At 68.4% G+C, this 56,614-nt stretch carries 55 protein-coding genes (2 of these 55 running past the window's edge); 25 read left to right on the forward strand and 30 right to left on the reverse strand.

Annotation, left to right across the window (positions count from 1 at the left end; genetic code table 11):
• The 4 genes from E0H73_RS16200 to E0H73_RS16215 all read left to right on the forward strand — a co-directional run.
• A protein-coding gene (locus tag E0H73_RS16200; RefSeq protein WP_131356184.1) for a hypothetical protein crosses the window boundary here: on the forward strand, positions 1-400 show its 3' portion. The gene continues 335 nt to the left of window position 1, outside the view; 400 of the gene's 735 nt are visible here — the last part of the coding sequence; the start codon falls outside the window, past its left edge; it ends in the stop codon at positions 398-400.
• 90 nt (positions 401-490) lie between these two features.
• The gene (locus E0H73_RS16205; protein WP_131356187.1) at positions 491-1,183 is read left to right on the forward strand and encodes a hypothetical protein; all 693 of its coding nucleotides are present in this window, start codon (positions 491-493) and stop codon (positions 1,181-1,183) included.
• Positions 1,184-1,274: 91 nt separating this feature from the next.
• Entirely contained in the window at positions 1,275-1,952 is a 678-nt protein-coding gene (locus E0H73_RS16210; RefSeq protein ID WP_131356189.1) for an SDR family NAD(P)-dependent oxidoreductase, read from the forward strand.
• A gap of 11 nt (positions 1,953-1,963) precedes the next feature.
• Positions 1,964-2,446 carry a 2,4'-dihydroxyacetophenone dioxygenase family protein gene (locus E0H73_RS16215; RefSeq protein ID WP_131356191.1) on the forward strand — a complete coding sequence of 161 codons (483 nt, stop codon included), beginning with the start codon at positions 1,964-1,966 and terminating at the stop codon, positions 2,444-2,446.
• 20 nt (positions 2,447-2,466) lie between these two features.
• On the opposite strand, the gene E0H73_RS16220 is transcribed toward E0H73_RS16215, so the two are convergent.
• Positions 2,467-2,793: a LacI family DNA-binding transcriptional regulator gene (locus E0H73_RS16220; protein WP_131356194.1), complete on the reverse strand. Its 327-nt coding sequence runs from the start codon at positions 2,791-2,793 to the stop codon at positions 2,467-2,469.
• Between the two features lie 8 nt (positions 2,794-2,801).
• On the opposite strand from E0H73_RS16220, the gene E0H73_RS16225 reads away from it, so the two are divergent.
• Positions 2,802-3,008 carry a Rossmann-fold NAD(P)-binding domain-containing protein gene (locus E0H73_RS16225; protein WP_131356197.1) on the forward strand — a complete coding sequence of 69 codons (207 nt, stop codon included), beginning with the start codon at positions 2,802-2,804 and terminating at the stop codon, positions 3,006-3,008.
• Between the two features lie 34 nt (positions 3,009-3,042).
• Here E0H73_RS16225 and E0H73_RS16230 read toward each other — a convergent pair whose 3' ends face one another.
• Positions 3,043-3,936 carry a LysR family transcriptional regulator gene (locus E0H73_RS16230; RefSeq protein WP_131356199.1) on the reverse strand — a complete coding sequence of 298 codons (894 nt, stop codon included), beginning with the start codon at positions 3,934-3,936 and terminating at the stop codon, positions 3,043-3,045.
• Between E0H73_RS16230 and E0H73_RS16235 the strand changes: the two genes are divergently transcribed.
• On the forward strand, positions 3,935-5,047 hold the full coding sequence (locus tag E0H73_RS16235) for an FAD-dependent oxidoreductase (RefSeq protein ID WP_238164032.1): 1,113 nt from the start codon (positions 3,935-3,937) through the stop codon (positions 5,045-5,047). The two genes, E0H73_RS16230 and E0H73_RS16235, sit on opposite strands and share 2 nt — an antisense overlap.
• Positions 5,048-5,071: 24 nt before the next feature.
• Here the strand turns inward: E0H73_RS16235 and rox are convergent, their stop codons facing one another.
• Both rox and E0H73_RS16245 read right to left on the reverse strand, forming a co-directional pair.
• Positions 5,072-6,526: a rifampin monooxygenase gene (gene rox / locus E0H73_RS16240; protein ID WP_131356202.1), complete on the reverse strand. Its 1,455-nt coding sequence runs from the start codon at positions 6,524-6,526 to the stop codon at positions 5,072-5,074.
• 194 nt (positions 6,527-6,720) lie between these two features.
• Complete coding sequence (locus E0H73_RS16245) at positions 6,721-7,980, reverse strand: MFS transporter (protein WP_131356205.1); 1,260 nt, start codon at positions 7,978-7,980, stop codon at positions 6,721-6,723.
• A 121-nt stretch (positions 7,981-8,101) separates the two neighbouring features.
• Here E0H73_RS16245 and E0H73_RS16250 point away from each other — a divergent pair, with 121 nt between their 5' ends.
• Entirely contained in the window at positions 8,102-8,626 is a 525-nt protein-coding gene (locus tag E0H73_RS16250) for a 2'-5' RNA ligase family protein (RefSeq protein WP_131356208.1), read from the forward strand.
• Between the two features lie 40 nt (positions 8,627-8,666).
• On the opposite strand, the gene E0H73_RS16255 is transcribed toward E0H73_RS16250, so the two are convergent.
• Both E0H73_RS16255 and E0H73_RS16260 read right to left on the reverse strand, forming a co-directional pair.
• The gene (locus E0H73_RS16255) at positions 8,667-9,722 is read right to left on the reverse strand and encodes an ArsR/SmtB family transcription factor (protein ID WP_131356212.1); all 1,056 of its coding nucleotides are present in this window, start codon (positions 9,720-9,722) and stop codon (positions 8,667-8,669) included.
• 19 nt (positions 9,723-9,741) lie between these two features.
• A complete protein-coding gene (locus E0H73_RS16260; RefSeq protein WP_131356214.1) occupies positions 9,742-10,215 on the reverse strand; it encodes a GyrI-like domain-containing protein in 474 nt (157 codons plus the stop codon).
• Between the two features lie 211 nt (positions 10,216-10,426).
• Between E0H73_RS16260 and E0H73_RS16265 the strand changes: the two genes are divergently transcribed.
• Positions 10,427-11,725, forward strand: coding sequence for a glycoside hydrolase domain-containing protein (locus E0H73_RS16265; protein WP_131356217.1), 1,299 nt, complete (start codon positions 10,427-10,429; stop codon positions 11,723-11,725).
• A 1-nt stretch (position 11,726) separates the two neighbouring features.
• On the opposite strand, the gene E0H73_RS16270 is transcribed toward E0H73_RS16265, so the two are convergent.
• Entirely contained in the window at positions 11,727-12,098 is a 372-nt protein-coding gene (locus E0H73_RS16270; protein WP_131356220.1) for a cupin domain-containing protein, read from the reverse strand.
• 64 nt (positions 12,099-12,162) lie between these two features.
• On the opposite strand from E0H73_RS16270, the gene E0H73_RS16275 reads away from it, so the two are divergent.
• Complete coding sequence (locus tag E0H73_RS16275; RefSeq protein WP_131356224.1) at positions 12,163-12,627, forward strand: MarR family winged helix-turn-helix transcriptional regulator; 465 nt, start codon at positions 12,163-12,165, stop codon at positions 12,625-12,627.
• On the opposite strand, the gene E0H73_RS16280 is transcribed toward E0H73_RS16275, so the two are convergent.
• The 3 genes from E0H73_RS16280 to E0H73_RS16290 form a co-directional block, all read right to left on the reverse strand.
• On the reverse strand, positions 12,624-13,895 hold the full coding sequence (locus E0H73_RS16280; protein WP_165555698.1) for a serine hydrolase: 1,272 nt from the start codon (positions 13,893-13,895) through the stop codon (positions 12,624-12,626). The two genes, E0H73_RS16275 and E0H73_RS16280, sit on opposite strands and share 4 nt — an antisense overlap.
• A gap of 67 nt (positions 13,896-13,962) precedes the next feature.
• Positions 13,963-15,321 (reverse strand): beta-N-acetylglucosaminidase domain-containing protein, encoded by a 1,359-nt coding sequence (locus E0H73_RS16285; RefSeq protein WP_165555699.1) that lies wholly within the window; start codon positions 15,319-15,321, stop codon positions 13,963-13,965.
• 19 nt (positions 15,322-15,340) lie between these two features.
• A complete protein-coding gene (locus E0H73_RS16290) occupies positions 15,341-17,257 on the reverse strand; it encodes an NHL repeat-containing protein (RefSeq protein WP_131356232.1) in 1,917 nt (638 codons plus the stop codon).
• A gap of 159 nt (positions 17,258-17,416) precedes the next feature.
• Here E0H73_RS16290 and E0H73_RS16295 point away from each other — a divergent pair, with 159 nt between their 5' ends.
• Genes E0H73_RS16295 through E0H73_RS16315 form a run of 5 tightly spaced genes read left to right on the forward strand, consistent with a single transcriptional unit; the run spans position 17,417 to position 25,163 of the window.
• Entirely contained in the window at positions 17,417-18,679 is a 1,263-nt protein-coding gene (locus E0H73_RS16295; RefSeq protein WP_131356235.1) for an ABC transporter substrate-binding protein, read from the forward strand.
• A gap of 6 nt (positions 18,680-18,685) precedes the next feature.
• Positions 18,686-19,582, forward strand: coding sequence for a carbohydrate ABC transporter permease (locus E0H73_RS16300; RefSeq protein WP_131356238.1), 897 nt, complete (start codon positions 18,686-18,688; stop codon positions 19,580-19,582).
• A gap of 3 nt (positions 19,583-19,585) precedes the next feature.
• Entirely contained in the window at positions 19,586-20,488 is a 903-nt protein-coding gene (locus tag E0H73_RS16305) for a carbohydrate ABC transporter permease (RefSeq protein WP_131356240.1), read from the forward strand.
• 29 nt (positions 20,489-20,517) lie between these two features.
• Positions 20,518-22,584, forward strand: coding sequence for a glycoside hydrolase family protein (locus E0H73_RS16310; protein WP_131356243.1), 2,067 nt, complete (start codon positions 20,518-20,520; stop codon positions 22,582-22,584).
• The gene (locus E0H73_RS16315) at positions 22,581-25,163 is read left to right on the forward strand and encodes a hypothetical protein (protein WP_131356246.1); all 2,583 of its coding nucleotides are present in this window, start codon (positions 22,581-22,583) and stop codon (positions 25,161-25,163) included. The genes E0H73_RS16310 and E0H73_RS16315 overlap by 4 nt, the downstream gene beginning before the upstream one ends.
• 244 nt (positions 25,164-25,407) lie before the next feature.
• On the opposite strand, the gene E0H73_RS16320 is transcribed toward E0H73_RS16315, so the two are convergent.
• Both E0H73_RS16320 and E0H73_RS16325 read right to left on the reverse strand, forming a co-directional pair.
• Entirely contained in the window at positions 25,408-28,221 is a 2,814-nt protein-coding gene (locus tag E0H73_RS16320) for a DEAD/DEAH box helicase (protein ID WP_131356249.1), read from the reverse strand.
• A 10-nt stretch (positions 28,222-28,231) separates the two neighbouring features.
• Positions 28,232-29,122, reverse strand: a complete 891-nt coding sequence (locus tag E0H73_RS16325; RefSeq protein WP_131356252.1) for an alpha/beta hydrolase — start codon at positions 29,120-29,122, stop codon at positions 28,232-28,234.
• A gap of 95 nt (positions 29,123-29,217) precedes the next feature.
• Between E0H73_RS16325 and E0H73_RS16330 the strand changes: the two genes are divergently transcribed.
• Entirely contained in the window at positions 29,218-29,691 is a 474-nt protein-coding gene (locus tag E0H73_RS16330) for a MarR family winged helix-turn-helix transcriptional regulator (protein WP_131356255.1), read from the forward strand.
• On the opposite strand, the gene E0H73_RS16335 is transcribed toward E0H73_RS16330, so the two are convergent.
• Positions 29,688-31,034 carry a DHA2 family efflux MFS transporter permease subunit gene (locus E0H73_RS16335; protein WP_131356258.1) on the reverse strand — a complete coding sequence of 449 codons (1,347 nt, stop codon included), beginning with the start codon at positions 31,032-31,034 and terminating at the stop codon, positions 29,688-29,690. The genes E0H73_RS16330 and E0H73_RS16335 overlap by 4 nt on opposite strands.
• A 73-nt stretch (positions 31,035-31,107) precedes the next feature.
• Between E0H73_RS16335 and E0H73_RS16340 the strand changes: the two genes are divergently transcribed.
• The gene (locus tag E0H73_RS16340) at positions 31,108-31,707 is read left to right on the forward strand and encodes a TetR/AcrR family transcriptional regulator (RefSeq protein ID WP_131356261.1); all 600 of its coding nucleotides are present in this window, start codon (positions 31,108-31,110) and stop codon (positions 31,705-31,707) included.
• Between the two features lie 38 nt (positions 31,708-31,745).
• Here the strand turns inward: E0H73_RS16340 and E0H73_RS16345 are convergent, their stop codons facing one another.
• From E0H73_RS16345 to E0H73_RS16365, 5 genes are all read right to left on the reverse strand, one after another.
• Positions 31,746-32,570 carry a chitosanase gene (locus tag E0H73_RS16345; protein WP_131356264.1) on the reverse strand — a complete coding sequence of 275 codons (825 nt, stop codon included), beginning with the start codon at positions 32,568-32,570 and terminating at the stop codon, positions 31,746-31,748.
• Between the two features lie 96 nt (positions 32,571-32,666).
• Complete coding sequence (locus tag E0H73_RS16350; protein ID WP_131356267.1) at positions 32,667-33,539, reverse strand: diacylglycerol/lipid kinase family protein; 873 nt, start codon at positions 33,537-33,539, stop codon at positions 32,667-32,669.
• Complete coding sequence (tatC, locus tag E0H73_RS16355) at positions 33,539-34,363, reverse strand: twin-arginine translocase subunit TatC (RefSeq protein WP_238164033.1); 825 nt, start codon at positions 34,361-34,363, stop codon at positions 33,539-33,541. Before tatC ends, E0H73_RS16350 begins: the two co-directional genes overlap by 1 nt.
• A gap of 22 nt (positions 34,364-34,385) precedes the next feature.
• On the reverse strand, positions 34,386-34,691 hold the full coding sequence (locus E0H73_RS16360; RefSeq protein ID WP_131356270.1) for a twin-arginine translocase TatA/TatE family subunit: 306 nt from the start codon (positions 34,689-34,691) through the stop codon (positions 34,386-34,388).
• A 60-nt stretch (positions 34,692-34,751) separates the two neighbouring features.
• The gene (locus E0H73_RS16365) at positions 34,752-34,943 is read right to left on the reverse strand and encodes a hypothetical protein (protein WP_131356273.1); all 192 of its coding nucleotides are present in this window, start codon (positions 34,941-34,943) and stop codon (positions 34,752-34,754) included.
• Positions 34,944-35,120: 177 nt separating this feature from the next.
• Here E0H73_RS16365 and E0H73_RS16370 point away from each other — a divergent pair, with 177 nt between their 5' ends.
• Positions 35,121-36,311 (forward strand): winged helix DNA-binding domain-containing protein, encoded by a 1,191-nt coding sequence (locus E0H73_RS16370; RefSeq protein ID WP_131356275.1) that lies wholly within the window; start codon positions 35,121-35,123, stop codon positions 36,309-36,311.
• Here E0H73_RS16370 and E0H73_RS16375 read toward each other — a convergent pair.
• Positions 36,308-37,279, reverse strand: coding sequence for a helix-turn-helix transcriptional regulator (locus E0H73_RS16375; RefSeq protein ID WP_131356278.1), 972 nt, complete (start codon positions 37,277-37,279; stop codon positions 36,308-36,310). The genes E0H73_RS16370 and E0H73_RS16375 overlap by 4 nt on opposite strands.
• A complete protein-coding gene (locus E0H73_RS16380) occupies positions 37,276-38,232 on the reverse strand; it encodes a helix-turn-helix transcriptional regulator (protein WP_131356281.1) in 957 nt (318 codons plus the stop codon). Before E0H73_RS16380 ends, E0H73_RS16375 begins: the two co-directional genes overlap by 4 nt.
• An 87-nt stretch (positions 38,233-38,319) precedes the next feature.
• Between E0H73_RS16380 and E0H73_RS16385 the strand changes: the two genes are divergently transcribed.
• Both E0H73_RS16385 and E0H73_RS16390 read left to right on the forward strand, forming a co-directional pair.
• Positions 38,320-39,420, forward strand: coding sequence for a DUF3866 family protein (locus E0H73_RS16385; protein WP_131356284.1), 1,101 nt, complete (start codon positions 38,320-38,322; stop codon positions 39,418-39,420).
• A gap of 31 nt (positions 39,421-39,451) precedes the next feature.
• Positions 39,452-39,898, forward strand: a complete 447-nt coding sequence (locus E0H73_RS16390) for a hypothetical protein (protein ID WP_131356287.1) — start codon at positions 39,452-39,454, stop codon at positions 39,896-39,898.
• 109 nt (positions 39,899-40,007) lie between these two features.
• Here E0H73_RS16390 and E0H73_RS16395 read toward each other — a convergent pair whose 3' ends face one another.
• On the reverse strand, positions 40,008-40,973 hold the full coding sequence (locus E0H73_RS16395) for an FKBP-type peptidyl-prolyl cis-trans isomerase (protein ID WP_131356291.1): 966 nt from the start codon (positions 40,971-40,973) through the stop codon (positions 40,008-40,010).
• A 166-nt stretch (positions 40,974-41,139) separates the two neighbouring features.
• The gene (gene pafA, locus E0H73_RS16400; protein WP_131356294.1) at positions 41,140-42,501 is read right to left on the reverse strand and encodes a Pup--protein ligase; all 1,362 of its coding nucleotides are present in this window, start codon (positions 42,499-42,501) and stop codon (positions 41,140-41,142) included.
• A gap of 156 nt (positions 42,502-42,657) precedes the next feature.
• Here pafA and E0H73_RS16405 point away from each other — a divergent pair, with 156 nt between their 5' ends.
• The 3 genes from E0H73_RS16405 (at position 42,658) to E0H73_RS16415 (ending at position 45,338) form a co-directional block, all read left to right on the forward strand.
• Positions 42,658-43,578: a hypothetical protein gene (locus tag E0H73_RS16405; RefSeq protein ID WP_131356296.1), complete on the forward strand. Its 921-nt coding sequence runs from the start codon at positions 42,658-42,660 to the stop codon at positions 43,576-43,578.
• Between the two features lie 76 nt (positions 43,579-43,654).
• Positions 43,655-44,569, forward strand: coding sequence for a hypothetical protein (locus E0H73_RS16410; RefSeq protein ID WP_238164034.1), 915 nt, complete (start codon positions 43,655-43,657; stop codon positions 44,567-44,569).
• A 115-nt stretch (positions 44,570-44,684) separates the two neighbouring features.
• Entirely contained in the window at positions 44,685-45,338 is a 654-nt protein-coding gene (locus E0H73_RS16415; protein ID WP_165555700.1) for a DinB family protein, read from the forward strand.
• A gap of 380 nt (positions 45,339-45,718) precedes the next feature.
• Here the strand turns inward: E0H73_RS16415 and E0H73_RS16420 are convergent, their stop codons facing one another.
• The 7 genes from E0H73_RS16420 to ald form a co-directional block, all read right to left on the reverse strand.
• Entirely contained in the window at positions 45,719-46,450 is a 732-nt protein-coding gene (locus tag E0H73_RS16420) for a pseudouridine synthase (protein WP_131356618.1), read from the reverse strand.
• Positions 46,443-48,932 carry an SMC-Scp complex subunit ScpB gene (gene scpB / locus E0H73_RS48235; protein WP_337590320.1) on the reverse strand — a complete coding sequence of 830 codons (2,490 nt, stop codon included), beginning with the start codon at positions 48,930-48,932 and terminating at the stop codon, positions 46,443-46,445. The genes E0H73_RS16420 and scpB overlap by 8 nt, the downstream gene beginning before the upstream one ends.
• Positions 48,929-49,900 carry a segregation and condensation protein A gene (locus E0H73_RS16430; protein ID WP_131356299.1) on the reverse strand — a complete coding sequence of 324 codons (972 nt, stop codon included), beginning with the start codon at positions 49,898-49,900 and terminating at the stop codon, positions 48,929-48,931. Before E0H73_RS16430 ends, scpB begins: the two co-directional genes overlap by 4 nt.
• Positions 49,897-50,262 carry a hypothetical protein gene (locus tag E0H73_RS16435; RefSeq protein ID WP_131356301.1) on the reverse strand — a complete coding sequence of 122 codons (366 nt, stop codon included), beginning with the start codon at positions 50,260-50,262 and terminating at the stop codon, positions 49,897-49,899. The genes E0H73_RS16430 and E0H73_RS16435 overlap by 4 nt, the downstream gene beginning before the upstream one ends.
• Entirely contained in the window at positions 50,247-51,257 is a 1,011-nt protein-coding gene (locus tag E0H73_RS16440) for a ParA family protein (RefSeq protein ID WP_272949131.1), read from the reverse strand. Before E0H73_RS16440 ends, E0H73_RS16435 begins: the two co-directional genes overlap by 16 nt.
• A gap of 357 nt (positions 51,258-51,614) precedes the next feature.
• Positions 51,615-52,547, reverse strand: a complete 933-nt coding sequence (gene xerD / locus E0H73_RS16445) for a site-specific tyrosine recombinase XerD (RefSeq protein WP_131356624.1) — start codon at positions 52,545-52,547, stop codon at positions 51,615-51,617.
• Positions 52,544-53,659, reverse strand: a complete 1,116-nt coding sequence (gene ald / locus E0H73_RS16450) for an alanine dehydrogenase (RefSeq protein WP_131356304.1) — start codon at positions 53,657-53,659, stop codon at positions 52,544-52,546. Before ald ends, xerD begins: the two co-directional genes overlap by 4 nt.
• A 358-nt stretch (positions 53,660-54,017) precedes the next feature.
• On the opposite strand from ald, the gene E0H73_RS16455 reads away from it, so the two are divergent.
• From E0H73_RS16455 to E0H73_RS16465, 3 genes are all read left to right on the forward strand, one after another.
• Complete coding sequence (locus E0H73_RS16455; RefSeq protein WP_131356307.1) at positions 54,018-54,764, forward strand: phosphotransferase; 747 nt, start codon at positions 54,018-54,020, stop codon at positions 54,762-54,764.
• A gap of 107 nt (positions 54,765-54,871) precedes the next feature.
• Complete coding sequence (locus E0H73_RS16460; RefSeq protein ID WP_202867407.1) at positions 54,872-55,702, forward strand: LLM class F420-dependent oxidoreductase; 831 nt, start codon at positions 54,872-54,874, stop codon at positions 55,700-55,702.
• A gap of 126 nt (positions 55,703-55,828) precedes the next feature.
• The gene (locus tag E0H73_RS16465) at positions 55,829-56,524 is read left to right on the forward strand and encodes a DUF4386 family protein (RefSeq protein ID WP_131356313.1); all 696 of its coding nucleotides are present in this window, start codon (positions 55,829-55,831) and stop codon (positions 56,522-56,524) included.
• Between the two features lie 4 nt (positions 56,525-56,528).
• Here the strand turns inward: E0H73_RS16465 and E0H73_RS16470 are convergent, their stop codons facing one another.
• A protein-coding gene (locus tag E0H73_RS16470) for a cupin domain-containing protein (protein ID WP_131356315.1) crosses the window boundary here: on the reverse strand, positions 56,529-56,614 show its 3' portion. 334 nt of this gene lie beyond the right edge of the window; the window shows 86 of its 420 coding nt (coding positions 335-420); the start codon falls outside the window, past its right edge — the gene reads right to left on this strand; it ends in the stop codon at positions 56,529-56,531.

Below are 56,614 nucleotides of genomic sequence, written 5' to 3' on the forward strand. Positions count from 1 at the left end.
GGTTCTGGACTACTCCCGCGCTGACGCGGAGGCCCAGCCCGGGGCCGCAGGCATCACCGCGGCGTCGGTCGTCGTACTGATGCTGACGCTGGCGTTCTTCACCGGCGGGTACGTCGCCGGCCGGCTGGCCCGCTTCGACGGCGCCCGGCAGGGTTTCGGGGTGTGGATGCTCGCGCTGCTGTTCTCCGTGCTCGCGGCCGGCGCCGGCGCCTTCGGGAACAGTCAGTACGGCTGGATCGACGACCTGAACCGACCGGACGTGGCACTGTCGAACGACACCCTGGCCATGGGCGCGATCGTCGCCGCCGCGGCCCTGGTCGTCCTCTCGCTGCTGTTCGCGATCCTCGGCGGCAAAGCCGGTCAGCGCTACCACGACAAGATCGACGATCTGCTCGACTAGCCCGGAGTCACCGGCTCACCACGCATGGCCAGCGCCCGGACGGGTACCGGAAGGGCGACCACGGGGCCTGTTTGGTGAGGAGAACTGACCATGGTCCAGCAATATCGGGACGACACGGACACTCAGCAGGTCGACGAGACACGTTCGCTGCGCCGTGCTGAGCTCGACAACGACTCGCGGCCGGTCGGTCACGTCGACGAGGACCAGGACACGCGGCCGCTGCACCGGGCGGACGTCCGGACGTCCGCCGCGACCGAGGTGGACCCGGCGTACCGGGGCTTCAAGGGCGGCTCGGCCTTCTTCGGCTGGCTGGTCGCGGTCGGGCTGATCGCGCTGCTGACCGGCATCGTCGGCGCGATCGCCGCGGCGGTGGACTACGCGACCACGATCGACTGGAACTCGGCCGAGTCCGACGCCGGCACCATCGGCATCGCGTCCGGTGCGGTCCTGCTGTTGATCCTCGCGATCGCCTACTACAACGGCGGATACGTCGCCGGCCGGCTGGCCCGTTTCGACGGCGCGCGGCAGGGCTTCGGCGTCTGGCTGATCGGCTTCCTGGTGACGGTCGTCGTCGCGGCGATCGCCGCGCTGGCCGGTTCGCAGTACGACGTACTTGACCGGGTGGACCTGCCGTCGGTGCCGATCACGAACGAAACCCTGACCACCGGTGGCGTGATCGCGGTCGTGGCGGCTGTCGTGGTGACGCTGCTCGCCGCGTTGATCGGTGGCAAGGCCGGACAGCGCTACCACCGCCGCATCGACACCAGTGGCGACTTGTTCTAGGGCGCCCCCACGGACCCGGACGGCGGATGACCCCTATCCGCCGTCCGGGTCTTCCTATGCCCGGACCGCCGGACAGTGCAGGATTCCGAACATGCCCGCTCGCACCGCTCTCGTCGTCGGAGGCACCAGCGGGATCGGCGCGGCAACGGTACGACGACTCAGCGCCGACGGACTGCAGGTCCTCGCCACAGGTCTTGGCGCCGGCCCGTCCGAGGTCGAGCTCGACCTGCGTGAGCCAGGCGCACTCGAGCAATTCATCGGTTCGCTCGACCGGCTGGACGTTGTGGTGAACGCGGCCGGCATCATCCGCCGTGGCGACGAGCATCGGCCGGAGGTGTTCCGGGAGGTTCTGGAGATCAACCTGACCGGTGCGCTGCGGGCGTCCGAGGCCGCACATGACCTGCTCGCCGCGAGCCGCGGCTGCATCGTCAACGTCGCCTCGATGCTGAGCTACTTCGGTGGTCCGCTCGTTCCGGCGTACAGCGCCAGCAAGGGCGGGATCGTCCAGCTGACCAAGTCCCTCGCGGTCGCCTGGGCCGCCGACGGCATCCGGGTGAACGCGGTCGCACCCGGATGGATCGCCACCGACCTGACCGCCGCACTGCAAGCCGATCCGGCCGCCGCTGACCGGATCATCTCCCGTACGCCGATGGCCCGCTGGGGAAAGCCGGAGGAGGTCGCCGGGGCGATCGCCTTCCTGGCCGGCCCGGACGCGGGATTCGTCACCGGCGCCGTCCTGCCCGTGGACGGCGGCTACCAGAGCATGTGAAGGAGCAGTCGATGATCCCGGTTTCAGCAGGAGTTCCGGCGGAGATCGCCGTACCCGCGGTGCCTGACGACGACCGGTTGTGGGTGCAACAGGCTGAGGGCGTCTGGTTCCGGCCGCTGATGCTGAACACGGTCACCGGCCAGTGGTGCAACCTGCTGAAGGTGACCCGGGCCGGCATCGTGTCCCGGCATCGGCACCCGAGCGCGGTCTTCGGCTACGTGATCAAGGGCAGATGGCAGTACGACGAGCACGAGTGGGTCGCGGAGACCGGGTCGTTCGTCTACGAGCCGCCGGGCGAGATCCACACCCTCCGGGTGCCGGAGGACTGCACCGAGATGATCACGTTCTTCAACATCTCCGGCGCGATGATCTACGTCGACGAGGCCGGCAACCAGACCGGCTACGAGGACACGTTCACGAAGATCCAGCTGTGCCGGGACCACTACGGCGCGAACGGGCTCGGCGCAGACTACGTGGACCAGTTCATCCGTTAGTGCCCCGTCGAGGGGCGCCGCTAAAGGTGCCGAACGTCCCTTGACGGGGCACTGGCCCGGACGACGAGCTCGGTCGGCAGGATCCGGGGACCGTCGTCGGTCCCGTCGATCCGGCGCAGCAGCACCTCCACCATCTCCCGGGCCACCAGCTCGAGCGGCTGCCGGAGCTCCACCAGAGCCCCGGAGGCCAGCAGATCCGAGGCCGCGAACACCGCGTCGAGGTCCGGACTGGCCTTGAGCAGCTTCGCCATCGCCTGCCGGCCTGCCTCCTGGCTGTAGTCGGTCGCGGAGACCACGAGCCGCTTGAGCGCCTTCCGCCCTGCTGACGGCGTTGTTGCCGAGGCCACGGCGGATCGTGTTCGTCAGCTCGGACTCGATCTCCCGCGGCCGGATCCGGCTCGACGACCTGCAGCACGAGCAGGAGTGGACGCAGGACGCGGCGTACGCGGACTCCAAGCTGGCGATGGCCGCGCTCGCCTTCGCGCTGGCCCGGCGGTGGCCGGACGTGCTGTCGAGGTCAACCCCCAGGCGTACGACGTCGACGTGCAGGAAGCGCTGCTGAAGCGCTGCCTGCGGCTGTGTGACGCGACTCTGTCCTAGGGCCAGGTCGGCGGTTGCACGGCCTGGACCGCAGCGATGACCTGGTCCAAGGCGGGCGTTCGGGGGCGGTCGCGATGGACGAAGATCGCTACTTGCCGTTCGACTCCCGCGTCCCTGATCGGGACCAGCCGTACGCCGGTGAGGTTCGCGGTGGTGACGGCGAGTGCGTTGGTGACGCCGGTGCCCAAGCCGTGGCGGACCAGGGAGAGCAGCGTCTGGGGTTGGTTGGTGCGGTAGACACTCTCCGGATTGAGCCCTGCGGACGCGAAGGCCAGGTGCGACTCGAACTGGCGTCCGCCGGAGGTCTCCCCGATGGAGATCAGCGGCAGGTCCGCCAACTCGTCGAGGCCGACCGACTCCGCGGACGCGAGCGGATGGCCTTGCTGGAACACGGCGACCAGCGGCTCCGTCCAGAGGACTTCGTGGTCCAGCGACTCCGAAGCGACCAGCGGATGCACCGGGCGGATCGCCAGATCCACCTCGCCCCGGCCGAGCGCACCCTCGAGCTCGATGCTCGGCCCTTCGACCAGGTGCAGCCGAACCTCCGCGGGGAGGCGCTGCGCGACCTGCGGGAAGAGCCACGCCGCGGCGCTCGGGTAGGTGCCGAAGCGGACCTCTCCCCCGGCGGACGTCAGGTCGTTGAGGCGGCGGAGGATCTCCTCGGCGTGCGGTACCAGCGCGCGTCCTTCCGGGGTGAGGCGTGCCGGGTGAGCGGTGCGGTCGAAGAGCTGGACGCCCAGGGCACGCTCCAGCTCGGCGACGTGCTCGCTGATCCGGGACTGCCCGCGGAACACAGCCTTGCCGGCTGCGGAGAAGCCGCCGTGGCGGGCGACCGCGACGAAGCTCACGATCCAGTCCATCCGGAAGCCGTACGCGGCGGTGAGATCCATGCCACAAACGCTAGCCGGGAAGACGCCGCCCGGCCGGGACGTTGGACGTGATGTGCGAGAGGTCGAGGTGGTGGTGATCGGCGCGGGGCAGGCTGGACTGTCGGCTGCCTACCATCTGGTCCGGATGGGGTTCACGCCGTACGACGAGGTCGTCGTACTCGACCGGAATCCGGCGCCGGGTGGAGCGTGGCAGCACCGGTGGGACTCGCTGACCATGCACGAAGTCCACGGGATCGCGAACCTGCCCGGGGTGCCGGTGCCGCCGAGTGCATCCGATGCGCGGGCGAACGAGTTCGTGCCGGGGTATTTCGCGGACTACGAGCAGCGGTTCGGGTTGCCCGTCGTACGGCCTGTGGTCGTTGAGAACGTGCGGAAGGTGGGCGGGCTGTTCGAGGTTGCGACGTCTGGTGAGACTTACCGTGCGGATGCTGTGGTGAACGCGACGGGGACGTGGAATCGGCCGTTCATTCCCTGGTACCCGGGGATCGAGAGCTTTCGGGGGCGGCAGTTGCATACGGCCGACTATCGCGGGGCGGCTGAGTTTGGCGGGCAGCATGTGCTGGTCGTTGGCGGTGGGGCGTCGGCGGTGCAGTTGCTCGCCGAGCTCTCTGAGGTCGCTTCCACCACGTGGGTCACGCGACGGCCGCCCGAGTGGCGCACTGGCGAGGACTTCAACCCGGAGTACGGCCGAAAGGTCGTAGCCAAAGTCGAGGAACGCGTCCGCGCCGGCCTGCCCCCGCGAAGCGTCGTCAGCGTCACCGGCCTCCACCTCCGCCCCCAGGAGCAGGCTGCCTTCGAGCGAGGCGTCTACACCCGCCTCCCCATGTTCACCCGCATCACCCCTGCCGGGGTCGAGTGGACCGACGGGCGACGGTTGCAGGTCGACGCAATCCTGTGGGCCACCGGCTTCCGCGCGGACCTGGCCCACCTCGCCCCGCTCCACCTCCGCGAACCCTCCGGCGGAATCCGCATGGACGGCACCCACACAGTCCTCGAACCCCGAGTCCACCTGGTCGGCTACGGCCCCTCCGCCAGCACGATCGGCGCCAACCGAGCCGGCTTCACCGCAGCCCGCTCCCTCCGAAACCTCCTGAAACCAGCCGCCGCCTGAAGTAGTGCGGGTGCTCAGGGGAAGTCACTGGGTGGGGTTGCCGAACCAGTGGGTTAGGTGGTGGTTGAGGTCCTGCTGGTTGTTGCCGATCCAGGCGACGTGGCCGTCGGGGCGTAGGAGGAGGCAGGGAACATCCAGGACTGCGGCAGGATCCGCCAGGTAGTCGACGCGGTCTGACCAGCCGCCGACGGTCAGGTGTTCGATGCGGTCCAGGAGCAGGCCGCGGCCGCTGTGCAGCAGCCCGTAGAGGTGGCCCTGGTTCAGGTCGATGTCGCGCAGGCGGCGGCCGAGGAGGTCGGGGCCTTCGCCGAAGTCGTAGCGGATGTCGATCGCGGTGATCTTCTCGATCAGGTAGCGGTTCACCTCGTCGAAGTCCATCAGTTCGGTCAGCAGCCTGCGTACGGCCCGCGGGCCCGGTTCGGTGGACAGCAGTTCCATCTGGGCGCGGGTGCTGTCCAGCACGTCCTCGGCGACCGGATGACGCTCGGCCTGGTAGGTGTCCAGCAGGGTTTCCGGCGCCCAGCCGCGGATCTGTGCGGCCAGTTTCCAGCCGAGGTTGAAAGCGTCCTGAACACCCAGGTTGAGGCCCTGTCCCCCAGTGGGTGGATGGATGTGCGCCGCATCGCCGGCCAGCAACACCCGCCCGACCCGATAACGCTCAGCCAGCCGCGTGGCATCCCCGAAACGGGACAACCACCGCGGCGAATGCACGCCGAAATCGGTCCCGGCGATCGCGCGCAACTGCTGTCTGAAATCCTCGAGGCTAGGGTCCGCGCGATCCTGGCTGACTCCCGCGACGGGGACCACGACGCGATACACCCCAACGCCTGCAGGCCCGAGCATGAATCGCTGATCGGTCTCGCGTACTTCGCTCACCCTGGCGGCGATCTCCTCCGGCGGCACACCCACTTCCAGCTCGCCCATCAGCGTCTCGTTCCGCGAGGGCTCGCCCGGGAAGCCGACGCCGAGCAGTTTGCGCACCGTACTGCGCGAGCCGTCACACCCGACGAGATAGCGCGACCGCAGCCGTTCCCCATCGGCCAGCTCGATGGTCACACCCTCGTCATCCTGCTCGAATCCGGCCAGCGCACCACCACGCCGTACCTGCGCACCAAGCGCGATCGCATGTTCTTCGAGCACACGAACGACGACCGGCTGTGGGATGCCCAGCAAGAACGCGTGCGCGGAATCCAGCCCCTCGGGCGGGGGTTTGTTGATGGCGGCGAAGAATCCGCCGGCCGGACGCCGCCTTCCGTGTTCGAGCAGGCGATCCAGCAGTCCGCGCATGGCCATCAGCTCGAGACTGCGAACATGCAGCCCGACAATGCGCACGTACGACGCGGGCTCGGTTTCCTTCTCCAGCACGAGAACCCGCACACCGTGCAGCCGCAGCTCAGCAGCCAGCATCGCGCCAGTAGGCCCGCACCCGGCAATGATCACATCGAACGACGGCTCGGCGGTGCCCTGCGGAAAGTCCATAGGTATTGCCTTTCGGGAGTGCCTGGTTGTCGAGGCGCTCCGGCGACACCTACCTCAATCGCCCGACCATGACGGGAACGGGGAGCACCCACCTCGCTACAACGTTCATGGGTCCCACCTCCTCCAGCCGAGTCACAGTCCCCCGCAAACTACAAGCCCAACCACCACCCCGTCCAACCCTTTCCCGCCACCCGTCAGCGCGTGGGGTTGGCGCTTGCTGAGGTGGTGGCGGTCAGGTGGATGGGGTCGAGGGGCTCGGTGGGTGTAGGCCAGTGGGGGTGTTTGCGGACGGCTAGGGGGAGGAGGGTGCCGGCGAAGAGGAAGATGGTGGCTGTCAGGAGCCAGCCGGGCCAGCCCCAGGTGACGGCGATGGTGGTGAGGATGAAGGGGGCGATGAGGTCACCGACCTGGTGGCCCATGGCGTAGGCGCCTTGGTATTGGCCTTGGGCGCCGGGCGGGGCGAGTTCGAAGCTGATGCCCCAGCCGCCTGCGGATTGCAGCATCTCGCCCAGGACGTGGACGAGGGCTGCGACGATCAGGAGGCCGACGGTGACGGCGCCTGAGGTGACGTCGGTGAGGGCCAGGACGATGCAAGCTCCGGCGAGGAGTACGCCGGCTCGGCGGCCGGCGCGCGCGGCGCCGGGGAGGTGTTCGGTGCCTCGGGCAACGCGGAGCTGGAGCAGGATCACGGCGACTGAGTTGATCACCAGCAGGACGGAGATCAGCCAGCGCGGCGCGTCGGTCGCGGTCGCCACCCAGAGCGGGATCGCGATCTGCGCCATCGCGTTGTGCATGCTCAGTACGCCGTCCAGCGCGACGAACGCGAGGAACGGCCGATCCTTCAACGCGGTCAGCCCGGACGGACCGGTTGCCGACGGCACCTTCTCGACCTTTGGCATCCCGAAACGAACCAGAGCTGCGGTGATCACGTACGTCGCCGCGTTGGCAAGCAGTGCGGCGACGTACACCTCTCGCCGATCAACTGCGAGCACGACGCCGGCGACAGCCATGCCGGCACCCATGCCGATGTTGGTCGTCACGCGAAGGATCGCCCGCGTCCGCACTCGCTGGTCGGACGGCGACAGGCCGGCGATCAGCGCCCCCTTCGCGCCACGTTGCCCGGAGTCGGCGATCGCGGTGATGCCCGCGACCACGACGTACGGGAGGAACGAGCGGACCTGCGTCAGCGCGCTCATCGTGATCGCTTGCAGGAGGAGGAAGCCGACGTACGCACGGTTCGGTCCGAGACGATCCGCGACGACGCCGAGCGGCGTACTGGCCACGAGCCCGACCAAGCCGGCGACGGTCAGCCCGACGCCGACATGCCCGACGGACAGACCGGCTGCGCGCGTGAGGTACAGCGCGCCGACGGCGGCGTACACACCGTTCCCGAACGTGTTGACGAGAGTCGCGCCGATCAACCGACGTACGGCCGGCGGAAGAGAAGCTGTCACCCTCTCACTCAACTATGGCCCGCCCCAACCGGTGGTTGGACTGACAGATCCCGTCAATGCATCAGCCACCGAAGCATTCCTGTGCCGAGGCCAGGAGGTTGGCTCGGCTACCGTGGCTTGCATGTTCGAAGGGACTGATTCGGCGGTCGTGGTTGCCGTCCCGGCGGCGGAGGTCGCCGTTGCCGCACATCGCGCGAGGTTCGACCCGGCCGCGGCGTGGGGTGTCCCGGCGCACGTGACGGTGCTGTACCCGTTCCTTCCGCCGTCCGAGCTGGACGAGGATGTTCTCCGCGCCCTTGCGGAGGCTGTCCGCACGGTCCCTCGGTTCACGGCAGAGTGGAACGCGACCGGTTGGTTCGACGAGGACGTGTTGTGGCTGGCGCCTGATCCTGCGGATTCGTTCCGGGCGTTGACCTTGGCGGTGTTCCGGGCGTTCCCCGAGTTCCCGCCGTACGGCGGTGAGTTCCAGGACCTGATGCCCCACTTGACCGTGGCACATGCCGGCACACGGGCCGAGATGAGAGAGGTTGAACGCCAGGTACGCGAGCATCTCCCGATCTCCATGCTGGTCACGGACGTCCAGCTCATGTGCGGCTCAGACGCACACCACTCCTGGCAGACAGTCCGCAACATCCCACTCGGCTGAGGTCCGCCCAGTGCGGCGGGCGGGACAGACTGTGGGGGATTCACCGCATGATCAGGTTGAGGAGGTCTGTGCCTAGGTGGTTGAGGGTGGACTCGTCCAGGCGGTAGGCGACGAAGCGGCCTTGGCGTTCGGCGGTTACCAGGCCGACTCGGGTGAGGGCGCGCAGGTGGCGGGTCACCTGGGTCGGGTGGAGGCCCCACAACGCAGCGATCTCGCCGGCCGTGCGGGGTTCGCTGGCGACGGCTCGGCAGACCTGGAGACGGTCGGGGCCGGCGAGGGCTTCCAGGCGACCGAGCATCTGCTGGGCGGTGGGTACGGCGGCCCCAGCCCCCACCACCGGATAGATGACCGTCAGCGGCTCCCCAGGGATCTCCCCCAAGAACAGATGTGGCTCGATGTAGTTGCTAGGGACAAGCAACAGCGACCGCTCCGACAGATCGATCCGCTTGCTCTGCACCTTCTGCACCACCGCGCTGTCCGCGTCGCGCACCGACACAGACCCATCCAACGACCGCAACATCGCCAGCACACCGTCACGCACAGCGAGGTCGCGGTCCTGCCGCCCACGGGCAGCCAGCGCCTCCCGCGACTCCTCCCACACCGCAGCGAACCACTCCACCCAACAAGCATCGAGCAGGTCGAGGAAACGACGTACCGGCTCAACCGGATCACTCAACAGCGAGTCAACCAACGCAGCGACCGCACGACCCCGACTACGGGCCCAATGGCGTACGGCGTCCGTGTCCGTAGTCCGACTGCTCAACGGACGCCCCCGCAACGGCCGCACCAACTCAGCCGCGAGCTCCTCCGGCGCCCGAGCCCGCAATGCCGCCAGCTCGTCCTGCCACGGCGGCATCCCCGTCGCACCGCTCGTCGCAAAGAACCGCGCCCGGACAGCCCGCACGGTCCACGTCCACTGCTCCAACTCCGACCGCAGTACGTCGGGCAGTCGTACGCCGGCCGCCCACTCGACGCGGTCGTGGTGAGCAGGCTCGGCCAGCACGTGGAGTGCACAGCCGAGCTCGATCAGGGGTGAGGCGACGTGGCGGATCCGCTCAGGGTCGAGACGGCTCAGGCCGGCGAGAACTGTCGGCACCTAGCAACCCACCAAGGAACTAGTCCTTCAGCTTGAACTGCAGCTCGGTGTCCCAGTCCGCCATGTTCGGGACCTCGCGCGGGTCGGACTTGTAGATCTCGAGCCGCGCGGTCCACCGGTCACCGTCGGCGTCCCACTCGAGGCCCTTGTCGTCCGCCCAGGCCAGCAGGTCGCGGGTGGCGTCGACCAGACCGTCCGGGTGTCCGTGGTACGTCGTACTGGCGTAACGCCCGGCCGGGAGGACACCAGTGACGATCTCGCCCTCACCGCTGTGCAGGTCGTCGACCGGGAACCCGATCTCCAGGACCAGGCCGGCTTCCATGTCCACCACGTCGTACTTGAAGAACGGTGCGTCGTTCGGCGCGATCTCCCGGGCGGCGAGCCAGTCGATCACCTCGCGCATCCGGTCCGCGAACGCACTGATCTCGGTCATGGCGACCTTGCCCCGCAGCGCGACGTACGGCCGCTCCCCCAACTCCACGATGTCCGGCATTCCACAGTCCTCCCGGCTCGGCAACGCGCTGTCAGAGTCAACCTAACGCCTGCTGGATCACAGCGGTGTTCCGGTACTCGCGCCACCCGGCAATCTTCCCGTCCCGGACCAGGTGGTCCAGGGACCTCCAAGACCGGACGCTGGCGATCATCTTCAGAGGTCTTGCGTAGGCCGACCCCGCAGCCGTCTACTGAGACCAGGGGTGCCGCGAATGAAGCGGATCAGATTGAAGGTGGCCGCCGCAGCGGCCGCCGTACTGCTACTGGGCCCGTCCGCGCCGGCCATGGCCGAGCCGACCACGCCGCTCACCTATGGAGCCGGTACGACGGCCACCCGGTTCAGCGGACTCGCGTTCGACACCTGTACGGCGCCGACCGTCGCGCAGATGACTGCCTGGAAAACATCGCCTTACAAGGCGATCGGGATCTACGTCGGCGGAGTGAACCGGAGCTGTGCGCAGCCGCAGCTCACCCAGAGCTGGGTCGGCAGTGTGACCCGCATGGGCTGGCGCCTCATCCCGATCTACCTCGGCTACCAGGCGCCCTGCACGTTCCGCCCGAACGCGGTGAAGATCACCCCGGCGTCCGCAGCCGCACAGGGGGCCCTCCTGGCGGGAGACGCAGTGACTCAGGCCAGGAAGATCGGACTGCTCGCGGGCAGTGCGATCTACGCCGACATGGAGCACTACAACGCAGCCGACGCGACCTGCCGGGCCACGGTGCTGCGGTTCCTGTCGTCGTGGACGAAGGAACTGCACCGCCGCGGCTTCCTCTCCGGCGTCTACGCACACCAGGACTCCGGTGCGCGCCATCTGGCCGAGGTCTACAACTCGACGGCGTACGCGCGGCCGGACGCCGTCTGGATCGCCCGCTGGGACGGCAGCTCGTCGCTGACCGGCTGGCCGCTGATCTCCAACCGCTACTGGCTGATCGGGCAGCGAGCCAAGCAGTACCAAGGCGATCACACCGAGACGTACGGCGGTGTCACCCTCAACATCGACAACGACAGCTTCGACGCACCCGTCGCCTCGGTCTGGTACTCCTACACGGTCCGCACGACCATCCATACCTACAGCGGCCCAGGGACCTCCTATCCGATCAAGGGGACGATCGCCCTGAACTCGGGCGTGCGGATCGTCTGCCAGACGTTCGGCCCGAAGATCGGCGTCACCACCGTCTGGGACAAGCTGATCGACGGGACCTACATCACCGACTACTACGCCAGGACACCGACCAAGCCCGGCTACAGCGCACCGATTCCCGGCTGCAGCAACCCGTTCCAGACGACCGTCGACAACCTGAGCCGCCGGCACGGCCCGGGAACGTCGTACGCGACGTACCCAGGCCTGCTGCCGATCGGGTCGCTGGCGTGGATCACCTGCCAGCGCCCCGGCTCCAAGGTCGGTACGACGTCAGTGTGGAACCGGCTGAGCGACGGCTCCTACGTCACCGACTACTACGTCGCCACCACGAGCAACACCACCTACTCGACACCACTGCGGCGGTGCTGACTCACTGAGCCCACGGCGGCTGGATCGTCGTACCGTCGGCCATCGTGCCGGTGAAGCCGGCGGTGATGGCGACGTGCAGCTCGGCGGTGTCCTCGCCGAGGTTGGTCAGCGAGATCTGCTCGCCGGCCGGTACGACGACCGCGTCGCCGGCCCCGAGCTTCTCGCCGTCCGGGGTGACCTGGACGGTGCCGCTGAGCACCATGAACACCTCGTCGCGGTCGATGGTGTGCGGCGCATCGCCGCGTACTCCGGGATCGACCGTCAGCTTCCACGTGCACAGACCGGCCGACCCCCGGCTCGGCGCGGCCAGCCCGGTGAACTCGACCCCGGGCAACCGGAACCGCGGCGCCTCGGCGGCGCGAATGATCTGCATCGCTTCCCCCCATCAGAGATAGTCAAGCCAACTTGACCAAGTCGGCTTGACTATCATGGCGCTCATGACGCGTTCGGGCAAGCCTGATTTCGGAATCCTGCTGGTGCTGGCGGACCAGGAGTTCGTCGGCGCACTGCGGGCGGCGACAGCTGAACAAGGGTTCGACGACCAGGGCCGGTCGGACGGATTCGTCCTGCGCACGCTCGGCGCCGCACCGACCACGATCAGTGGGCTGGCGGCGCGGCTGGAGATCACCAAGCAGGGCGCGAGCCAGATCGTCGACGACATGGAGCGGCGCGGCTACGTCGAGCGCCGCGCGGACCCGTCCGACGCACGGGCCCGGCTGCTGCACCTCACCGACCGGGGCGAGGCCGCACTGCAGGCGGCCCGGAACTTCCACCAGTCCTACGAACGCAAGCTCCGCCGCAAATTCGGCGACGAAGCGATCGACACGGTGCGCGGCGTACTGACCGAGATGGCCGGCGAGGCCCGGGTCAGTACGCCACACTTCAGAGCGTTGATGTTCTAGCTGAAGTACTGCGGGAACATGTCGTTCGTGGGCCAGGTCTTCACGCCGTTGGCTGCGGTCCACAGGGCCGCGTCGATGTCGCCGTACGACTTGCCGCTCGGGTCGTCGCGGCGGTTGAACAAGGCGGCCCAGCTCATCCCGTTGTAGGTCCGGACCACGATGCTGAAGGTGCCTGGCATGCTGCCGGTGTGCCAGGTGTTGCGACCCGCGCCGCCGGCCGTGGTCGGACGGATCTGCCAGCCGAGACCGTAGTACCAACCGTCGGGCTGGATGCCGATCTCGGGCTTGGCCCAGACGCTGTTCAGCGACGCGGTGTTCAGCACGCTCGACGACGCGTCGAACATCTTCGCGAACCGGACCAGGTCCGGAGCGCTCGCGATCCAGCCGCCGTTCGAGTCCTGGATGCGCATGCTGAACGATCCGTACGGCGCGGCAACGATCGTGCCGGTGTTGTCGAGCACCGTCGGTCCGGTGTACTGCGACTCGTACGGCACCTCGCCGGTGTGCTTGGCGATGGTCCAGCCCTGCGCCATCCGGGTGATCTTCAACGGAGCAAGGAGCTTCTGCTTCACGTACGTCTCGTAGCTCAGCCCGCTGACCTTCTCGATCACGCGGCCGGCCAGCACGTACCCGAAGTTCGAATAGGCGTACTTGCTGCCCGGTGCGAAGTCGAGCTTCTGCCCGGCCATGTACTTGATCTCGTCGGCGTGCTGGAGCTCCATCGGGACGCCCAGGGCCTTGGCGATGATGGCGTCCTTGAAGTTCGGGTCGCCGGAGACGTCGCGGTCGAAGCCGCCGAGGTGCTGCAGCAGCCGCTTGATGGTGACCGCGGACCAGCGGGTGTCCTTGGTCTGCCCGGTCGGCGGCGTGATCGCGATGATGTTGCCGACCGGCGTGGTCAGGCTCAGCTTGCCGTCCTGCACGAGCTTCATGATCGCGGCCGCGGTGAACATCTTCGACACGCTCGCGACGCGGAACAGCGACGTCGGCTGGACCGTCAGCGCGGTCGACGTACTGTAGCCGCGGGCAAGCACCAGGCGGCCCTTGTACGTCACCGCAAGCTGCCCGCCGGTCACGCCGCGGGCCTGCATGAAGGTCTTCATCTGGTTGTCGAAGCCGGCCAGCGCCGACACAGTGGTACCGGTGGTCTTCCAGGTCGCGGCGGCATCGGCCGAACGGCTCAGGGCCGTCCCGGCTCCGGTGCCGACGGCGGCGACCGCGCCGGTTGCGAGCGCAAGCTTGCCGAAATTCCGGCGCGTCAGCTCCACGAACGTGTTCTCCTTCAGGATGCAGGGCAGGGCTATCAGAGGCAGAAGTTTGCCATCAGAGGAGGTCTCAGCCGTCCGGCCAGGTGGGTGTTCCGGCGCCGGCGGTGCCCAGCGTATGGTCGGCCAGGGCGAAGAGCGCGCCGCCGGCGATCGACAGGCGAGGCCAGCTCCGGATCGCATCGCGCACCATGGTGATGTCCGCGTTCGCGGCGAGCCGGCCCGCCCGCGTCGCCGTCAGGACCCGAGCGGCCGCCGAGGCGGCCGGAAGGACGATCCGTAGCGCGTCGGCCCAGGGGCGGAGCTCGCTCGCGATCGGACCGGACAGGGCCTCGATCGCTGCGGCCGATTGATCGAGCAGGTTGTGTAGAGCAACGAGTTCAGCCGGATCCGGACTCCGCAGGGCAGCCCAGCAGGCCACTGCCAACCGGCCTGGATCATCGGTCAGCACGCTCGGTCCGGCAAGCCCGGCCAGAGCCTCGAGCGCGTCGACCTGTCCGGTCTCCTCGAGCGCCTGGACGAAGGCTCGATCCGGATCGTAACCCTGCGGATCGCACGCCCACTCCATCGCGGTGCACAGCCCCGGCAGCCCGGCGTGGGCCTGTAACGCAGCGTTGGCGCCATAGCCCACGAGTACGTCGGCCAGCCGCGGATCGCGACCACGCAGTGGCGCAAGCGGCAACCGGCGTGGCGTCGTCGCGCTGCTGAACGCCAGGTCGGTGCCATCCCAGTCGTTGACCGGATAGTTGTCCCAGAGCCAGACCCGACGCTGCAACTGCTCGGCGACAGTGCGGGCCTGCGCCGCGCTGACGGTCGGCGAGACGACGGTCGGCCCGGTCCAGCAGGCGATGAGCTCCGGATGCAGCAACTCGCCGAGTCTGAGCCGGTACCGCGACGATTCGACACCCCAGTAGTGGGTCGGGCAGACCAGAAGCTCGGTACCGAGGTTGGCCAGACCGTCGTGGATCGCGTTGATCACCACGGCCTGGGCGGCGGCCATCGGGTGCGGATCGGCGCCGTACATCGCCCGCGTCACCGGATCCAGCTGCGCGTCGATGTCGTCGAAGGCAACGATTACCCGATCGAATCCCAGCCGCGTCATCGCCGTCACGCGATCCAGCAGCAGCGCGAGTTCGTCGCGATCCGCCAGCGAGATGGCTCGATCCCGGCACAGCGGCGCGCCCGGCGACACCCGCCAGGTCGCCGTCATGCCGAGCTCCCGGGTCAGCGCGAGCAGCTCGGCGAGATGCCCCGCATCGTCTCCGTACGGCTCCCGCCAGTCCGCTCCAGTGCGTCCGTCGGCCGCTGGACCGTAGACATAGCCCGTGGCGCCGTGGCTGTGCGCACGCCGGACCACCGCGGCTCGGTCCGCCGGCGTCCACAACGGTCCGTAGAAGCACTCCAGGACGACGCGGTCCTCGATCGCCACGACGCTCACCGGCCGCCGATCACCGGACCGGCACCCGCACCAGGTTCGTCTCGCGGATCGTGTACAGAGAGCGCGCCCGGGGGTCGAGGGCACCCTGTGCTTCGCCGGCGACGGAGGACTTCAGGCCGGTGGCCAGGGTCGTCGGCTGCCAGCCGGCGGCGTCGATCCGCAAGACCTGGTTGCCGTCGACGAAGGTCAGTTGGTTGCCGGCGAGCTGGAGCTGACCGCCCGCCGTCGACAGTTTCGCCGTACGCGTGACTTGTCCTGTCGCCCGGTCCACCTCGAACAGGACTCCGGTGCTGGTGACACCGACGAGCCGCCGGCCGACAACCACGAGATCCTGGATGCGCGGAGCGCCAGGCACCGGGACCAATGTGCGGCTGACCGTCCGGCTCGCGAGGTCGAAGAACGACAGCACGGCTTCCTTGGCCCTCGGCGTCGTGCCGAGCCCGCCGTAGATCTCCGAGCCGAGATACGCCACACCGCCGGCGACGGCGACCGAGGAGATCGACTGGTCGGGTACGACGTCCCGGTACACGTCGGTCGCTCCGGTCCGCTCGTCCACGATCGACAGCGCACCACCGAACAGGCCGTAGTCCGGTTGCGTGCCGACGTACACCTTGCCGTCGGATCGAGTCAGGTCGCGCGGCCGGATCTGGGCATGGCCGAGCGTGCTCAGGTTCCGCACCGCACCGGTCCTCAGGTCGACGGTGTCCACGGTCCCGGTCGGATACACCGCGACGTACGCCGTGTTCCCGGCCGCGACTCCGGTCTTGATCTCGCCGCCGATCCGGATCCGGCGCGACGTACCGGCGGCGAGATCGTGCAACTGGGCACCGAAGTTGCCGCCGACAAGCACCGTCGACCCGTTGGTCACCACGCTCAACGGCAACTCCGCGCCAGGGGTGAGACCCGCCTGCTGCAGATCGACGACCCCGAAGTCGCCCGACGGCAGCGGCTTCGTCCACATGATCCCGGAGCCGGAGAACCCGATCAGCTTGCCGTCCTCGACGTACAGGTTGCGCGTCTCCTCACCAGGCGTCGCCTGGCCGAGCGACTGGACCGCGCCGGAGGCCAGGTAGAGCTGCAACACCTCCGCGGTCGGGCGCACCGTGACGTACGCCGACCCACCGGCCAGCGTCACCGCGTCCGCTCCACCGACCACACCGGGAGCGGGCTGGACGATGCGGAAGTTCGCGGGGTCGTGCTTGTCGATGATCGCGACCCGGCCGGACGGCACCATCGCCGCGACCACGTACGTCTCGTTCGTCGCCAGGTCGTAGACGAACGAGTCGTCCCGCAGCGCCGCGGGCAGGATGTCGCTCTTCGCGCCGGTCGCGCGATCGATCGCCATCAGGTGGGCGTGCGATCCGACGCCGACGTACAGCGTGGTGTCGTCGGCTGCGACGGAGCGGACGTACTGCTCACCGGGGTACGCCTGCCCGAGGTCGCGCACCGCGCCGGTCGCAGGATCGATCGTATACGTGTGGCCGTTCGGGTACCCACCACCGACGAGCAGACCGTCGGGTGCGGCGGTGAGATCGTAGAAGTACTGAAGCGATGCCGGCGCCGCGATCTTGGTGTTCGAGCCGTCGGATCCGACCCGGTAAACGACCGGCGGCAGGTACGTCGCGACGTACATCTGGCCGCCGCTGACCGCACTGGCCCACGCGCCTTGTGACGAGGGCAGTGGATGCGTACTGACCGTGCCGGTCGTCCGATCCAGCACACCGAGGTTGGCCGGGGTGACGCCACGGGACACCACATAGGCGTGGTCGCCGGCGAGGGCGCCGGTGACGATCGCGGCGGACAGGCTGGCCGGCCCGAGATCGGTGATGTCCGCGGTTCCGGCCGCGGCGGCCGGCCCTGCGGTGGCGGCCAGGACGAGACCGGCGGCGGCGAGAAGACCGGCGGGCTTGGACAGAAGGCGTGACATGGCGGCTCCCACGGGCACTCCGGCGGACGGGGCAGCTGAATTTCGGTCAAGACCGTATCTCGGTTCGCGGATCAGGGCAAGAGCGGGCGTTCACCGTTGACGGTGCGCTGCCGGGGATCTACGGTCATGACCGAAATTCACTGACCTGGAGGTGTCCTGATGTCCTGGCAGAGAACCGGCACCCTGGCGGTCGCCGCCGTGACCGCACTGTGTCTGCTGGCCGCGTGCGGCGGTGGCGGCGGCGACGTGGCCGCACCGAAGGACGGCGAGGAGATCAGCGGGACCATCACGGTCCGCGCCTACCCGCTGTCGCCCACCGCCGACGAGAAGGCCGACAAGGCGTTCTGGGACGCGCAGGCGGCCGCCTTCAAGGCGAAGTACCCGAAGGCCGACGTGAAGATCGACATCAAGCCGTGGAAGGACCGCGACACCGCGCTGACCACGGCGATCGCCGGTGGTACGGCGCCGGACGTGGTCTACATGATTCCCGACGAGCTGGCCCAGTTCCGCAGCCAGGACGTGGTCGAGCCGCTGAACGACGCGGTGAAGACCGACGGGTACCGCCAGAGTGCGCTGGACGCGGTCAGCTACGACGGCAAGGTCTATGGCGCGCCGATCCTGATGTCGGTCGTTCCGGGTGTCTGCGACGCCAAGGTGCTCAAGGAGGTCGGGGTCGACAAGCCACCGGCGACCTGGGACGACCTGGTTGCCCTCGGCCCCAGGTTCAAGGCCAAGGGCAAGTACGTCACGCACATCATCGGCTCCACCGAGGCGACGCTGAACACGAGCTTCTACCCGTGGGTCTGGCAGGCCGGTGGCGCGCCGTTCGACGACGCCGGCAAGCCCACCCTGGACAGCCCAGCGATGGTCGAGGCCGCGAAGTTCCTCGGTGACCTCGCCGCCCAGGGGTATGTCAAGCGGGACGAGGCGGCCGGCAACGCACCGGTCGAGCAGACCGTCGTCGGCCGGCGCCAGGTCGGTTGCGTGTACTACGCGACCGCCACCGAGCTCAGCCAGGTGTGGGGCAAGGACGTGGTGGTCGCCCCGCCGCTGAAGCACAAGAACCAGGCGACGTACGGCACCGTCGGCTCGTTCGCCATCCTCAAAGGCTCGAAGAACAAGGCGCTGGCGGCGGCCTGGGCCGGCTTCGTCACCAGCGACGAGCAGCTCGCGGCGATCGGCAAGTTCTCCAACTTCTATCCGCCGAAACAGGGTGCGCCGGCACCGTTCGCGGCCGGCTCCAACGAGGCGCAGGCCGCGGCGTACCTGTCGATGGTGAACGTCGGTCCGCGGGTCGCGCACGCCCGCGAGGTGCAGGGCGTGCTGGCACCGGAGATCCAGGCCGTCGTCCTCGGCAAGAAGCCGGCCGAGCAGGCGATCAAGGACGCGGCCAAGGCGGCCGAACCGGTCCTGGCGCACTGAGCCTCGATGACTTCCGTGCACGTGCCGGGCACCGCCTCCCGCCGCCATCGGCGACGGGAGGCGCTGACCGGTCTCGCCTTCGTCCTGCCGATGCTGGTGCTGTTCCTGCTGTTCCGGTTCGGTCCGTTCCTGGGCGGCGTGTTCCTTGCCTTCGGCAAATACACGCTCGGCGGCGGCTTCCGCTGGACCGGTACGGCGAACTTCCACCGCCTCGTCGGCGACGCGCTGTTCTGGCAGTCGCTGAAGGTCGCGCTGATCTACACCGTCGTCACCGTCCCGCTGCTGGTCGCGGTCGCGGTCGGAATGGCACTCCTGGTCCGCCGGTCGTTGCCCGGCGTGCGCTTCTTCCGGGCGGTGTTCTTCCTGCCAGTGATCACCTCGCTGGTGCTGGCCGGAGTCGTGTTCATCTGGCTCTTCAACGCCGGCGGTGCACTCCCCCGGCTGCTCGGTGCGATCGGCCTGTACGACGGGTCCTGGCTGACCAACGAGACGCTCGCGGTGGTGGCGATCGCGGTGGTCGCGGTCTGGGGCCGGTTCGGGTTCGACATGCTGATCGTGCTGGCGCGGTTGCAGGACATTCCGCGGGAGCTGGAAGAGGCCGCGACGATGGACGGTGCCGGTGCGTGGCAGCGATTCCGGCATCTGACCCTGCCTCAGTTGCGGCCCGTGTTCTTCTTTCTCGGGGTCGTCGAGGTGATCGGGTCGTTCCAGGTGTTCGACGTGGTCTACATCATGACCGGCGGCGGTCCCGGACGGTCGACGTACACGCTCGGCTACATGCTCTACGACCAGGCCTTCAAGTACTTCGACTTCGGGTACGCCTCGGCGGTCGCGGTGGCGTTGTTCGTGATCGTGCTGGTGATCGCGCTGGTGCAACGACTGGTCCTGGACCGGGAGGAGTGAGGCATGTCAGCAATCGCCGAACGTGAGGTCGAGACACCGGTGCCGGCCTCCTCCCCGCTGCGGCCGCGCGGCCGTCAGCGGGACCTGTTCGCACCACGTCGCGCCGGCCGGGTGCTGCGCGGGGCGATTCTCGCCGTCTGCACGCTGGTCACGTTGTTCCCCTTCTACGCGATGGTCGTGCTGTCGCTGAAGCCGGTCGGCGGGCTGGTCTTCCCCGGCAGCCTGACCCCGACCCACCTCACGGTCGACAACTTCGCGAAGGTGATCGGATCGAACCAGGTCCTCCGCTGGGCGCTGAACACGCTGCTGTACGCCGGGGTCAGCGTCGTCCTGGTCCTGCTGCTGTCCTCGATGGCCGGGTACGCGTTCGCGAAGAAGCGGTTCCCGGGCCGGACGGCGATCTTCTGGTCGTTCCTGGGCATGCTGATGGTGCCGTACCACATCACCTTGATCCCGCTGTTCGTACTGGTCGCCAAGGCCGGCGGGATGAACACGTACTGGGGCCTGATCGTGCCGACCCTCGCGAACGCCCAGGCGACCTTCCTGATGCGGCAGTTCATCCGGGGGATCCCGAACGAGCTGATCGACGCCGCGCGCGTGGACGGCGCCTCGGAGTTCCGGATCTTCGCGCAGATCGTGCTGCCGTTGTGCAAGCCGATTCTGGCCACGCTGGGTCTGTTCGTGTTCCTGTGGCACTGGAACGACTTCCTCTGGCCGCTGGTGGTGGCCCAGTCGACGCAGCTGCAGGTGCTCACCACGGGGATCGCCGGACTGATGCAGGACAAGGTCCCGATGAGTGTCGCGCTGGCCGGCTCGGTGGTCGCACTCGCGCCGATCTTCATCGCCTATCTGGTCGCCCAGCGCTACTTCACCGAGGGCGCCACGATGTCCGGCCTCAAGGGCTGACCCGACTCCTCGCCGAGAGAGAGGCTCCGATGACCACCGACTCCTCGAACCCGATCACCCGACGTACCGTGCTGCGGTCCACCGTGCTCACCGGGGCCGCGATCGCGACGGCTCCAGGCCTCTCGCTGCTCACGCCCGGGCAGGCCGCGGCTGTGGGATCGGCACACACCACGGCGACCGCCCCCGTCTTCGTGGTGCCGAACCCATCCTTCGAGCAGGAGACCACCACGCCGGGCTTCCCGGACCAATGGGGCCGTGGTGCCTCGGGGACAGCGGGATCTGGTGCACTGGACCCCGCGGTGGCACGCACCGGCGCGAAGTCGTTCCGCACCGTCGCTCCAGCCGCGAGCGACCGGTACAGCGTCCAGCTGTACCTGAAGCCGGCCGTCGGGGGCCACGTACACCGGTTCTCCGTCTGGCACCGCGTCATGGCCGTCACCGGTACCGCACCGACTCTGCAACTGCACTTCTACGACGTCAACCGCGCGGTGATCGCGAGCGCGGTGGCGACCGGTGCGAGCGGTACCGCCGACTGGACCGAGCTCACCGTCGAACTGGCCGCGCCCGCGACAACTCGCTACCTGTCGTTGACTCTGGCCAACTGGTTCAGCCAAGGCACCGTGTGGTGGGACGACGTCAGCGTCGAAACCTGGCCCGCGATCATCGGTGTCGGCGGCAACTACCTGGAGCGCGCCGCCCATTCCGACGTACTGACGTTGACACTGGCGGCAGGCGCCTCGACCCGCAAGCTCGCCACCGTGTCCGCGTTCGACCGGGAACTGCAGTTCGTCGACGCCGCACGGATGCGTTCGGCCTCCTGCGAGACCTTCCGGTGGCACGGCGACGGAATCACCTGGGATGCGGCGTCCGGCTGCGCCCAGCTGGCCGCCGGCACCCAGGGATCGCTCACCATCAGCGGCGTCCGGCTGGGCGACGGCGCGCCGGCCGGAGCCGCGTTTCCCTCCGTCAGCGTGACCGAGCTCGGTCAGCCCGGCGGCAACCAGGTGTTCGTCATCGCGTTGGGGTTCCGCGAGCCCGACCATGCCGCGGAACGGACCGCCGGACCCACCGCGCTCGCCGCCGCGAGGTCTGCCAGCGACTACCTGGACTCCCGTACGACGGCGAGCGGCGCGATCGGCATCGCTCATCCCAGCTGGCCCGGTGACATCCAGCCCGACCCGCACGGCAACGCGAAGGCAGCCAGCGCCAACACGTCCCTGTGGCAACTGACCGGCGAGCAGGTCTATCGCGAACGAGCCACTCGTATCTTCGATGTCCTGGCCGACGTTCAACTGTCCAATGGCGGCTTCGGCTTTCCGTGGCCCTACGGGAGCGCCCAACTGCACTTCGCCTACGCCGGGCACTATCCGGACGGCAAGACGCATCCTCGGGGCACGGTGATGGCGATCATCACCGCCAGCGCTGCAGTGTCACTGCTCGAGGGCTATCACGCGTTCGGCACCCAGCGGTACCTCGATGCGGCCGAACGGGCGGTCGGCTACCTGCTGCACGACCCGAACGGCCTGCAGTTCCTCGATCCGGGCCACCGCTACGCCTCGATTCCGTACTGCACGACGGCCCCGATCGACGCGACCGGCGGCCGCGCCACCGAGGTGTACAACATCGACGCCTTCTCGCTCGTGCTCCTTCGCCGGCTCCATGAGACGACCCACGACGACTCGTTGCTCAGGTACGGCGACGCGCTGGCACGAAACCTCGACCGCAGAGTGCAGACCGACGGCTCGATCCCGTACGCCTGGTACGCGACCTGGAAGCCGACGGACTACGCCTACCTCGTGAACGACGGGCTGATCCAGTGGGGCGAACTCCGCAACGCCAGGCACTGGGTGGCGACGGGCCGGCGCGGCATCAGCTGGATGACCAACGTCGACCGGCCGTCGACGCTGTTGTGGGACTACGACGGCAGGCCGCTCGGCGGGGTGGACAACACCCAGGACGTGATCCGCTGGATCGGCGCCATCACCGCTTCGCAGCAACCCGACGGGTCATGGACCGGTGGATCCGACACACGCATCGAGGCCTTCAATGCCGCCGACATCACCGCCGTCCTGCAGCAGATGGAGTACAGCTCATGAACCGCCCCAAGATCCTGCACGCATCCCTGGTGGCCGTGGGAGTCTTCATCGCGGCAGCGATCGTGTCGCCGATGGGCGGCAGCCCGGCGAGTGCGGACAGCCACGCCGCCCAGGTTCAGCAGGGAGATCTGCTGCTGCCCAACCACGGCTTCGAGCAAGTAGCGACCGGGTGGACCGCCGGCAACGGCAAGGGTGCGGCGGCGCCCAAACCGTGCCGCGTCCTGACCACGTCGACCACCTGGGCGAGTGAAGGCACGCATTCGCTGAGCTTCTCCGGACGACCGCCCTGCATCGACGCGGGCGCGGTGAGTACACCGGTACCAGTGACAGCAGGGCAGAAGTACTCGGCCTTCTCACACCTGCAAGCCCAGGCCGAGACCTCCATCGCGCTGCGATGGCTGAACGCGCAGGGCACACAGGTCGGGCGTTCCTCCAGCCAAAGGAAGCGGTGGAACGACACTGTCGAGGTGACCGCGGTCGCGCCGGCCGGTGCCACCACCGTCGCGGTCGAGCTCGGCGCACATGCCGCGGCGTCCTTCGACGACGTCCTGATCACGGCGCCGTACACGGTGCTGCAGCCGCAGATCACCAAGCAGGCTTCGTTCCTCAGCATGGCGGCCGGGGTGGACGAGAACGGGCGCCACGTCACGTACGCGATGGCCACCGGCTCGGAGAACGATCCCGCAGTGCTGACCATCACCGACATCCTCACCGGGAATCTGGTCCGTAACGTCGAGCTTCCTGGCGCCACAGGTGCGTGGGGAGTCCGGCAGAACCCGGTGACGAAGACGGTCTACATCGGCGCCTACCAATCCGCGCAGTTGTGGCTCTACACACCAGGTGAGGCGCAGGCCCGACGGATCGGTGCACCTCCGATCGCAGCCTGGGGTTCCATGTACGACATCGACTTCGACGACCAAGGCACCGCGTACGGCAGCGGCTGGGGAGAACCGACCCAGGGTTTCAGGGGTGCCGTGATCTTCAAGTACGTCGAAGGGACCGGCTTCCAGGGCACGCTCGGCCCGAACCCGCTCACCACGGACGCCTACTACACCCGCACCCTCGCCTACGAGGACGAGACGAAGACGATCTTCACCGGCACCGGCACGAAGACCCACCTGTTCGGTTGCTCGACCGTCGGCGAACCGCGCTGCAAGGATCTGATCGGGCTGTTCAGCCCCGAGTTGCAGAACGCGCCCTGGGTGTACGGCGTGACGGCCGGCCACGGGTACGTGATGGCCTGGGCCGGCGACGCGAGCAGCCAGGGCAAGGACTCCCTGGTCGTGTTGAAGGTGTCACGCGACGCGGCCGGCGAACTGCAGGCCACCAAGGTGACCGAAATCAAGGGCGTCATCTACAACGGGTCGTCGCCGGTCGTCGACGGCAAGATCTACTACTCCAAGGCCAATGATCCCGGCCAGCCGCTGTACGGCTTCGATCTCGCCGCGGGCACCGAGGCCAAGATGCCGAACTCCCGGACCGGCATCTTCTCGCGCCGCTGGGAGGCCGTGTCGCTGGGCGATCCCGCCTGGCCCGGGACCACGCTGGTCGGCTGGAACTCCGGCGCCGTACTGGTGAAGTACAACCTGCAGACCGGCACACTCGTCCGCACCACGGTCCAGGGCGTCCCGCTGGTCTCGACCCGGGTCAACAGCATCACGACCGGGCCCGACGGACGAATCTGGACTGCCGGCTACCTCACCGGCGGTCTCGGCAAACTAACCTCGATGCGGGACGACGAGCACGTCACGTACCCGGTCGGTGGGCAGGCCGAATCCATGCTCAGCTACCGCGGTCGTGTCTACCAGGGGACGTATCCGTACACCCGGATCGAGTCCTTCACCCCGGACGACGTCACCTCCGGGCGCGCACCTCGGGTGGACTGCTCGATCGGTGCGAACCAGAACCGGCCGTACGGCCTGGCGGCGTACGGCGACCGGATCTACTACGGGACGCAGGCCGAGTACGGGCACGACCAGGGCGCTTTCGGGTGGCTGGACCTGACGACCGGACAGTGCACCACGCTCGACGGAGTGATCGGGCACCAGTCCGTGAACGCGATCGCGGCCAGCGGTGACAAGGTCTTCGGCGGCGGGAGCATCTTCTACAGCTACGACGGGCTCCCGATCGACACCCAGGCGAAGCTGCTGATCTTCGACCAGTCCACGCAGCAGCCGAAGACAGTCATCTGGCCGGTGCCCGACACCAGGTCGGTCGACGCGGCCGTCACAGCCCCCGACGGCACGGTCTGGTTCTACGCCGAAGGCTGGCTCCTCGCGATCGATCCGGCCACCGAACAGTGGGTCCATCGCGAACACGTCTTCCCGGACCTGACGCCACCGGCCCGGGTTCCCGGATACTACGCGACGATGCTCCTCGGTGCCGACGGCAAGATCTACGGCAACGTCGCCGGACGGGTCTTCGACTTCGACCCGGCCCACGCCCGAACCAGCGGCTCGACCACCGGCGACCTCAGAATCCTCTTCGAGGGCGCAGGCCCCCACCTGACCCGCGACGCCTACGGCAACCTCTATGCCCCGTACGGCGCCACGAAGCTGGTCCGGATCAACCCCCGCTAGCTCCACCCGGCCGGAGGTTGGTGCCAACGACACCGCGGACTGTGGTCGCGAAGCGGCTCGCCGTACACCCGCGACGACCCGATTCCCGCCTGGCCACGACACCGCGGGGCGACAGTGGCGTCCATTGTGAGTGCCGCACGTCCGCATCCCGGCGCTACCGGGGATTCCGTACGCCTCGCTGGCCAGATGATCGCCGCGTCGACCTGGTGATCCCAACTGCAACCAACCTCATGCCCGGGTATACCTAGTCGACCACGGAGGCGTACGAGATCACACCGCGGCGGATCTGGTCGACGACGGACCGCGCCGTACTGCGCAACGGGGTCGGGCCGGCCGCGTCCGCGACCTGCTCGGTCAGGTCGATCAGTTGCTTCACCCAACGAACGAAGTCGCCCGCGGCCAGGTCCGACTCGTACAACACCTCGGCCAGCGACGCACCCGACGCCCACCGGAACGCCGGCCAGCAGAACCCGAGGTCCATCGACCGCAGGAAGTCGACCCGCATGTCCCGCTCCAGCGCGGACAGGTCGCGCCAGATCGACCCCATCCGCTCCAGCGCCAGCCGTACGTCGCCGCGCGGCAACCGTGGCGACGTCGGCTCGTCCTTCGACCGCGCCTCGTACACGAGCGCGGCCAGACAGGCGGCCAGCTCCGGGACGGTCAGGTCGTCGAACACTCCTTGCCGAAGGCACTCAGCGGCGACCAGGTCGAGCTCGGTGTAGATCCGGGCCAGCCGGTCGCCGGCCTCGGTGGTCTTGTCACCGTCCAAGTAGTGCAGCGCGTCCAGCACCTGGCAGACCCGGTCGAACTGGCGGGCGATGGTGTTCGTCCGCTGCTCGATCTTGCGCTGCACGTCGCGGTTCTCCCGGTCGAGCCGGAAGTACCGCTCGGCCCAGCGGGCGTGGTCCTCCCGGTCCGAGCACCCGTGGCACGGATGCGCGCGCAACTGCGCCCGCATCTCCTGCAACTCCGGATCGTCGGCGTGGCTGACGACATCCCGGCCGCGGGTGCGCGACGGCGGCCCGTCCTCACCGAGCATGTCGGAGCGGGTGCGCAGCACCTGCGCCAGCTCGCGCCGCTGCTGCGGGTTGCGCGGGTTGAACTTCTTCGGGATCCGCAGACTGCCGATCGCCTCGACCGGGGTCGGGAAGTCGATCATGGACAGCTTGCGGACCTGCCGGTCCAGCGTCAGCACAGTCGGCCTCGGGCCCTCGCGCTCGGACCGCATACCCGGGTCGAGCACCAGCGCCCAGCCCGCACTCCGGCCGGCCGGGATCCGGATGATGTCGCCGATCCGCAGCTTCTCGATCGACTCCTGCGCCTCGACCCGGCGGTCCAGCTTGCGCCGTTTGGATCCGGACGCCTCGCGCTCACCGATCCTCCGGCGCAGGTCGGCGTACTCGAGGAAGTCGCCGAGGTGGCAGTCGATGGACTCCTTGTAGCCCTCCAGCGCCTCGGTGTTGCGCTGCACCTGGCGGGCCAGCCCGACGACGGCCTGGTCGGACTGGAACTGCGCGAACGAGAGCTCGAGCATGTCGCGCGCCCGCGTCCGCCCGACCTGGCGAACCAGATTCACCGCCATGTTGTACGACGGGGAGAACGACGAGCGGAGCGGATACGTACGGGTCGAGGCCAGACCGGCGACCGCGCGCGGATCGAACCCGGGCTGCCACAGCACGACCGCGTGCCCCTCGACGTCGATGCCACGGCGACCGGCACGACCGGTGAGCTGCGTGTACTCCCCCGGCGTGATGTCGACGTGCGCCTCGCCGTTCCACTTCGAGAGCTTCTCGAGGACGACCGTGCGCGCCGGCATGTTGATGCCCAGGGCAAGCGTCTCGGTGGCGAACACGACCTTGATCAGGCCGCGTGCGAACAGCTCCTCGACGACCTCCTTGAACGCCGCCAGCATGCCCGCGTGGTGCGCCGCGATGCCGCGGCTGAGCGCCTCGGAGAAGTCGTGGTACCCGAGTACGCCGAGGTCCTCGTCCGGCAGGTCCGCGGTCCGCTCGGCCAGCACCCGCTTGATCTCGTCCCGCTCGCTCGGCTTGGTCAGCCGCAGGCCGGACCGCAGGCACTGCAGCATCGCGTCCTCGCAGCCCTTGCGGGAGAAGATGAAGTAGATCGCCGGCAGCAGCGCGCCCGCGTCCAGCTCCTCGACGACATCGGACCTGTACGGCGTGAAGTGGGTCCGCGTCGGCCGGCCCTTCGGGAGATCCCGGCGCCGACGGGGTTTGCGCGAGTCGTCGCGAAAGATCCGGTTGTCGTCGCGCGCGATCCGGACCAGCTGGGGGTTGACCAGATCCTTGATGTCGACCTGGTTGGCTTTGGCAGGGTTGCCGGACTTCGCCGGCTTGGGCGCACCGACGCGCGCGGTCGGCGCCTCACCGGCGAACAGGTCGTGCAGCCGCTTGCCCACCATCACGTGCTGGAACAGCGGCACCGGCCGCTTCTCCTCCAGCACGACGACCGTGTTGCCGCGGACTGTCTCCAGCCAGTCGCCGAACTCCTCCGCGTTGCTCACGGTCGCGGACAACGACACCACCGAGACCGAGTCCGGCAGGTGGATCAGCACCTCCTCCCAGACCGCGCCCCGAGCCCGGTCGGCCAGGTAGTGCACCTCGTCCATCACGACGTATGACAGTCCGAGCAGCGTGGTCGAGGCGGCGTACAGCATGTTGCGCAGGACCTCGGTCGTCATCACGACGATCGGCGCCTCGGAGTTGATCGAGTTGTCGCCGGTGAGCAGGCCGACCTTGTCGGAGCCGTAGCGGCTGACCAGGTCGGCGTACTTCTGGTTGCTCAGCGCCTTGATCGGGGTGGTGTAGAAGCACTTCTGCCCGCGCTGCAGGGCCAGGTGGACGGCGAACTCGCCGACCAGCGTCTTCCCGGAGCCGGTGGGGGCGGCGACCAGCACCTGGTGACCGTCCTCGAGGGCGGCACAGGCGCGCAACTGGAACTCGTCCAGCTTGAAGTCGTAGAGCGCCCGGAACTCCCTCACCGCAGGATGCTCCTGGTCCGAGCGGAAGACAGCATATTTCTCGGACGGGGTGCTCATACACCCCAATCTATGCGACGCCACCCACAGTAAGGCGCAGGGTCAGAAAATGAGCGGTCCGGTCCAGGGCCTCGTCGGCCTCGTCCATGACCCCGGCCATCAGCGGGTAGACGTGCGGTGCGCCGGCGACGACGTCCAGGCTGACGTCGACGTCGTGCTGCGCCGCGCGGACCGCCAGGCGGAGCGAGTCGTCGAGCAGGACCTCGGCGGAACCGACCTGAATCAGCAGCGGTGGCAGACCGGTCAGATCCGCGAGCAGTGGGCTCGCCAGCTCGTCGCGGGGATCGTGGCCGGCGAGATAGTGCTCGGCGTACGCGGCCATGTGTGCACGGCTGAACAGCGGGTCGAGGTCACCTCGCGCGTCCATGCTCTCCCCCGACAGCGTCAGGTCGACCCAGGGCGAGAAGAAGACGGCAGCCACCGGCAGCGGCAGGCCTTCCCGGCGCGCGGCGATCAGTGTGGCGAGCGCTGCTCCCCCACCGGCCGAGTCGCCCACGAGGACAATCGGCCGTCCACTCCCGAGAAGCTCCTTGTACGCCGCCAACGCATCGTCGACCGCGGCCGGGAAGGGATGTTCAGGCGCCAGCCGGTACTCCAGCGACACGGCAGGCAGACCTGTACGCCGTGCGAGCGGCGCCGCGAGGTTGGCTCCAGTCCGAGCCGACCCGACCACGTAACCGCCACCGTGCAGGTAGAGGATCACCGCGTCGCCATCCGCACCTTTGACCTGCACATCCAGCGCGGGCCGGCCGCCCAGCGTGCGGGGAGTCAGCGTGACGTCGTCGCCCAGCGGACGGTCGGCGAAGATCGCGTCGAAGTCGGCCCGCTCCTGCGCCGGGGTCCGGTCCGGGTCCCGCTTGGTCATCATCGATCGCGCCGCGGCGCGCTGGTCCTGGCTCATCGCCGGCCTCCGTCACTCGGTGATAGATTCCTTGGAATACAGTTCCTGATAACTACATTCCGAGGAACCTAATTCCCACGAAGCAGGATCTGCCTGTGACTGATCTCACATCATTGTTCACGGACCTGGTCCGGCTGGAGACGCGGCTCTACAACGTCCTCGACACCCGGCTGAAGGCCGAGCACGGCCTGCCACTCGGCCAGTTCGAGTTCCTGCGCTTCCTCGCATCCCGCGGCACCGCCCGGGTCTACGACCTGGCGCAATGGGCCGCGATCACGGTCGGGGCCACCAGCAAGGCCGTCGATCGCCTCGAGGCCGCCGGCCGCTGCCGGCGGATCGCGAACCCGGGCGACCGCCGTTCCTCCCTGATCGAGCTCACCCCCGCAGGCACCGAGATCCTCGACGCGGCGCGACCCACCGTCGACGCCGAGCTCACCACCTGGGTCGGCTCGGTCCTCCCGGCCGGGAACCTCGAACAACTCGCCACCATGCTCTCGATGCTGCGCCAACGCGCCGAGATCGACCCGCGCACAGACCGCGCCGAACCCAGGCCAACTCCCGAGCCCTAGGTTCGCGCCGGAAGCATCGTTGCCGGGAGCAACGTCACGGCCGTGAAGACGAGCACCCACCAGAACGTGTCCGCGAACGCCGCAGCGGGATCGCCGGCGTGGCGACCGAGCCGCGACTGCAGGATCGCAGTCACCACGGCAGCACCGGCCGAAGCGCCGAGAGTCGTCACCGTGGTGATGAGACTCGTCGCGCCGGGGATGGCCGCGGGATCGAGTCCGTGGTACGCCGCGACCGACACCGGCACGGTGGCCGCCGCGATTCCCATCCCCCAGACCAGCAAGGCGATCGCGAGCACGACGAACGAACTCGTCTCCGTCACCTGCGTGAAGGCGAGCGTCGCGACGACGGTGATCCCGACTCCGACGAGCGCCACGGGCCGAGCGCCGATGCGGTCGGTCAATCTGCCGACGAGAGGCAGGGCGAGCACCGTGCCCAGGCTCTGCGGGGCGAGTAGAAGGCCGGCCTCCAGCGCACTGTGACCACGAACCTGCTGGAGGTACAGCGGCATCAGCAGCATCGCGCCGAACACCGAGAAGCGGGACAGGAAGTTCAGCACCGTCGCCACAGTCACCGGCCGGTGGCGGAACAGCCGCAGGTCGAGCAAGGGCATCGTCGTTCGCAGCGCATGAACAGCGAACGCCGTGAGTAGCAGCAGACCACCGATCGCCGACGGCCACGTCGCCGTACCGCTGAGGGACAGGACGAGGAGTGCGATCGCCGGTGAGACGAGCGCCAACCCGACCAGGTCCAGCCCAGCCGAGCGACGTACGGCGTCGGACGGAACGGTCTTCCAGGCGAGCGCGATCGCGGTCAGCCCGATCGGCAGGTTGATGAGGAAGATCCACTGCCAGCCGATCGTGTCAACGACCAGGCCACCGAGCAGTGGACCGGCGATCGGCGCGAGCTGGGCGGGGATCCCGACCAGGCTCATCACCCGGCCACGACGGTCGGGACCGGCAGCCTTCGCGAGGATCATCATGGTGAGCGGGACGATCATGCCCCCACCGAGACCCTGCAGGACGCGGAACGCGATCAGGCTGCCCGCCGACCAGGCCGTGGCACACAGCGCCGAGCCGGCACAGAAGACCGCCAACGCCGTCAGCCACATCGTCCGGGAGCCGAATCGCTCCACCAGCCGGCCGGTCGTCGGAATGGTGATCGCGATCGACAGCAGGTACGCGGCGCTGACCCATTGGACGGTGGCCACGGACACACCGAAACCGGCCGCGATCCGGGACAGCGCCACGGTCACCATCGTCATGTCGAGCAGCGGGGTGAGGGCTCCGACCATCACCACGCCGCCGAGTTTCAGAATCGATCGATCCAGGGCGACTTCGGTCATCTACCGCACACTACACCGTGCAGTGTAGTGGCGCTACACTGCACGGTGTAGTCGATCGGGAGGAGCACCCGCGGTGGTCAGGGAAGGATCGCCGGCCAAACGGGCCGCGATCGTGCGCGCGGCGTTGAAGGTCTTCCTCGCCGAGGGCTACGCCCGCGCCGGCGTGGACGCGATCGCGGCGGAGGCCGGTGTCTCCAAGCGCACGATCTACGACTACTACGGCGACAAGGAGCGACTCTTCCTGGCGGCGATCTCGGAGACGCGTGCGGGCCATGAGAAGGGCTTCGAGGCACTGCTGCAGGAGACCATCGACGACGTGACGGACCTCGAGGACGCGCTCTTCCGCTTCGGGCGGGTGTTCGCGACCGAGGTGGCCAAGTCGGCCGAGCGGACCGAGATCCTGCGGCTGATGATCGCCGAGGCGGCCCACTTCCCCGGCCTGCTGGCGGACCGGCCGACCAGGACCGCCCTGGCCGATCGGCTCGAGGCCCTGCACCGGCGCGGCCTGCTCGACGTACGGGATCCGGTCGAGGCGGCCGAGTTCCTCGGCGTGCTCGTCACCGGACCCGTCCAGAACCGGACCTGGTACGGCGCGGTGCCGGTCGATCAGGACGAGATCGATCACCTGGTCCGCAGCGGCGTACGGATCTTCCTGGCCGCCTACGGCAGATGACCGCCGCCCGACCGCCGGGCAGGGCGGTCGGGCGGAACTCAGCCGATGTGGTACGGGTCGCCGTACACCTTCCAGTCGAGCGGGGTGTTCAGGTCGAGGTTCCCGTTGCGGAGCCAGACCCGCTGGGCGGTGTCGACCCGGCTGGTGTCGCTGTGCGCCTCTTCCTGCTTCATCGCCCAGACGCGGGCGTCGAGGAAGGCATTCAGGTACGTCGTCTCGTTGCCACCCTGCGCCGGCGGCTTGGCCTTCTGCAGCGCGCGGTTGCGGATGCCACCGAAGCTGGTGCCGCCGTTGCCGGGACCGTGCATGACGATCGCGTCGTAGTAGCAGAACTGGCCGAGGGTGCGCAGGCCGTCCGACTTCCCTCGCGACACCGACGGGTTGAAGTAGACCCGGTCGCGCTCGTCGTTCTGGCACTGCTGGAACGCGGTGTCCTTGGCCGCGGTCTTCCAGTCCCTGGTGTAGTTCGGGTCCAGGCCGTCGTGCGAGTCGCTGCCGTCGACGTCACGCAGGGCGGGCAGGTATTTCTGCAGTACGTTGCCCGGCTTGCGATCGGCGTACAGCTCGACGAGTTCGAGCATGTCGCCGGTTCCCGAGCAGAACCCGATGATGCCCGCGGTGTAGCCACGGCCGTCGTCGATGTCCTCGATGTACTTGTACTGCGCCTTCCAGTCCAGCGAAGAGTTCTCCGCGCTGCAGACGATCTGCATCGCGATCTCCTTCTTCGCCGGATCGTCGAGGCCGGTGGCCTGGACCGCGGCATCGGCGGGCGAGGCGTAGCGGGAGACGAGGGCGGTCGCCGGGGCGGCCGCGAGGGTCAGTCCGAGCAGCAGCGCGGTCCTGCGCGTGGGGCGGGTCTGCATGGTTCCTCCGAGGGGCGTCCGAGGATTACTGTTAGGAAGCTTTCCTATCAGACCAGCAGCAGAACTGAGAACACCTCACTCCGTGAAGATTGTGTCTCAGCCGAAAACGGTCAGCGCACCGGGGGCGATGCCGATGTCGACCGGGAGCGGGCCGAGCACCTCGCCGTCGGCGTAGGCCGTGATCCCCGGCGACTCGATCCGGACCGAGCGGCCGCGCGCCGTGCGCATCATCGGGTGACCGACATGGGTGCCCTTGGACAGCTTCGGGAACATCTGCAGCAGGGTGAACCGCGACACCGGCTGGATGATCGTCACGTCGAGCAGCCCGTCGTCGATCTCCGCGCCGGCGCAGATCTGCAGTCCCCCGCCGTACGTCGGCCCGGTGCCGACCGCCACCAGCATCGCCTTGGTCTCGATCACCTCGTCGTCGACGGTGACGACGTACTCGAGGGGTTTGAACGTGCGCAGTTCGGCGAGGGTGGCGACGGTGTAGCGGGAGTTGCCCTTCGGCCAGGTCATCGCGTTGGCGCGCTTGTTCACCAACGAGTCGAAGCCGCCGGCCACGACCGTGGTGATGAACTCGTCCTTCGCCACCGCGAGGTCGATCGCGCGGGTCTTGCCGGCCACGATCAGGTCGGCCGCCGCGGCCGGATCCTTCAGCGGTACGCCGATCCCGCGGGCGAAGTCGTTGCCGGTGCCGGCCGGGATCACGCCGAAGGGCATCCCGGATTTCGCCAGCACCTGGGCGCCGAGATGGACCGTGCCGTCGCCACCGATCAGCGCCACCGCGTCCGCACCGGACGCGACCACCTCGGCGGAGATGCGGCCGACGTCCTCCGCGCAGGTGGTGGAGTGCACATCGACGGTGATCCCCGCTGCCGCGAGCCGTTCGCGGACCACCGGAGCCACGCGGGCACCGAGGCCGCGGCCGGAGGTGGGATTCACCACCAGCGCGATCCGTCTGGTCATCAGTCGGCCAGCAGTTCCTCGGCCCTACGCGCCTTGCGCTTGTCGAGGACCCGGGTGATCACCTCGGCAACGAAGAACAGCAGACACATGGGGATGGCCAGCAGGCACATCGTGAACGGATCACCCGACGGTGTGGCGACCGCGGCGAAGACGAAGATCACCAGCACGATGTACGGCCGGAACCTGGCCAGTGCGGACGACGGCACCACGCCGAGCATGTTCAGCAGCACGACCACGAGGGGGATCAGGAAGGCGACGCCGAACACCAGCATCGTGCGCAGCACGAAGTCGAGGTAGTCGGGCAGCTCGACCAGGTTCTGGATGTCCAGCGGGGTGAAGCCCAGCAGGATCTCGATGCCCTTCGGCAGGGTCCAGTACGCGACCCAGATGCCGGCCGCGAACAGCGGAGCGGCGATCCCGGAGAACAGGTAGGCCCACTTGCGTTCGTTGCGGTGCAGGCCCGGCGCGATGAACGCCCACAACTGGTAGAGCCAGACCGGTGAAGCCAGGATCAGGCCGAACAACGCCGAGATCTTGATCCGGAACGTCAGCGCGTTCCCGACGCCGGGGAAGGTCAGCTGCGGGGTCTTCACGTTCCCCGCGTCCTTGGCCATCTCGGCAACGCTGGTCAGGAACGGCTTGGTCAGGAACTCGAAGGCCTGGTTGTAGAAGACCCAGCCGACGATGGTCCCGACCACGATGGCGAGCACACTGATGAGCAGGCGGTTGCGCAGCTCGATGATGTGCTCGCGCAGGGTCATCCGACCCTCGTCGTCCTTCGGGCGGCGTTCCTTCTTCTCCTTACGCCGCCCGAACTTCACCATTGACACAGCTGGGGCGCTCGGCTCAGTTGGCCGTGTGCGTCGGCGGCAAGCCGTCGCCCGGACCCTGGCCGTTGACCTGGTTCGGCTGCTGGGCCGGCTGGGCCTGCGGGGCCGCCTGCTGCGTCGGCGCCTGGGCGGGCTCGTTGCTGCCCTCGGTCAGCTCCGAGTCCTTCTTCTTCGGGCCGACCTCCTCTTCCCAGATCTTCTTCGACTTGCCGAGCTGCTTCACGAGCGCCGGCAGCTTGGCCGATCCGAACAGCAGCACGACGATCGCGAGGATGACGAGCCACTCCGCGCCCTGCGGCATACCGATGAGCGGTGCTGCCATGTCGATCTCCCTTTCACACACACTTGCCTGGTGGCTCAACGCTGAGTCGTGGGCCGAATACTACGCCGGGGCGTGCTCGCCCCGATGGGTCTGTCCGGACCCGGCCGCGGACTGCGCTGCCTCCAGCTTGGACTGGGCGGCGACCAACTCACGCGTCAGCGCCTTGGCCTGGCCCCATACCTTCTTCGCAAGCAGAGCCAGGACGGATAGCCACACCGCCACGACTGCCAGAAAGAGCAGGAACCAGTACATACCCAGGAGCCTAGCCGGTTCCCGGGCATCGCCCACGCCCCGCGTGGCGTCTCGGCGGACAACGGTGTCGGAACGTGATGGTAAAACCGAGTGTCTCCAGCGGGACATGCCCGGCCCGGCGAGTGGGCAGGCTCCGCCTGGAAGAGGCTGCGGTACGGCGAATCGAGGGGGCAGTTGATGTTGCGGATCGGGGTCGAGGAGCGGCGGACCCGGCTGGGCCGGCGGCACCGGCTGCTGTCCTCCTGCCACGCGGCGGATCCGGTGGAAGCGGCGACGGCGATGGTCGCCTTGCACGCCACCGATCCGGCCACCGTGCACCTGTCCGTGGCCGCTCGGGTACCAGGGAGTGATGTACTGGGCACGGAGCGTGCACTGTACGACGACCGCACGCTGATCCGGATGCTCGGCATGCGCCGGACCGTGTTCGTCGTACCGACGCCGTTCGCGCCGATCATCCAGGCCGCGTGCACCGACGACATCGCGGTCAAGCAGCGGAAGCTGCTGGTCAAGCACCTGACCGAGTCCGGGGTCGGACCCGACGCGGACGCGTCCGGGAAGTGGCTGCGGGCGGTCGAAGAGTCAGCGGCGACCGCGCTGACGCTCCGCGGATCGGCGACAGCGCAGGAACTGTCCGCGGACGAGCCGCGGCTGCGGACCCGGCTCAACATGTCGGTCGGCAAGGCGTACGCCGCTCAGCCGTATGTGACGAGCCGGGTGTTGTTCCAGCTGTCGGCCGAGGGCCGTATCGTGCGCGGACGGCCGCTGGGGACGTGGCTGAGCGGACAGCACCACTGGTCGCCGGCGGAGGACTGGCTGCCTGGCGGACTCGGCGACAAACCCGCGGCCGAGGAGGCTCGGGTGACGCTGGCGCGGGCGTGGCTGTCGACGTTCGGACCGGGTACGGCGGCGGACCTGCAGTGGTGGAGTGGGTGGACTGCCGGCCAGACGAAGAAGGCGCTGACCGCGGTCGAGGCGGTCGCGGTGGATCTGGACGGCCAGGTCGGGTACGTGCTGCCGGGCGACGAGGCGCCTGAAGTGCCGGTGGAGCCGTGGGTCGCGTTCCTGCCCACGCTGGACCCGACGCCGATGGGCTGGAAGGACCGTGACTGGTACCTCGGCGAGCACAAGGCGAAGCTGTTCGACACCACCGGCAACATCGGCCCGACCATCTGGACGGACGGCCGGATCGTCGGCGGCTGGGGTCAGCCGGAGTCCGGCGAGGTCCGCTTCCAGCTCCTCGAGGACGTCGGACGCGAAACCACCCAACTGATCGAGGCCGAAGCCGCCCGCTGGACCACCTGGCTGTCCGGCGTCCGAGTCACCCCACGGTTCCGAGCGCCCCTGGAGAAGGAGTTGAGTCGCGGCTAATCGTCGTACGCCGAGAGGGCTTCTCGGGCTGTGGCGGCTATCTGGGTGGTGAGGTCGGGTGGGTCGAGGACTGTGGCGGCGCCGCCCAGGCGGAGGACGAGGCGCTGGAGCCAGCCGGTGTCGGCGACGCGGAGCCTGACGATCAGGGAGTTGCCGGGGCCTTCTTCGACGGACTCGTTCGGGTAGTACTCGGCGACCCAGCGAGCCGGTGGGTCCAGCTTCACCGTCGCGAGCAGGTCGCACTCGGACGGCTGGAACATGCCGTTGGACAGGTCCCGTGGCGTCGCCTCGGGCGGCGGTTCGCTCGGCAGGTCCAGCAACTTCACCGCTGCGATCCGGTCGAGGCGGAACAGCCGTACGTCCTCGGCCAGCCGGCACCACGCTTCGAGGTACGTGCGGCCCTCCGAGACGACCAGGCGCATCGGGTCCACGTCCCGCTCGGTGGTCTCGTCCCGCGACGGTACGTCGTACGTGAGGTGCAGGCGGCGCTTCCCCGCCAGGGCACGGTTCACGGTGTCCGCGATCGCCGGGTCGGCCGGCTCGACGTGGACGTGAGCGGCTGCGCCCTCGCTCGCCGCCGCAGCCTCTCCGGCGGCTCGCTCCAGCTTGCCGATCGCGCGGTCGACCGCGTCGCGGTCGTTCCCGGCCGTCACCTCGCGCAAGGTGCGCAGAGCGGTCAGCAGCGCCAGCGCCTCGTCCGCGGCCAGCCGCAGCGGGCGAGCCAGGTAGTCGGCGTTGTTGATGTGGATGACGCCGTCACCCTCGGCCGCCTCGATGTCGATCTCGATCAGATCGCCCATCTGGGCACCCGGCAGTCCGCAGAACCACAGCACCTTCAGGTCCGCGATGATCTGCTTCGGCCGTACGCCGAACTCCTTCGCGACATCGTCGACGCGGGCACCGTCGTTCTCCCGCAGATAAGGCACCAACGCCAACAACCGCTGAACTTGGTCCCGCGCATTGCTCATGCCCCAGCCACCGTCCGCAGCCGCCAGAGCACGCCGTCCAGCACGTCCCCAGGGCCCTCGACGACCGCGTCCGGGCCGTACGACGCGATCTCCTCGGCGAGCACGCCCGAGTCGGCGTACGGGACGTGCAGCAGGTCCCAGCCCTCCTCGTACGGCTCGATGGCGTTGGCGCGGCGACGCAGGCTGACACAGGAGCCGGTCCGCGCCCGGACCTTCGCCTCCGACGTCGGACGCGGCGGACCCAGCTCGGACACCAGCGAACGCAGGTCGGTGCCCTCGGGCACGGTGAACGCGCCGGGCTCACCGACCGTCTTCACATCCCCGCCGATCCGGGACAGCCGGAACATCCGTGTCGCCTGGCGATCGCGGTCCCGGCCGACGACGTACCAGCGGCCGTGCCAGGAGACGATCCCCCACGGCTCCAGGGTCCGGGTGGTCGGCTCCGAGGCTCCACTGCGGAGGTGCTGGAAGCGCACCACGGTCCGGCTCACGACCGCCGACCAGAGTGGGTCGAAGGCCGGCTCGGACGCGCCGACATGCGGCTCGATCGCGCTCAGCGCGGACTGGTCGGTCTGGATCCCGGCCGCCTTCAGCTTCAGCACCGCGGACGTCGTCGCCTCGGCCAGGCTGGCGTGCTGCCAGACCCGGGCTGCCACGCCCAGTACGGCGGCCTCGTCCGGCTCGAGGTGGACCTCGGGCAGTTCGAAGACGTCCCGGCGGATCCGGTACCCGACCTCGTCGGAGAAGAACTTGTCGATCGTGCCCATCTCGATCGGGATGCCGAGGTCGCGCAGTTCGTCCTTGTCCCGCTCGAACATCTTCTCGAAGGCGTCGTCGGTCTGGCCCGCGTACCCCTCGACGACCTCGCGGATGCGTTCCTTGGTCACGTAGGTGCGCGCGACCAGCAGGCAGATGACCACATTGAGCAGTCGCTCACTCTTGCGCGCCGACACCCGACCACCTTACGGCCTGAGAGCGTCAAATCCCGCCCTCACGCACCGAAATCTTCGAACACCGGTTCGACCCGCTAATCTCCCCTTGTGATTCGGTGGCGGGACGGACAGGTCGTGCGGATCGGACGGGCCTGGGCAGGTGCGGTCGAACTGACGGTAGCCGTGGGCGAACAGACAGTGCGCGCCCTGGCCTATCCAGAGCTGGTAGGTACTCCGGAGGCCGGGGATCGCGTGTTGCTCAACGTCGGTGCGCTCGACAAGGGTCTCGGGACGGGCGGCTACGCGCTGGTGGTCGCCGTACCGGACCGGCTGCCGGCCGACCCTCCGGAGCGCGGTCACCTGGTGAAGGCCCGGTACACACCGCTGCAGACCATGGTGCTCGGCGCGGACGAGCAGGACTCACCGGACCACGACGTACTGCGTGATGCCGACGACCTCCTCGGTACGCCGGTCGTGGTGGCGGACCTGCATTCGGCGCTGCCCGCCGTACTGGCCGGGGTGTACGAGGCACGGCCGACCACACGGGTCGTCTACGTGATGACTGACGGCGGGGCGCTGCCGATGGCGTTCTCGCGCACTGTGGCGTCGCTGCGGGACAGCGGGTGGCTCGGTCGGACTGTCACGGTCGGCCAGGCGTACGGCGGGGATCGGGAGGCGGTCACGGTGCACACCGGGCTGCTGACCGCCGTACATGTGCTGGCGGCGGAGCTCGTCGTACTGACGCAGGGGCCGGGCAATCTCGGGACTGGGACACGCTGGGGGTTCTCCGGTGTGCAGTCCGGTGAGGCGGTCAACGCGATCGGGACGCTGCGTGGGCGGGCGGTGGCGTCACTGCGGATCTCGGAGGCGGACCCGCGGCCGCGGCACCGGGGGATCTCGCACCACAGCCTCACGGCGTACGGCCGGGTCGCCCTGCACCCGGCGGACGTCGTCGTACCCGATCTGCCAGGTGACTTCGGTGACGCCGTACGGGACGCTGCCGAGCCGCTGAAGGCGCGGCACCGGGTCGTCAGGGTCGGACTGGACGGTCTGTACGACGCTCTGCGGGCCGCGCCGGTGAAGTTGTCGACGATGGGACGTGATCTCGACGGCGACCGCGCGTACTTCGAGGCAGCGGCGGCGGCCGGGCGGCACGCGGCCGGACTGGTAGACGTTCCACCACCTGGAGTGGGGTCTCAGTACTCCTGATCCGGGCGGCTGCGGCGGTCACGCTGGGAGCATGGCAATCATCGCTGCTCCTGAAGCCCCGCTGACCGCTCGGTGGGCCACCCTGATGTGGCTGCTCGCGGTCGGCGCCGGGGTTGCGGAGTCGGTGGTCGGAGTCGCCGGGGCGATCGCAGATGGTGTGTCACCGTCAGCCCTGGTGATGCAGATCGCCGTCCGCACCCTCGTCTATGGCGCACTGTTCGTCGTCATCGACCGTTTCTTCCGCCGCGGTGTCCCCTGGTCCCGCTACCTCCTGGCCGGCCTGCTGGGCACGGTCGGTATCGCGTCTCTCGTCTATGGGCCGGTGACCTGGCTGCTCGACGGCGGAGACTTCACTTCCCTGCAGTGGTCTGTCGAGTTCCTGGCGTCGGTCGCAGTCCGCAGTGTGCACATCACCGCGGTGGTGACTGCACTGGCGCTGACCTTCCACCCCGACACCAGCCGCTGGTTCCGCCGCTGAACGCACCAAGGACCGGCCCCCCTTGGGAGACCGGCCCTTGATGTGAACGACTACTGACCCTGCTGCTTGGGAGAGGGAACCCCTCCCCTACCTCCCGGCCGAAGGCCGGTTACTGGCCTTGCTGCTTGGGAGCCGGGAAGGCATTCAAGACATCAATCACGGCGAAGGCGCTGATGGACTTGCCGGAGGCGTCCTTCGACGGGGGCAGCTCGACCAGGACGCGGCTGCCAATCGGCATACCGGCCAATCCGTCGACCGGACCGGCCTGACCGTTCGGGCCGGGGCCGACCTGGAGCTGGTCGGTCGGGGCCGGCGGCTGCGCCGGCGAGGTCTGGGTGGCGGGCTGGCCGTCCCAGGTGCTGGCCTGCTTCTTGCCGGCGTAGTCGAACACGACGTACCGGGTGATCAGCTGGCTGCCCTTCTCGATCGGCTTGCCCTTGCCGAGCGCGATCACGACCGGCTTGCCCGGCTTGGCAGGCGCCTTGAAGCCGGCCGGGACGGTCGCCTTCGGCTCGGCGTTCAGTCCGCCGGTGATCTTGATCTTGGTCGCCGCCGACGGCGCCGGCGTCGCGTCCAGCGGGGTGTCGTTCCCGGCCGCGCTGACCAGGTCGACGACGAAGATCAGCGTGTCGTCGCCCTTGATCCCGGCCTGCTCGTTGCCCTGCTCCTTGTAGCCCTTGTCGGACGGGATGGACAGCATCACCCGGCTGCCGATCTTCTTCCCGACCAGGCCCTCGTCCCAGCCGCCGATGACCCCGCCGACCCCGATCGGGAACGACGACGGCGCACCGCGGTCGTAGGAGTTGTCGAACACCTTGCCGTCGCGCCAGATCTGGCCGAGGTAGTTCGCGGTGAGCAGTTCGCCCTTCTTCACCTCGGGCCCGTCGCCCTCCTTGAGGACCTGGGTCACCAGGCTCTTCTCCGGGTCGCCGTCGCGGTGGGTGACGGTCGGCTTCTGGCCGAAGTCCGAGGTCACCTTGATCCCGCCCGCCCCGAAGTCGGGCTTATCCGAGCCGCAGGCCACCAGGGAGGACCCCAGTACCGCCACAACGACCAGACTCAACAACTTGCGCACGAAACCAGCACCTCGAAACATCCCGGCGCGGTCCGCGCCGCTCGACACAGGGGGCAACAACGCGGCCCACCCTAGCCTGCGCGACCAACCCGACCACCGCCCGGCCGCGTCACCGTTCGGTCACGCCACGCACAGTCACGCGGCCGGCGACGTACGGCGGCGACAACTACATGCTGGCGATGAGTTTTTCGACGCGCTCGTCGTGGGACTTGAACGGATCCTTGCACAGCACAGTGCGCTGGGCCTGGTCGTTGAGCTTCAGGTGCACCCAGTCGACGGTGAAGTCGCGGCGGCGCTCCTGCGCCCGCTTGATGAACTCACCACGCAGTCGCGCGCGGGTCGTCTGCGGCGGCACCGACTTGGCCTCGAAGACGCGCAGGTCGTCGACGACCCGGGTGACCGCACCCCTGCGCTCGAGCAGGTAGTACAGCCCGCGCGGCCGGTGGATGTCGTGGTACGCCAAGTCGAGCTGGGCGACCCGCGGGCTGGCCAGACCGAGGTTGTTCTGCTGGCGGTAGCGCTCGATCAGGCGGTACTTGATCACCCAGTCGATCTCGCGCTCGATCCCGCTCAGGTCGCCGGACTCGATCGCCTTCAGCGTCCGCTCCCACAGCGACAGCGCCCGCTCGACGGCCGGCGTCCCGAGCTCGCGGCGGTCGACGAAGTCGCGCGCCTTGGTCAGGTACTCCGTCTGGATGTCGAGGGCACTGGCCTCGCGGCCGTTCGCCAGCCGGACCTCGCGGCGCCCGGTCATGTCGTGGCTGATCTCGCGGATCGCGCGGATCGGGTTGTCCAGGGTGAGGTCGCGCATCACGATGCCGGCCTCGATCATCCGCAGCACCAGGTCGGTGCTCGCGACCTTGAGCAGCATCGTGGTCTCGGACATGTTCGAGTCGCCGACGATCACGTGCAGCCGGCGGAACCGCTCGGCGTCCGCGTGCGGCTCGTCGCGGGTGTTGATGATCGGCCGGGACCGGGTGGTCGCGCTGGAGACGCCCTCCCAGATGTGCTCGGCACGCTGCGACACCGAGTAGACCGCGCCGCGCGGCGTCTGCAGCACCTTGCCGGCACCGCAGATCAGCTGCCGGGTGACCAGGAACGGGATCAGTACGTCGGCCAGCTTGGCGAAGTCGCCGTGCCGGCTGACCAGGTAGTTCTCGTGGCAGCCGTAGCTGTTGCCGGCCGAGTCGGTGTTGTTCTTGAACAGGTAGACGTCGCCGAAGATGCCCTCGTCGTGCAGCCGCTTCTGGGCGTCCACCAGCAGACCCTCGAGGATCCGCTCACCGGCCTTGTCGTGCGCGATCAGGTCCGTGACCGAATCGCACTCCCCGGTCGCGTACTCCGGGTGGGAGCCCACGTCGAGATAGAGCCGGGCCCCGTTGCGGAGGAACACGTTGCTGCTCCGCCCCCAGGACACGACGCGCCGAAACAGGTACCGCGCCACCTCGTCGGGGGTCAGTCGGCGCTGACCGCGAAAGGTACAGGTGACGCCGTACTCGTTCTCCAGACCGAAGATTCGCCGGTTCACACACCCACAGTACGGTGCCGCTCCGACAACCGGGCCATGTCGCAGGCGCGCCGTTTCCCGGCGTTACCCCTTTGATGTCAACGGACCTAACTTTCCGCAAGTGACTGGCATCGGAGTAGGTAGGACAGTTGAACAATTTCCTGGGGGTACAGACAGATGAAGCGGATACCCATCGCGGCCGCACTCTCCGCCGCGACAGCGCTCCTGGCAGCGGCGCTGGTGCCACCGGCGTCGGCCACACCGCAGAGTTCGGCGACCGTCTGCAGTCTGCGGGTGGGAACGGTGTCGGCAGGCGGGGACCTCAAGGTCCAGAACATCGCCGCCACCTCGCCGCCGAGCGTGACCAGCACCTGGAACGGACCGAAGGGGCTCTACCAGCCCGAGGACTGGAGGCTGTTCGGCTCGGTCGCCACCGAAGTGGGTGTGGCCGGCCAGGATCGGCACGGGTACGTCACCAACGACACCAGCCTCTACTCGTACAGCTACCGCACCGACGGCTCGTACCAGGTGCTCGACCCCGGCTCCTACAAGCAGACCAAGATCGGCGGCGGCTGGACCCGCGGGATGACGTACTTCGACTCGTCGTCGTACTACAACACCGGCGGGACCGTGCACCGGAGCAACGTCTATGCGCTGTGGGACGGCGTCATCTGGCGCTGGAGCGCCGGCTGGAAGGTCACGCTGTTCCGCGGCTTCGACGCGGTCAAGACGATGACGCTGATCAGCGCGACCCCGACGTACGAGACCTTCCTGGCGAATCTGAAGGGCGGTTCGCTGTACATGATCCGGATCCCGGTCGCGAGCAACGCCGTACCGGTCGTGAAGCCGGTGCGGACGCGGACCTGGCAGGGCTTCGAGACGCTGATCGCGGAGAGGTGTGGCAGCCAGAGCACGCTGCTGCTCGGCATCGATAAGGACACCAACTCCGGCTACCTGTACGCCGTCAGCCACGCCAACGGAACCGCCACCGTCATCAAGGGCCTCGGGAAGGTGACCGGAGCGGACTTCACCGGCGTCGCCCAGGCCCGCGTTTTCAACAACGACCTCGACTCCAGCGCCAACCTGAACGGCGACTGACCCCCAAACCTTTCCGCAGTTGCCGGCGTCGAACCGTGTGACCCGCGACACTCGCGGGGGACTGGGGGCCTGGGGAATGAATCGAAGGAAACTGCTAGGTGGTCTGTCGGCGCTGATCGGCACCGGGTTGCTGGCCGCCGCACTGGTGCCGGCTCAAGCGAGTGCGACGCCGACACCCTCCGCCGTGGCCGGCGGTTGCCTGCTGCAGCTCGGCTCGATCACGGCCGGAGGTGACCACAACGTCAACTGGATCTCGTCTGCACCCCCGGCCTCGGCGTTGGTGTCCCAAGGTCCCAAGGATCTGTTTCCCGACGGTCAGGCCTGGCTCGCGGGGTCGCTCGCCTACCAGGACTACACCGGCGACACCGTCCGCCGGACCGGCTACGTGGTGATCGGCCAGGAACTGTTCGCGACCAGCTACTTCGCCACCAGCGGCAAGCTGATCCAGGAGCTCGAGAAGACGAAGATCGGTGGCGGCTGGTACCAGAACGGTCCGCGGTACCTCGAGGAATCCCGGTACTCGGGCAGCACGACAGGGCACACCTACTCGCTGTACGGCGACACCCTCAACCGGTGGAACGTCAACGCCGGCACGTGGAGCGCCCACGCGACGTACGCCGGCTTCGGCGCGGTCAAGACGATGGCGCTGATCAGCCAGACCGCGACGTACGACACCTTCCTGGCGAACATGACCGGCGGTTCGCTCTACACCATCCGGGTGCCGAAGACCGGCGCGCCGGTGGTGAAGCTGGTCCGGTCGTCCACGTGGCAAGGGTTCGAGACGCTCGTCGCCGAGAAGTGCGGGACGCAGAGCACTCTGCTGCTCGGCATCGACAAGGACACCCAGTCCGGCTACCTGTACGCCGTGAGCCACGCAACTGGCACCAGCACGGTCATCAAGGGCCTCGGCAAGGTGCCGACCACGTTCGCCGACCCGACGTACTTCCGGTACCACCCGGAGGAGGGTGGCGGGGACCTGTTCGGCGAGTGAGATCAGCCGCTGACCGGGTGTTGAGGGGCACCGGGCGGCGGAACCCAGACTGCCGCTGCCTTTGTCTTGGCAGCGGCAGTCTGCTTTGTCGGTGCTCGTGGTTAGCATCCGGTGGGTGGTGGACGTGCGGGCGTACGTCGAGACCGGCGTACAGATGGCGATGGACGACGGGACAGCCGCTTGGGTCTTCGATGCCTCGCGGTGGGGGTGCTGCGGGCAGGGTGTCGATGAGGCTGCTGCGCTCCGTGATCTTGGTGCGGAGCTTGGTTCCGACCTGGAGTTTGTGGTGGTGGAGCGGGTGGTGGGTGACGAGCAGGCGTTCGAACGGGATCTGGCTCCTGCTCGTGAGGCCGAACGGGCTGCCACGTTGGAGATTCTCGAGGAGAGCCGGCGGGAGACGGTTGCTCTGATCGCGTCCTGCTCCCCCGAGATGCTCGACTTCGATGATCCCGACCGGGTGCTGCCGTCGTTTGCCGGCTGGCGGACCGTGCGGCAACTCGCCTGGCACATCGCCGACACCGAGAGCCGCTACTACCTCCCATCCCTCGGCCTGCCCTACCGCGAGCCGCTGCCAGACCTGGCCGACGAACTGAAGCAGTCCGCGGAGTATGTCCGCCGTGCAGTCGCCACAATCCCGGCGGACCTAGTACGGCGGGCCAACGGCGAGGTGTGGACCACGGTGAAGGTCCTCCGCCGACTCGCCTGGCACGAACGCTCAGAACTACGCACGCTCCGCCGATTGGTCGCCCTCGCCCTGCGCTCGATGTAGCCCCGTACATCCGACCTTGTGCGCCGATCAACCACCAGACACCCGCTGATGTGGTCGACCCGTGCACAAGGTCGTGATCTGTTCACAGGCACCAGTAGGTGTTAACAGTCGAAGGTGCCAGCCGCGGGCTGGATAGAGCCTGGGGTAGCCGCCGTACATCCAGGACCTTGTGCATCGATCAACCACCGGACACCCGCTGACGTGGTCGAGCCGTGCACAAGGTCGTACCCAGCACCTTGGACGGTCCGGTGGCCGAGATCACTGACACCCAGTGGTGGGCCGCCAGCTGTTTACCGTCGCGTTTCGCAGCCCGTCGGCGGGCGGGCAGATCATCCGCCTGTCACCTGCGTGCTGGTCGCGTGCCGCTGGGGAGCTGGATGTTAGAGGTCTACGAGGTCTAGGAGTTGGCCTAGTTCTTTGGGGTCCAGGGGGCGGAGTTCGCCGGTGTGGAGGTTGCCGCGGCGTACTGGGCCGATGGCCGTACGGGTGAGGCGTTTGACCGGGTGGCCGATCGCGTCGAACATGCGGCGGACGATGCGGTTGCGGCCCTCGTGCAGGCTGATCTGGATCAGGGTGCGGCCGCGGACGCTGGAGACGACCTTCACCGTGTCCGCCTGGGCCGGGCCGTCGTCGAGTTCGATCCCGTCGAGGAGCGTGCGCAGTACTGCCGGCTTGACGTTGCCTTCGACCTCGGCGACGTACGTCTTGGAGACCTCGTACGACGGATGCGTCAGGCGGTGCGCGAACTCACCGTGGTTCGTGAGCAGCAACAGACCTTCGGTGTCGGTGTCGAGCCGCCCGATGTGGAACAGCCGCTCCGGCCGGTCCTGCACGTAGTCCGCGATACACGGCCGGCCCTGCGGATCCGCCATCGTGGTGACGACGCCGCGGGGTTTGTTGAGCACCAGGTACACGTGCGCACTGACCGGCGGGATCCGCTCCCCATCGACCCGGATCACCGAGACCTCCGGATCCACCCGCACCCCGAACTCGGTCACCACGGCCCCGTCGACCTCGACCCGCCCCTGCTCGATCAGCAACTCAGCATTCCGCCGACTCGCCACCCCCGCCTGAGCCAAAACCTTCTGCAGCCGAACCCCGTCCTCACCCATCAGACCGACGAACCCCAACCACCCCAGAACCCAACCCACTCACACCTTCGTTGCTGTCCGACGCGCCCGGCCCACCAACCGCCCGCTCGTCCCCACCGACCACTGCACCCGACCCACCGGCCGCCCGCTCGTCCCCACCGACCACGGCGCCCGACCCACCGGCCGCCCGCTCGTCCCCAACCGCAGTCTCGTCCAACTCCGCGGTGTGGTCCTGGTCTGCAGTGTCGTCCTGCTCTGCGGTGTTCAGGTCCCCGTCATTCCCAGGGTCCTCAGCTTCCGCGGTGCTCAGGTCGCCGTCGATCCCAGGATCCGTCTCGTCCTCGGACTCCCGCCCACCGGCGTGCGCAGAATCCGCGTGGTACGCCGAGGTCGCAGCAGGCTCGTCCTCGGGCTCATCCGCCTGGTCGGAAGCGTTCAGGCCGGCGTACCCGGACTCCTGCTCATCCGTGCCAGCGGAACTCAGATCGCCGTCGATCCCGGCGTCCGCCTTGTCTGCGGACTCCCCGTCATACCCGTCGACCTGTTCCGTCCCAGCCTCCGAGAGTCCGTCACCAGACTCATCCGCCTCCGCGGTGCTCAGATCCCCGTCAGCCCCAGGGCGTCCAGCATCCGCCGTGCTCAGGTCGCCGTCGATCCCAGGATCCGTCTCGTCCTCGGACTCCGGCTCACCCGCATCTGCGGCACCAGCGTCGTACGCCTGGCCTGCGCCAGGCTCGTCGTCCGGCTCACCCGCCTCGTCGGAGCCATCCGGGGCGTCGTACTCAGGCGCCTGGTCCTCGGACTGCCGCCCACCGACGTCCGCGGGATCATCGTCGAACGCCGAGTTCGTACCAGGCTCGGCTTCGGACTTCCGGTCACCGGCGTCTGCAGGATCCGCGTCGTACGACGCGTTCGTGGTGGGCTCGTCCTCAGACTGTCCCGGCTCGTCGGAAGCCTCCGGGTCGGCGTACCCAGGGTGCTGGTCATGCGCGCCGGCAGCGTGCTCGGGAGCTTCTGCCTCGGGCTCGCGCTCGACGAGTTCACCTTCGTCGACGTACGCGGGGATCTCATCTCCCGACTCGCCCGGCTCACCGGCGGATGCGTCGGCCTCGGTGGTGTCTGCGTCGGCGGCGGGTGCTTCGGGGGAATCGTCGGACGGCTGGTCGGACGCGGCGGGGATGGTTTGGGCGGCTAGTTCTTCCTCGATGTCGTCCATTTCGGGGAGGTACGGCGCCAGTTCGGGGAGGTCGTCGAGGGACTGCATGCCCATGCGTTCTAGGAAGTACGTCGTGGTGCGGTAGAGGGTCGCCTGGGATTCGGTGTCGGCGCCGGCTTCCTCGACCAAGCCGCGGGCTACGAGGGTGCGCATGACGCCGTCGACGTTCACTCCGCGGATTGCGGAGACGCGGGCTCGGCTGACGGGTTGTTTGTACGCGACGACGGCGAGGGTCTCGAGTGCGGCCTGGGTCAGGCGGGCTTGCTGACCGTCGAGGACGAAGCGCTCGACGTACGGCGCTGCCTCGACGCGGGTGTAGTAGCGCCAGCCGCCACCGATCTCCCGGAGATCGAACCCGCGGCCCTGCTCGGTGTACTCCTCAGCCAGGGTGTTGAGCGCTGCCGAGATGTCGCCGGTTGGGCGGCCGACCGCGCGAGCCAACGTCAGCACTGGAAGCGGTTCGTCCGTCACCATCAGAATCGCTTCGAGCGCCCGCCGCATGGTGTCGTCATCAACAACAACCTCATCCCCCACCGGCACCTCAGTCTGCCCCGGCGCGAGATAGTCCTCATCCCCACCAGCCGGTTCCCCAGCAGCAACCTCAGCCGCGTCCCCGGCGCCCTCACGTACTACGTCCCCGCTCTCCACCGAATCCGAGCCGGCGTCCTCCCCAACACCACCGTCGTCGGTGGTTTCACCTGACGTGGTCGCCGGGCTGGCGTCCTCGGCATACGCGTCGCCGTCATGGGCACCACTGGCCTCGGAGGTGGGTGCCGCGGGTGCCGTTTCCCCAGCTTCCGTGGGTGCGTCCGAGCCGGTGTCCTCCCCAACTACACCGTCGTCCGTGGCTTCAGCTGCTGCGGTCGCCGGGCTGGCGTCCTCGGCGTACGCGTCACCGTCCTCCGCACCACTGGCCTCGGAAGTGGGCGCCCCAGCAGCTGCTTCCTCGGTTGCCGTGGCGTCGTCCGGGTTGGCGTCGTCCGCAGGTGCACCGTGGTCGGTGGGTTCAGCTGATGCTGTCGCCGGGCTGGTGTCCTCGGCGTACGCGTCGCCTTCATCCGCACTACTGGCCTCGGAGGTGGGTGGCGTCGGTGGTTCGTCGGGGGTGGTGGGGGTTGCTTCGTCCGTGTCCGTCGGTTCGTCCGCGGTTGCGCCGTGATCGGTGGCCTCGGAGGTTGGCGCTCCGGCAGTTGCTTCTTCGGGTGCGGGCGGGGTGGTGGACTCCGGTGCGGCGGGGGCTTCGGGGGTGGAGGCGGTGGCCAGGGGTGGGTCTTGGGGGTTGGTCACTGGGTCACCGTCTCGGTTGGTTCTGGGTCGGTGGGAGGAGTGGCGGGTTCCAGGAAGTCTGGGTCTTCCTGGACCTCGGGGGCTTCGCCTTCTTCTGACTCGGGTGGGTGGAGTTCGTCGAACTCGTCGCTGACGTCGATCTCGCCTTCGTCGGTGCCGGTCCAGCGGATCGTGAGTTCGCCGAGCGGAGTGACCTGGTCGAAGGAGACGGCGGCTTCGCGGAAGAGTTCCAGCAACGCCAGGAAGCGGCACACAGTGGTGACGGTGTCGGGCGAGTCAGAGACGAGCGCGCGGAACGTGGTGCTGCGTTGGCGACGCAGGCGGTCGACGATGACGAGGGCTTGTTCGCGCACTGTGACGGTCGGCGCGTGCAGGTGCGCCAGCGACACGCCCTCCGGCAGGTTGTCCTTCGGAGCCAGCGCACGAGCAGCCAAGGCAGCCAGCCCGGCCGGATCGATCCCGAGCAGCACCTCAGGCAGGAGCTCGGCGAACCGCGGCTCCACCCCGACGGCCCGCGGGAAGCGGCGTGCTTCGGCAGCCATCCGTTCCTGGATCAGCGCCGCGATCTGCTTGAAAGCGCGGTACTGCAGCAGCCGCGCGAACAGCAGATCCCGGGCCTCGAGCAGCGCGAGGTCCTCGTCGTCCTCGACCTCGCCCTTCGGCAGCAAGCGGGCCGCCTTCAGGTCCAGCAGTGTCGCCGCGATCAGCAGGAACTCCGACGTCTGGTCCAGGTCCCACTCCGACCCGAGCGCCTTGATGTGCGCGATGAAGTCGTCGGTGATCACCGAGAGGGCGATCTCGGTGATGTCGAGCTTGTGCTTGCTGATCAGTTGCAGCAGCAGGTCGAACGGCCCCTCGAAGTTGACCAGGTGAACGCTGAATCCCTTGCCCTCGGCAACAGCCGGCACGCCGTCGGCCGACGAACCGGACGGCAGATCCAACGGCAACGACTCGGGAACCACGGTCACTCCGAGGCCTTGAGCCGCCGTACCAGCACCGAGTCCGGTCCGTGGTCGACGAAGTCGGCCAGCAGCACGTCGATCGCCTCCCGGACGATCCGGCCGCGATCGGCGTTCAGGCCGTGCTCCTCGCGCAACGCGAGTCTGGTCTTCTCCAGGCCGATCAGCTCCTCCTCCGTCACGTACACGGTGATCTTCGTGTCGTGCCGGATCCGACCGCTGGACTTGCGGTCGTCGACGACAGCCGTGCGCGACCGGACTCCGGCCGGCGTCGGGCTGTCTGTGGTGGTGCGCTTCTCGGGTCTGGTCTGCTTCGGTGCCGCACCCCCGAAGAGTTCACTGGCACCTGGCAGGCTCACCCGGCGGGACAACGCGCCAGCACCTCCTTGGCAAGATCGCGGTACTGCGTTGCCGCGCTCGAGGACGGGGCGTACGTCGTGATGGGCTCGCCGACGACCGTGGTCTCGGGGAACTTCACGGTACGCCGGATGACGGTGTGGAAGACGCGTTCGTCGAAGGCCTGGACCACCCGGTCGAGGACCTCCCGGGCGTGCGTCGTACGCCCGTCGAACATGGTGCCGAGGATGCCGACGATCTCCAGTTTCGGGTTGAGCCGGTCCTGCACCTTGCCGATCGTGTCGGTCAGCATGGCCAGGCCGCGGAGCGCGAAGAACTCGCACTCCAGCGGTACGACGATGCCGTTCGACGCGGTCAGCGCGTTCACCGTGAGCAGACCGAGCGACGGTGCGCAGTCGATCAGGATCACGTCGTAGTTGGGGATGATCGGCTCGAGCACCCGCTGCAGGGTGTACTCCCGGGCGACCTCCTGGACCAGCTGCACCTCGGCCGCGGACAGGTCGATGTTGGCCGGCAGGAGATCGAGGTTCTCCACCCGGGTCGGCCGGATCACCTCGGCCGGGGTGATGTCGCGCTGCATCAGCAGGTTGTAGACCGACAGCTCCAGGTCGTGCGGCTGGACGCCGAGGCCGATCGAGGCGGACCCCTGCGGGTCGAAGTCGATCAGCAGCACCTTGCGCCCGGTCTCGGCGATCGCCGCGCCGAGGTTGATCGTGGTGGTGGTCTTACCCACGCCACCCTTCTGGTTGCACATCGCGATCACCTGGGCCGGGCCGGTCTTGTCCGGCCGCTGCGGCACCGGCAGGTCCGGCAGTGGCCGGCCGGTCGGCCCGATCTTGTTCCTCGGGCCGTGCGCGTCAGTCACAGGTGCGATGTCCTCCGCGGTGAGCTTGGCCGTCGGCCGGGGCATCTCCGCATAGTTGTCGGGTACGGTCAGGTTCCGCTGCGGCGCGATCGGTTGGGCAGGCGTCGGCAGCTGCTCGGTGCCCGGGAATGTCGACTCGTTCATGACTCGTCAAACCTTTCAACCGATACGGGCGATCCCAGCGACTGTAAGCGTGCATTCAAGCACTCTCAACCAGCCACTCCGCACCGGGGTGGGGTGGTTTGTCGACATGCCTCCAAGCGCGGTCGATCACCGCGCCAGGATGACCAACCGTAGTCAGATGATCGCACACCGTCCCGGGAGCGACTCCATCGGGGCTACGGTTTCACGAGCCTGCCCGTCCCGTGCCGCCGACCGAGCCGCGATCGGCCGGCACAGGACGAACGCGACGACGAAGACCGCCGTGCGTCCATGAGGTACGTCGTCATGCTCGCCGGGCACAAGCAGCGATCTGCTCGGTCACGGCGCTCAGACTAGGCGTCAGGACGACAGAGCACGGGGATGTGACGTCGCGTAGACCTCGCGGAGTTTGTCGACGGTGACGAGCGTGTAGACCTGCGTGGTGGTGACGGACGCGTGGCCGAGGAGCTCTTGCACCACGCGGACGTCAGCACCGCCGTCCAGCAGATGAGTGGCGAACGAGTGGCGCAGCGTGTGCGGTGAGATCTCCTTCGCGATCCCCGCGCGCTGTGCGGCCCGGCGCAGTACGGTCCATGCGCTCTGCCGCGACAGCCGACCACCTCGCGCGTTGAGGAACAGAGCCGGCGTACCGCGCCCGCGCTGCACCAGATCCGGACGGCCACGGACCTGGTACGCCGACAACGCGTCGCGGGCGTAGGACCCGACCGGGACGACCCGCTCCTTGCTGCCCTTACCGCGCAGCAGAACCGCACCGGCTTCCAGATCGATGTCGTCGACATCCAGTCCGACCGCTTCAGAGATGCGGGCTCCGGTCCCGTACAGAAACTCCAGCAACGCCGCGTCCCGCGTTGCGAGTACGGCGGGTTCCGCTTCGGCTCCCGCGGCCGCGGCGAGGATCCGGGTGACCTCGTCGACGGAGAGTGCCTTGGGCAACCGCTGCGGTGGCGCCGGCGGCTTCACCGCGGCTGCCGGATCCACAGCGGTCAGCCCTTCACGCAGACAGAACCGGTGAAAGCCCCGGACTGCGACCAGAGTGCGGCCGGCACTCGATGCTGTGAGCGGCGGATGGTCCGCGTCGCCCTCTCGCAGCCGCATCAGGAAGTCACTCACCACGGCCTCGCTGACGCGGCCGAGATCGTCGATCCCGGCCGCCGCGAGGTAACCGTCGTACCGGCGCAGGTCACGCCGGTACGACGCCAGGGTGTTCGCGGCCAGGCCGCGCTCGACCGTGAGGTGGTCCAGGTATGCGCTGACCGCCCGGCCGATGCTCAGACCAGCACCTCGTCGAGCTTCAACTGCGGCAGGTCGTGTGCCTCGGCGACCGGGCCGTAGGTGACCTGGCCGTCGAAGGTGTTCAGTCCCAGTGCGAGGCTGTGGTCGCGCCTCAGCGCCTCCCGCCAGCCCAGGTTCGCCAGCTCGACGGCGTACGGCATGGTCACGTTGGTGAGTGCGTACGTCGAGGTGTTCGGGACCGCGCCGGGCATGTTCGCGACGCAGTAGAACAGCGAGTCGTGGACCTGGTACACCGGGTCGGCGTGCGTGGTCGGGTGCGAGTCCTCGAAGCAACCGCCCTGGTCGATGGCGATGTCGACGAGCACGCTGCCCCGCTTCATCCGGCTGACCATGTCGTTGCTGACCAACTTCGGTGCCTTCGCCCCCGGCACCAGCACCGCACCGATCACCAGGTCCGCCTCGAGTACGGCCTTCTCGATCTCGAACGCGTTCGCGGCGATCGTCAGCAGGTGCCCCTGGTAGATCCGGTCGGCCTCGCGCAGCCGCGCGATGTTGCGGTCGAACAACTGCACCTGCGCCTGCATGCCGAGGGCGATCGCGGCCGCGTTCATCCCGGCGACACCCGCGCCGATGATCACGACCCGCGCCGGGTGCACGCCGGAGACGCCACCCATCAGCACACCGCGGCCACCGCCGCTGCGCATCAGGTGGTAGGCACCGGCCTGCGGGGCGAGCCGGCCGGCCACCTCGCTCATCGGCGCGAGCAGCGGCAGCGACCCGTCCGAGAGCTGCACCGTCTCGTACGCGATACCGGTGATCCCCGACGTCAGCAGTGCGTCCGTGCACTCGCGGCTGGCGGCCAGATGCAGGTAGGTGAACAGGACCTGGTCCTTGCGCATCCGGTGGTACTCCTCGGCCACCGGCTCCTTCACCTTGAGCACCAGCTCGGCCTCGGCCCAGACGTCGTCCGCGGTCGGCAGGATCCGTGCCCCGGCCGCCACGAACTCGTCATCGGGGATCAGCGAACCGGCCCCCGCATCCCGCTCGATCAGAACCTCGTGCCCGCTGCGCACGAACTCGTGCACACCGGCCGGGGTGATGGCCACCCGGTACTCGTGGTTCTTGACTTCCTTCGGAACTCCGACCTTCACAACTCGCCCTTCTTTCACATTCCAGGTGTGCGGCCCACGTCGTTGTGTCCGCGGCCCGGCGGTGAGGGGTGTGCTGCCAGGTCGCTGCCGAGTGTAAGCCCGCGAAGTTCATACCACCTGATCGGATGGTCTGATCGTGACACGACTCGCTGATTCGTTGCCCGGCGGTTCGGTTACACTCTTGTACGACGCCGTGGCGGCGCGTGACGTTGACGCTGGAATCCCTTGCCCCGCAGGCTTTGCGCAATCTTGACGCAATCTCCATTTCTGTCTTAACGCCAGTTTTGCACTGCCCCGAAGGGCGGACCTGTGCGCACTTCCGGTACCCCGGTTGAAACGCCCGTTGGAAGGTCGTGACATGGAGCAAGAGATCGCCCTGCCGGGCGGCAATGTCGGTGGTGCCGTCCGCGTCGGCGACACCGTGCGGCGGGCCACCGGGCCGTGGACGCCGGCCGTTCATGGACTGCTCAACCACCTGGCCGCAGCCGGACTGACCGGCGTACCTCGGGTACACGGTTTCGACGACAGCGGACGCGAGATCCTCGATTTCCTGCCGGGTACGTCGTACGGCCCCGAGGTGCCCGATGACGTGCTGGTCGACGCGATGCATTGGCTCGCGCAGTACCACCGTGTAGTCGCGTCGTACCGGCCAGTGGGCGAGGTCGTCTGGCGGACAAGTCACGGTGAACTCGCGGCCGATCAGATCATCTGCATGCACGACTACGGGTACTACAACTGGATCGGCACCGAGGACGGGTTCAGCGGCGTGATCGACTGGGACATGGCCGGCCCGGGCGTACCGCTGGACGACATCGCCTTCACCGCCTGGAACACCGCACCACTCGCGATGCCGATGGACCCCGCCTACCAGGCCGCCCGGCTGCGATTGATGGCCGAGGCGTACGGCGGTGACGTGTTCACGCCACTGCAGATCCTCGAGGGCGCTCCGTTGCGCGCGCAACGATCCGCTCGCGTCATCCGCGCCGGTCAGGTTGCCGGCGATCCGGGCATGCTCAACCTCGCGACCGTCGGCGAACCGGAGCGCACCGAACACCGGCTGAAGGACCTGCAACGACGGGTCCCGGAGATCGCCGCCCACCTTTGACGTGACAACCATCATTGACGCCCCCTCCGCGTCGTCGGGGATGCTTGACCATGGAGCCCGCCCGCCCCGGGTTGCACCCTGAGATCGGTCGACGAGAGGAGAACGACGTGGCGGTCGAACTGGGACGGTTCGGGGTCTGGCACGGATCGCCGCACTGGGGCCCGGAACTGGCGGCCGGGCTGGAGCAGGCCGGGTACGGCACCCTGTGGCTGGGCGCATCGCCCGAGGCGGACCTGCGCGACGCGGAAGTGTTGCTCGCATCAACGAGTTCGGTTGCTGTCGGCACCAGCATCGTGAACATGTGGAAGTCGCCGGCGGCGGAGGTGGCGGCGTCGTACCACCGGCTGGAGGACGAGCATCCCGGGCGGTTCCTGCTCGGGGTCGGCATCGGCCACCCGGAGCGGACCGGTACTTACCGGTCGCCGTACGAGACGATCGTGAGCTACCTCGACGAGTTGGACGACGCGAAAGTGCCGGCCGACCGGCGGGCGCTGGCCGCGCTCGGTCCGAAGGTGCTGAAACTGTCGGGCAGCCGGACTGCCGGCGCGCTGCCGTATCTGACGACGCCGGAGCACACCCGCGAAGCACGCCGGATCCTCGGCGGCGGGGTGCTGCTCGCGCCGGAGCAGATGATCGTGCTGGAGACCGACGACGAGATCGCGCGGTCCACGGCTCGCGATCGGCTGGCGTCGTACCTGCAGTTGAGCAACTACACCTCGAACTTCAAGCGGTACGGGTTCACCGACGACGACATCGCCGACGGCGGCAGTGACCGGCTGGTCGACGCGATGGTGCTGCACGGTTCGGCGGTGGAGGTCGCGGAGGGTCTGAACGCGCATCTGCAGGCCGGTGCGGACCACGTCGCGATCCAGTTGCTGGGGCCTGAGGGGGTCGACCTGCTGCCCGGGTACGAGGCGTTGGCAACGGTCCTCGGATAGGGGTTGACGGAGCCGTCCGACGACGCGCCTGTTCGCCGGACGGCACCCCTTGAATCCCCGCTGGAACGAGGGAACATCGGCAGTAGACGCACCACATCGTGCGGTGCGCTGTGGAGGTGTTTCCCCATGACTGAGCGACATGAGTTGCGTTGGGGCGGCTTCGCCGGACTGGCCTTCGTCGTCCTGGCTCTCCTGGGCAGATTCCTGCCCGGCACCCCTCCGACGGTCGGCGATTCGGACGGAACCATCACCGGCTACCTGAGCGACCACCGGAACACGATCCTGATCGGCTCGCTGATGTGGTGCGCTGCGGCCGGGTTGATCATCTGGTTCGCCGCCGCGTTCGCCGAGGCGATGCGGGAGCGGGCCGAACGCAGTGACGTCCACCTGGCCCTGCTGGCCGGCTCGGTGCTGGTCGGTAGCGCGATCTTCGTGAACGCCGCACTCACCGGCGCGACCGCCTTCGGCGTCGACGGCCGGGACGCGGGCTTCTCCTTGATGCTGTTCGAGGTGACCGCGGTGATGACCACGATGATCGGCTTCGCCGCCGCTCTGCCGTTGGCCGCGGCAGGCATCGGCGTACTGCGGACCCGGCTGATGCCGAACTGGCTCGGATACCTCGCTCTGCTGGCCGCGGTGGTGTCGTTCGCCGGCGCCTTCGGGGTGTTCGTCTCCGACGGCACGTTCGTTGCCGGTGGCACCTTGATGACCACGGTCCCGTTGCTGCTGTCGTCGGTCTGGCTGGTCTGCGCCGGCGGCTACATGGTGCGCGAACACCTTCCGGAGGTGACCGCCGGCGAGGGCGTCGTACCGCAGACCTGAGTGCCTAGAGCATCCTGAAATCCGCGAAGTCGAACCCTGGTGAGACCACACAGGACACCAGGACCGGTTCGTCGTCAGCCGGACGTGCCG

It is taken from the genome of Kribbella pittospori, from assembly GCF_004331465.1.
Classification (GTDB): domain Bacteria; phylum Actinomycetota; class Actinomycetes; order Propionibacteriales; family Kribbellaceae; genus Kribbella; species Kribbella pittospori.

Bases quoted from the DNA above. Each gene is read 5' to 3' on its own strand.
- E0H73_RS16205 (WP_131356187.1), top strand. From the start codon at position 491: ATGGTCCAGCAATATCGGGACGACACGGACACTCAGCAGGTCGACGAG.
- E0H73_RS16210 (WP_131356189.1), top strand. From the start codon at position 1,275: ATGCCCGCTCGCACCGCTCTCGTCGTCGGAGGCACCAGCGGGATCGGC.
- E0H73_RS16215 (WP_131356191.1), top strand. From the start codon at position 1,964: ATGATCCCGGTTTCAGCAGGAGTTCCGGCGGAGATCGCCGTACCCGCG.
- E0H73_RS16235 (WP_238164032.1), top strand. From the start codon at position 3,935: ATGCCACAAACGCTAGCCGGGAAGACGCCGCCCGGCCGGGACGTTGGA.
- E0H73_RS16230 (WP_131356199.1), bottom strand. From the start codon at position 3,936: ATGGATCTCACCGCCGCGTACGGCTTCCGGATGGACTGGATCGTGAGC.
- rox (WP_131356202.1), bottom strand. From the start codon at position 6,526: ATGGACTTTCCGCAGGGCACCGCCGAGCCGTCGTTCGATGTGATCATT.
- E0H73_RS16250 (WP_131356208.1), top strand. From the start codon at position 8,102: ATGTTCGAAGGGACTGATTCGGCGGTCGTGGTTGCCGTCCCGGCGGCG.
- E0H73_RS16260 (WP_131356214.1), bottom strand. From the start codon at position 10,215: ATGCCGGACATCGTGGAGTTGGGGGAGCGGCCGTACGTCGCGCTGCGG.
- E0H73_RS16265 (WP_131356217.1), top strand. From the start codon at position 10,427: ATGAAGCGGATCAGATTGAAGGTGGCCGCCGCAGCGGCCGCCGTACTG.
- E0H73_RS16270 (WP_131356220.1), bottom strand. From the start codon at position 12,098: ATGCAGATCATTCGCGCCGCCGAGGCGCCGCGGTTCCGGTTGCCCGGG.
- E0H73_RS16275 (WP_131356224.1), top strand. From the start codon at position 12,163: ATGACGCGTTCGGGCAAGCCTGATTTCGGAATCCTGCTGGTGCTGGCG.
- E0H73_RS16290 (WP_131356232.1), bottom strand. From the start codon at position 17,257: ATGTCACGCCTTCTGTCCAAGCCCGCCGGTCTTCTCGCCGCCGCCGGT.
- E0H73_RS16295 (WP_131356235.1), top strand. From the start codon at position 17,417: ATGTCCTGGCAGAGAACCGGCACCCTGGCGGTCGCCGCCGTGACCGCA.
- E0H73_RS16300 (WP_131356238.1), top strand. From the start codon at position 18,686: ATGACTTCCGTGCACGTGCCGGGCACCGCCTCCCGCCGCCATCGGCGA.
- E0H73_RS16305 (WP_131356240.1), top strand. From the start codon at position 19,586: ATGTCAGCAATCGCCGAACGTGAGGTCGAGACACCGGTGCCGGCCTCC.
- E0H73_RS16310 (WP_131356243.1), top strand. From the start codon at position 20,518: ATGACCACCGACTCCTCGAACCCGATCACCCGACGTACCGTGCTGCGG.
- E0H73_RS16315 (WP_131356246.1), top strand. From the start codon at position 22,581: ATGAACCGCCCCAAGATCCTGCACGCATCCCTGGTGGCCGTGGGAGTC.
- E0H73_RS16320 (WP_131356249.1), bottom strand. From the start codon at position 28,221: ATGAGCACCCCGTCCGAGAAATATGCTGTCTTCCGCTCGGACCAGGAG.
- E0H73_RS16325 (WP_131356252.1), bottom strand. From the start codon at position 29,122: ATGAGCCAGGACCAGCGCGCCGCGGCGCGATCGATGATGACCAAGCGG.
- E0H73_RS16335 (WP_131356258.1), bottom strand. From the start codon at position 31,034: ATGACCGAAGTCGCCCTGGATCGATCGATTCTGAAACTCGGCGGCGTG.
- E0H73_RS16345 (WP_131356264.1), bottom strand. From the start codon at position 32,570: ATGCAGACCCGCCCCACGCGCAGGACCGCGCTGCTGCTCGGACTGACC.
- E0H73_RS16350 (WP_131356267.1), bottom strand. From the start codon at position 33,539: ATGACCAGACGGATCGCGCTGGTGGTGAATCCCACCTCCGGCCGCGGC.
- tatC (WP_238164033.1), bottom strand. From the start codon at position 34,363: ATGGTGAAGTTCGGGCGGCGTAAGGAGAAGAAGGAACGCCGCCCGAAG.
- E0H73_RS16360 (WP_131356270.1), bottom strand. From the start codon at position 34,691: ATGGCAGCACCGCTCATCGGTATGCCGCAGGGCGCGGAGTGGCTCGTC.
- E0H73_RS16365 (WP_131356273.1), bottom strand. From the start codon at position 34,943: ATGTACTGGTTCCTGCTCTTTCTGGCAGTCGTGGCGGTGTGGCTATCC.
- E0H73_RS16370 (WP_131356275.1), top strand. From the start codon at position 35,121: ATGTTGCGGATCGGGGTCGAGGAGCGGCGGACCCGGCTGGGCCGGCGG.
- E0H73_RS16375 (WP_131356278.1), bottom strand. From the start codon at position 37,279: ATGAGCAATGCGCGGGACCAAGTTCAGCGGTTGTTGGCGTTGGTGCCT.
- E0H73_RS16390 (WP_131356287.1), top strand. From the start codon at position 39,452: ATGGCAATCATCGCTGCTCCTGAAGCCCCGCTGACCGCTCGGTGGGCC.
- E0H73_RS16405 (WP_131356296.1), top strand. From the start codon at position 42,658: ATGAAGCGGATACCCATCGCGGCCGCACTCTCCGCCGCGACAGCGCTC.
- E0H73_RS16410 (WP_238164034.1), top strand. From the start codon at position 43,655: ATGAATCGAAGGAAACTGCTAGGTGGTCTGTCGGCGCTGATCGGCACC.
- E0H73_RS16420 (WP_131356618.1), bottom strand. From the start codon at position 46,450: ATGGGTGAGGACGGGGTTCGGCTGCAGAAGGTTTTGGCTCAGGCGGGG.
- E0H73_RS16440 (WP_272949131.1), bottom strand. From the start codon at position 51,257: ATGAACGAGTCGACATTCCCGGGCACCGAGCAGCTGCCGACGCCTGCC.
- E0H73_RS16455 (WP_131356307.1), top strand. From the start codon at position 54,018: ATGGAGCAAGAGATCGCCCTGCCGGGCGGCAATGTCGGTGGTGCCGTC.
- E0H73_RS16465 (WP_131356313.1), top strand. From the start codon at position 55,829: ATGACTGAGCGACATGAGTTGCGTTGGGGCGGCTTCGCCGGACTGGCC.